Source organism: Pseudomonas sp. NPDC078416 (genome assembly GCF_050268485.1).
Classification (GTDB): Bacteria; Pseudomonadota; Gammaproteobacteria; order Pseudomonadales; family Pseudomonadaceae; genus Aquipseudomonas.
In genome coordinates this window covers 1-57,671 of the sequence record NZ_JBNNGV010000029.1, presented here as the reverse complement: position 1 = coordinate 57,671, position 57,671 = coordinate 1, and the positions used below count along the sequence as shown (strand labels likewise).

The following is a 57,671-nucleotide window of genomic DNA, read 5'->3' as shown; positions in this document are numbered from 1 at the left end:
GGCGCCGCGCAACACCACGGCGTCCTTGCGCACGAACCAGTTCATGTCCCCCGGATCGCTCAAGACAGCAGCGCGGTCGATGCGCAGCTTCGGCATCACTTTGGCCCAGCGCTCGGCGATGGGTTGCTCGACCACGGTCAGGTGATAAACCCCGGCCTGGACCATTTCCAGCACGTCCTCAACGGCCAGACTCGGATCAACCCATTCGATCTTCACCGGCGGCAACTTGCGCAGGGCCAGTTTCTGGTTGAGCTGCAGGATGGCTTCATCGGCGGCGCTGCCGCTGGTGAGCATCAGTGTGCGGCCGGAGAGCTGTTCGGGATGCCGGAGGCCGCGCTCACCCTTGACGCCCACCACCACCAGCGGCACCTGGGCGACCACCGGTTCAGAGGCGTCAACGTAGCGGGCGGCGCTGGCATCCAGCAGTTCGCCCGGCGCAACCATGTCGCCTTCGCCCCGCTGCAGCGCGGCCAGCAGTTGATCCTTGGCTTTGGGAATCAGTTTGAGGGAGATTTTCTGGCCGTCGCGGGCGTGGCTGTTGAGGTAGGTTTCGAACGCCTCCAGGCGACGGCACTCGACGCCCACCGGCTCGCCCTGTACTTCGGCGGAGCTGTTGCGGCTCTGGTTGACCAGCACCCGCAGGACTTTGCCGCTGCGAATCGCCGGCAGGTCGCGCACCTGACTTTTTTTGATTACCACGGGCGGGCCTGCGGGGCGCGGCGACGCGTGGCTGGGCACGGCCATGACGCACATCAGGGTAAACAGGGACGCTCGGATCATTGACGCTCCGATGAAAGGCCGAAAAAAACGGGCTTGAAGTCTGTGTCGCGCAGCTGACCGGCTCGTCGCGTGCATCGCGGCGTGCGTCAACAAAGGCGGGATCACAGGGTTCGGGTATTCCAAGCAGTTGAGCCTGCTTGTTTTTTATCGCTTCAATCGCTCTGGTATTCTTCTCGGCCTCTGGCCTGAGGTAGCACCATGCAACTAATAGACATTGGCGTCAACTTGACCAACCCCAGCTTCGCCGGCCGCGAACGCGAGGTGGTGGAGCGCGCATACACCGCCGGCGTCGGCCAGTTGATCCTCACCGGCACCGACGTCGAGGGCAGCGAACAGGCCCTGGTGTTGTCCCGTCAGCTCGATGAAAGCGCCGAGCGGTTGTTCAGCACTGCCGGCATTCATCCGCACTCGGCCAGCGCCTGGACGGGCGAAACCGAGCGCCAGCTCAGGGCGCTGCTGCGTGAGAAGACGGTCTGCGCCGTGGGTGAATGCGGCCTGGATTTCAATCGCGACTTCTCCCCTCGCCCGCAGCAGGAAAAGGTCCTGGAAGCGCATCTGGCCCTGGCCGTGGAGCTGCAACTGCCGGTGTTTCTCCATGAGCGCGATGCCGATGAGCGCCTGCTCGCCATTTTGCGAGATTTTCGCGATCAACTCCCGGCGGCGGTGGTGCATTGCTTCACCGGGGAAAAGCGCGCGCTGTTCAACTATCTGGATCTGGACCTGCACATCGGCATCACCGGCTGGATCTGCGACGAACGCCGGGGCACGCACCTGCACCCGCTGGTCCGCGACATTCCGCGGGGCCGGTTGATGCTGGAGAGTGATGCGCCGTACCTGCTGCCCCGCACCTTGCGGCCCAAACCGAAGAACGGCCGCAACGAACCGGCCTATTTGCCCGAGGTGCTGCGGGAAGTGGCACTGCATCGAGGAGAGAGCCCGGCGGATGTCGCGGCCCACACCACCGACTGCGCGCGCGCGTTCTTTGCGTTGCCGGTGGTGGAAGCTGCCGCTCAAGCGTCGTAACAGCACGGTCTGCCATATTCCGCAGGACATCACTGTAGGAGCGTGGCTTGTCCCGCGATTCTGGCGCGCAGCGGCAGTAAATCCCGCGAACGCGGCATGTCAGACATAAGGGTGGCGCCTGGCTTCACGACGGCTGCGCCGCCGATCGCGGGACAAGCCACGCTCCTGCACCGATTGTGGCTCGCGCCCCAAAAAACACCCTGAATCAAAGCGGTGGGAGCCAGTCCACCTGCCTTCTATCACGCTGATAGCAATCCTCGATTCGCCGAAGTGAAGATCCGGGCCTATTCTCACCTTTATCGAAAACACTTCTTATTCAAGCATCACCGAGGTAAGCGTCATGCCCAAGTTCATTACCGACCTTCACATTGGCGAATTCTTCCACCCATCGCGCAAGGAAGGCTTGCCGTCAAATGTCGTGCTGTCGTCCCTGGCGTTCCCGCTGGCCATCGTCTCCGGCCTGTTGCTGCTGGACGCCGCGTTCAACGGCAGCCTGACGTCCGCCGCCATTGGCGTGCTCGGTCTGGTCGCTGCCCAGGCCATCAAAGCCCGAGGCTTATAAGGCCTCAGGCCTTTGGCTCATTCCTTCATGCGTCACCTGAGCACGCCTTCGGCAACCCCGGCGCACTCATTTTTAGTCAGCCAAACACAGTCACCGTCTGGCGACTGATCGCCACCAACTCCCCTTTCGGCGTCCACAATGCCGCTGCGGTATGACCGTAGCCATCGCGGGCATGCTCGATCACCGCGCGGTACTGCGTCCAGTCATGGGTGGTCATCGCGGGCAACGGCTGCACAAATTCGATTGTCCAGGTCAATGAGCTTCCCGGTGCAGGCTTGTTCAGATGCGGCAGCACGGCCGGTGGCCAGGTGTCGACCAGCGCCAGCAGATGCGCTTCGGTCAAGGGTTCCTCGTCCACGTCCCGCAAGCGTGCGTAGCCGCCAATCGCCGCCGACGGCGTGTTGGAAAACGGCAGACCGCCCAGCGCCCAGCGCAGGTCGATGAAGCGCAGGTATTCCGGCATCACACCCGAGACAAACGGAAACGGCTGAATCTCGTCCACCGGCTTGAACACGGGCGCAGGCTCGGCTTGCACCGCAACCATCGACTCACGGGGGGCGCCGAAACTGCCCTGAATCAGGGTCATGACCTCGCCATTCTGCCTGGCCCGTCCCAGAACCTGACTGACCGCCTTGCCCTCGCGCAGGATCTCCACTTCAAACGAGATCGGCGTGTCGATGGCCGGTGGGGCGACGAAGCAGATCGCCAACGACCTAACCGGCCGCTCGGTCGAGACCTTCACGCGCATCGCTTCATACATCAGCGCGGCCATCAGCCCGCCGAAGCAGGCACGCCCCTGAGCCCACGAGGCAGGGATGCTGACGGATTCGGGATGGGTACGGACGGCATCGAGCAGCTCGGAGAATTTCATGGGCGTTCCAGGGTGGCAGGCAGGATGGGCAAATGGTAGCGAGGCAGCCGCCGCAGGACAGGGTTTATAACCGCCAATCCTGCGGACCAAGCTGTTTAAAAGCGACGGAGCTCAACGCCCCTGAGGACCGAAAGGCCTTAGCGCGGAGAATGTTTGCCGAAGCAGGCCTTGTACAGGCGCTCCAGGACCTGGTCAGACTTTTGCTCGGCACGATGAATGCCCAATTCCCACCCGGCCACACAAGGCGCCAGATCCGCCTGATGCCGCGCCTGTTCCAGCCATTGCAGGTGATCGTGCCAATCGCCCAGGGCGCCCTGGGCCGCTTTCAACCGCCGTTGCATGTTCTTCGGCTGATGACTGAGCTCCGGGTAGGCCTCGCCGGCGTAGCGCACGCGCTTGATCAACAGGCGCAGGCGATGGCGGTCGTGGGCAGGGTCGCCTATGGCTTCTCGCAGTTGCTTCCACTGCTTGTCCAGACGCTTTTCAATGCGCTGCTCCAGCTTGTCGAGCAGGCCGTGGCGCTCCTGGGTGCGCAGCAGGGCCGGCAATTGATCCAGCACGCCGAACAGCCGATTGAGCTCCGCAGAGCTGGCCACTTTCGGGCACGCGGTTTTCAGGTATTGATCGCGCTTGGCAGCCGCCTGGGGCAGACCCTGCTCATCGAGAAACGCCGCCAGCGCCTGCATGTCGCGCAAAGGCGTGGTCAGCGCACCGACCTCCTTCGCCGCGCCTTCCACCTGATCCAGCCCCGGCAGGCCACGCAGCGGACGTAACACGCTGCGCAGGCGGCGGACGTTGGTGCGCAGGTCGTGCAGCGCTTCACTGTCGGTGGAGACTTCCAGCCGCGCGTGGCAGGCAAGCAGTTTGACGTTGAGGCCGATAATCTCGGCGACCAGGTGATCGACCATCGCTGACATGAAGCACTCCCAGGTTGAAGATTGATGTCTGATGATTTACGACTGCTTGCCCCTTACAGCGGACAAACGCCACGGCAGGCTACGGCGCAAGGACTTCAGGCGCTGGCGCAGGGCACCGACGGAGCCGTCTGCACCGGCATAGCGCTGGGCTTCGAACTCGCTGACAAAATCCCGGATCGCCCCGGCGTGGGCCGGCAATTGCTCGGCAGCACGTTGCGCAAACGCCTGAGCGCCTTCACCCGGCTGACGCTTAAGACCCTGCCGGGCGAGCAGACGTTCGAAATGGTTGAACAGGCGCAGTTGCGAATCGCTTTCGCGGCGCCACGGCTTGAACAGCCACAGCGCCAGCAGGCCGAGAATAACCGCCGCGCCGCCGGCAAATACCGGCGCCTGAAACCCGGAAAACCAGCGGCCCAGGACCTGCAGTTGCTGCTGACCCTGATAGCCCAGGACCCAGCGCTGCCAGCCGTAATTGAGGTTGTCCCAGCTCATGCGGATCGAATTGACCCAGGCCAGGTGCCGATAGCGCAGGGCTGACATCGGCGAATCGGCAAGAAAGTCTTCGTCCGCCGCCAGCGCCTGTTCAAGCCCCTGCTCGACCCGCGCGGGCGCCACCGCTGCGGTGGGATCAACGCTGCGCCAGCCCACGTTCGGTTGCCAGTATTCAACCCAGGCGTGGGCATCGAACTGCCGCACCGTAAGGTAGTTGCCGTCCGGGTTCAGCTCCCCGCCCTGATAACCGGCCACCACCCGCGCCGGCACGCCCGCCGCCCGCAGCGCAAAGGTCATGGCCCCGGCGTAGTGAGCGCAGAAGCCGGCGCGGCTGCCGAACAGGAAGTCATCGATGCTGTTGGCGCCCAGCGCCGGGGGCTTGAGGGTGTAGCGGAACGGCTGCGAGGTGAAGTACGACAGCAGCGCGTCCACCACGGCGTCAGTCTCGGGGTGGCGCCGATGCAGGTCCGCTGCCCATTCGCGCACCTGGGGATTGCCCTTGGCCGGCAGTTGCAGGGCCTGCAACCGGGCGCCGTCGCTGAGCACGGTCTCGCGGACTGCGTCGGGCCAGGATTCGACGTTGTAGAGCATCGATTGCTCGATCGGTCGCCGCCGCTGCCAGCGAAAATCGCTCATCTGGCGCACTCCGGCCAGATCGGTCTGGCCCACGTCGAGGGTCATCAGCCACGGCTTGCCGGTCGGTTCCAGCACCACGCTGTAGCTGACCCGCTCGCCTTCCCGGCGCCACAGCGGCGCGTCCGGCACCTGCGCCCGCGAGGATTGCGACCAGCGCCTGCCGTCGAATTGCTCCAGGGTCAGCGCGCGCCAGTACAGCTGGTTGCGCGGCGGCAGCGGGCCGTCGAAACTCGCGCGAAACACCAGCTCGGCAGATTTGCTCAACTCGGCAATGTCCCCCGGCGCCATGCTGTCGGACAGCCCGGTCAGCGCCTTGTTGCTCGGTTGCGGCAACGACCACAGCGGCTCAAGGCGCGGGAAAAACAGAAACAGCAACAGCATCAGCGGCACGGCCTGCAACAGCAGTTTGGCCGACAGCCGCAACGTGGCCGCGGGCCTGCTGGAGATGCCGGACTGTTGCAGGCCGATCAACGCCGCCAGCAGTGTGGTGATCGGCAGCAGGGTAAACAGGCCCCAGAGCAGCGAGTCTTCGAACAGGTAACCGACCGCGATGCAGAAGAAGCCGAGAAAGATCAGCACCAGCGCGTCTCGGCGGTTCTGCATTTCCAGCATCTTCAGAATGAACGCCGCGATCAGCAGCGCCGCCCCTGCGTCCAGGCCGATCAAACTGCCCCGGGCCAGATAAATGCCCCCGGCGGTGCCGACCAGCAGACCCGATTTGATCCAGGTGCCGGGCATCCTCACGCGCATGCGGAAGATCTGAATGCGCCAGAACGAGCAGACCAGCCACAGCACGATCAACGCCACCGGCACGTGCAAGGCGAACGGCACGATCACCAGCGCCTGGGCGATCAGCAGCCAGTTGAGGCTGACTCGCGGAATCGGTTTGGCCAGGCTTGAGGAGGTCATCGCGCCGCGCCTTTCATGCCCGCACCCCATACAGCGCCAACTGGCGCAAACAGGCTTCGCGGTGGGCATCGCCACTGTCCACCGCCGAGATAAAACCGGGAAGGCGAAGCGCGAACGGCTGCTGACGTTGCGACAATTCCAGCACCCAGTAACACAGGCGCGACAGCCGCTCTTCGATATCCCCGCCCAGGGCCATGAAGTCCAGACACAGGTCGTGGCCGCTGAGGTCGCTGAACTCCTTGACCATCAACCCCTGCCCTCTCGACCAGGCTTTCCAGTGCATCCGCCGCATCGAATCGCCCGGCTGCCACAGGCGCAGGCCCTGATAATCATCGACGCCGGGGCCTGTCGTCGCGTGGCCGTCGTCCTCGGCATGGGGTTGCACGCCTTGCAGCAGCGGCATGGTGCCAGCCACTGGCTGCGGGTAGATCAGCACGGTCTGTTCCAGATCCAGCCAGCTCCAGGCGCGAAAGATCCCCAGCGGAAACACGCTCTCCACGCGCAAACGCGGGGCCCGCATCCAGCCGCGTTTGAGCGCCGGCAAGGTCAGGCCGACTTCCACCAGACGCTCGGCTTCAACGTCGGTCTGCTCCAGTTGTTCGCTGTCCCAGCCCAGGGCAATCGCCTGATGGCCATGGCCGCTGCTTTCCAGGCGCAGGCGCAGTTGCACCGGCTCGCCAACGAACACCGAACGCGCGTGGCCGCCACTCAGCACCAGCCCGCTGATGTTGCGGTAGGTGTGCAGGATGGCGAGCACACCCACCGACAGCATCAGGAAGGTGAGGCCGTAGGCGAGGCTGTTCTGATAGTTGATCGACACCAGCAGCAACAGAAAAAGAATGAGCGCGTACGTGCCGCCGACCCGGGTTGGCAAGATGAAGATTCGGCGGTGATCCAGTTCGACCCGCGACGCCGGGGGAATGCGGCGTCCCACCCAGCGCTGCCAGACCGGTTTGAAGCGTTCGATCACAGCACCGGCACCTCGCGCAGTAGCCACTGGACCAGCGCGCCGCCGCCATGCCCGGTCGGGTCGGTACGTTCGCGCAGGCGGTGGCTGATGACGGCGGGCAGAATCGCCTGCACGTCTTCGGGAATCACGTAATCGCGTCCGGCCAGTAACGCCCAGGCCCGCGCCGCCGACAGGATTGCCAGGCTCGCGCGGGGCGACAGGCCATAGGCAAATTGCGGCTGGCTGCGCGTGGCATCGACCAGCCTCAGCACGTAATCGACGAGGGCGTCACTGGCCCGCACCTGTCGAGCCTGCTGCTGGAGCAAAGCGAGTTCGGCGTGGTCCAGCAACGGCTCGATGCGCGGCAGCAGATCACGACGGGATTCCCCCAGCAGCAGGGCCTTCTCCGCCGACCGCGCCGGGTAGCCCAGCGACAGGCGCATGAGAAAGCGGTCCAATTGCGATTCCGGCAAGGCGAAGGTGCCGCCCTGGCTGAACGGGTTCTGGGTGGCGATGACGAAAAACGGATCGGGCAGCAGACGGGTCGCGCCTTCGATGGTGACCTGACCCTCTTCCATGGCTTCGAGCAGCGCGCTCTGGCTCTTGGGCGTGGCGCGGTTGATTTCGTCGGCCAGCACCAGCTCGGCGAAGATCGGCCCGGGGTGAAAGGTGAACTGCCCGGTGTCGCGATCAAAAACGGACGTGCCAAGGATGTCGCCCGGCAGCAGATCGGAGGTGAATTGAATACGCTGAAAGCTTAAGCCCAGCACCCGCGCCAGGGTGTGGCTGAGGGTGGTTTTGCCCATGCCGGGCAAATCTTCGATCAACAGGTGACCGCCGCCCAGCAGGCAGGTCAGCGCCAGGCGAACCTGCGGTTCCTTGCCCAGCACCACTTCGTTGATCGCGTTGAGACACGCATCCAGTTTTCTGCCCATCGGAAGGCCTCCCCAGGCGACTGCTCATGGCTTATAGGACTGCAGACAATGCCAGACGTGCAGCCACTGTAAGGTCAGCGTAGGCCTTTTCGCTAGAGCGGGAGGGAGGGATTCATCAGGGTGGAGCGAAACAGGACTGTAGGCGTGAGCTTGCTCGCGATTCGCGTTATCTCAGCCAGCTCGATGGCGACTGACAGCATGCTTCGCGAGCAAGCTCACTCCTACAGGAGTATCGGGTGCGGCCGCAGGCACATTGTGCCCGCGCAGACGTGAGTCGATTTCAGCGACCCGCGCGGGACTCGCGGATATAGAAACGGGCTTTCTCGGCTTTCTCGGAGCAACCCTCGAACGCTTCGAACTGCTGCTGGGTCTTGGCGCCGGTCAGCAGCGACAGGGCCTTGGAGTAGCTGACCGTGCCGGCGAAACCTTCGGCCTTGGCCAGATCGAGCTCGTGCCAGGCTCCGTCAAGATTGGTGGCGCAGCTGTCGCGGTAGGCCGTTTTGCCGGCGCAACCGGTGAGAACCAACGCCAACAGGGGCAGGCAGATCCAGGCTTTCATGGGTGTTACCTCAACTAAGGAAATCGACGATGCGGCTTTGATGGTGCGGCGCTGCAAAAGTGCCACAGCGGGGCGATGCACGATACCCGTTTCGCGCCGTTGGCGTTACGCTGGTGTGTGATGAATCGGCTGCCTGGCTGGCCGCCTGAACGCTGACAACGGGAAACCGCACATGAATAAACGCATCGCGCTGGTCCTGGGCTCCGGGGGCGCCAGGGGTTACGCGCACATCGGCGTCATCGAAGAGCTGGAGCATCGCGGCTACGACATCGCTTGCATCGCCGGTTGTTCCATGGGCGCGGTGATCGGCGGGATCTATGCGGCAGGCAAGCTGCCCGAGTACAAGGCGTGGATTGAAAGTCTGGATTACCTGGACGTGTTGCGGCTGGTGGACGTGAGTTTCCGGCTGGGGGCGATTCGCGGTGAAAAGGTGTTCGGCAAAATTCGCGACATCGTCGGCGAGATCAACATCGAGGACCTGCCGATCCCCTACACCGCAGTGGCCACGGACCTGACCAACCAGCAGGAGATCTGGTTTCAGGAAGGCAATCTGCATTCGGCAATGCGTGCTTCGGCGGCGATCCCCAGCCTGTTTACCCCGGTGGTTCAGGGCAATCGCACGCTGGTCGATGGCGGATTGCTGAACCCTTTGCCGATTGTGCCGGTGGTGTCGAGCCATTGCGATTTGATTGTCGCGGTCAACCTCAACTCCACGACCCAGAAGCATTACACCTTGCCGGTCATCGAGCGTCCTCCGGCGGTGAAGAAGCGTTTCGACGGCTTGATGAGTTCCATCGGCTCGCACCTGCCATTCCGCCGCAAGCTGGACCTGACCGGCCAGGACGGTTTGCGTCTGGCCCAGGAGCGCCTGAAACCCAGCGCTGCGGTGTTGACGGGCAATCCGTGGTTGATGGCCGACATTAAATCCGCCGACCCCCAGGGTCAGCAACCCGCCGCCGCGCCCACCCAGCCCGGCGCGCCGAGATCGGCCAGCGGCTCGATCATCATCGACAACGTCGGCCCGGCCTCACTGCTGGATTTGATCAACCAGAGCTTCGAGGTGATGCAGACCTCCCTGGCGCAATACAAAATCGCCGGCTACCCGCCGGACATCCTGATCAACGTGCCGAAACGCGTGTGCCGGTTCTTCGAATTCTACAAAGCCCCGGAGCTGATCGCGCTGGGGCGGCAGATTGCCAGGGAGACGCTGGATCGGTATGAGCAGGAGCATTGAAGGCGATTGAGGTGAGTCAGGTTTGAAGAGGTCGGCTGACACATCGCATTCGCGGGCAAGCACGCTCCTACAGGTTTTGCAGCGGGTTCGGGCTCAAGGTCGGACCCCGACCTCCTGTAGGAGCCGGCTTGCTGGCGAATGCGGTGAACCAGATGTGAAGATATTGGCTGACACACCGCTTTCGCCAGCAAGCCGGCTCCCACAGCGGATTTGCGTCAGCTCACCAAACGGGAGCGCTGCGGCGCCAATCCCATGGGGAATCTGCGTTTGCGATCCTTCGGTGATCACGCATTCATCAACCGGTACCCAACCCCTGCTTCGGTGACGATGTACTGCGGTGCCGCGGGGTCGTCGCCCAGTTTCTGGCGCAGGTGACCTACCACGATGCGCAGGTAATGGGTGTCTTCGACGTGGGTCGGGCCCCAGATGTCCTTGAGCAGTTGCTGCTGGGTGATGACCCGCCCGGGATGCCGCGCCAGTTGCGCCAGCACCGCGTATTCCTTGCGGGTCAGGGCGACTTCGGCATCGCCCAGCGACACCCGGCGGTAGGCCAGATCGATGTTCAGCGGGCCAATGACCACGGCTGATTCCACCTGACCGCTCTCCGGCGCCTGGCGCAGCAGTGAACGAATCCGCGCCAGAAACTCCTGAATGCCGAACGGCTTGGTCACGTAATCGTTGGCGCCGGCGTCCAGCGCGCGAACCTTCTCGCCCTCGCTGGCACGCACCGACAGCACCAGCACCGGCACCGTCGACCACTCGCGAAACTGGCTGAGCACCTCCTGCCCGTCCATGTCCGGCAGGCCCAGGTCGAGCACCAGCAAATCGGGTTTATTCAGCGCGGCCTGAGTCAAGCCATCGCTGCCGGTTCCTGCTTCCAGCACTTTGTAGCCTTGTGATGCGAGGCTGATGCGCAGGAACTTGCGAATCTGCGGCTCGTCATCGATCACCAGAATGGTTGCCGTCTGGCTCATGGGTGTCCTGTCATGAATGAAAAGGTCGGTAGCAAACGGACATTAGCGTAGCGCAAAGCGGGTTCAGACCGCCTGGTCCATTTCCGCCTCGGGCTGCGCCTGCAATGGCAAGTGCAGGCTGATGCAGGTGCCGCGACCGTCGATGCCGTCGTCCACGCTGATCCGTCCGCCATGGGCGCCGACCATGCCCTGACAGATCGCCAGACCCAGCCCCGTGCCCTGCCCGCCTCGGTCACCCCGCGCGGCGGTGTAGAACATGTCGAAAATCTTTGCGCGCTCATTCTCCGGTATCCCCGGCCCCTCATCACTGACGGCGAAGACGATCTCTTCATTCTGCACACTGACCGCCATCTGCAGACGACCATTGACCGGCGAGAAGCGCGCGGCGTTTTCGATCACGTTGATCAGCGCCTGCTCGATCAGTGCGGCGTGGACATACAGCAGCGGCAGCTCCGCCGGCAACTCGGTCATCACCTGCAGCGGCGCAAGCACCGCGCGCAGGCGATTGAGGGCGCTGCCGACGATGTCACCCGGCGAGACCCAGTCCCGCGCCAGTTTCAGCGCACCGTGACCGAGGCGCGTCATGTCCAGCAGGTTCTGAATGTAACGGTCCAGACGCTCGGCCTCGTCGCGGGTGCCTTCGAGCAACTCGCGACGGTCTTCCAGCGGAATCGCCTCGCCCAGCGCCAGCAGGCTGTCGATGCTGCCGCGCATGGCGGTCAGCGGCGTGCGCAGGTCGTGGGACACCGAGGCCAGCAAGGCGCTGCGCAGTTGTTCGGTCTCGCCGTGCAAACGCGCGGCTTCCAGGTCCTCGGCCAGCCGCGCCCGCGCCAGGGCCTGACCCAGTGGCTGACTCAGCGCCGTGAGCAAACGTCGACGCTGAGGCGTGAAGGTCTGGCCCTGTTTCGCACGAATGCCCAGCAACGCCAGCGGCGCATCGTCGACCCACAACGGCAGCCACCACCAACTCCCCGACGGCAGCGTGCCGGTGCCCTTGCCCGCCGGTTGCCCGTGCTGCCAGGCCCAGTCCGCCGCCGCGCGCTCGAATTCGGAAAACTCCAGCGACCCGCCCACTTCGACCTTCCAGCCCTGTTCGCGATCGTTGTCCAGCACGCACAGCTGCAACTCGCTCCAGCCGGCCAGGTGATGATCGGCGGCGCTGAGCACCGCCTGACGATCCGTGGCGGCGGTCAAACGGCGGGACAGGTCGAGCAGTTCGCTGGTCTCCTCCTGAGTGTCGCGCAGCGCTTGCAACTGGCGGCGCTGGCGAGCGGCGAGGTTGCCGGTCAGCGCGGCCATCAGCAGAAAGAACAGCAGCGTCAGCACGTCTTCTTCGCGCTGGATGCTCAGGGAAAAATTCGGCGGGATGAACAGAAAGTCATAGGCCAGAAACGACAGCACCGAACAGACCATCGCCGGGCCGACGCTGCTGCGCACGGCCACCAGCAGCACGGCGGCAAGAAAGACGAGGGAGATATTCGGCAGCGCCAACCAGCTGGACACTGCCCAGGCCAGGGCGCTGGCGCCGACCGTCGCAACCAGCGCCAGGACGTAATCGAACCAGACCAGATTGCGCGGCGAAGTGGATTGCGGCTGGTCAGGGCGCGACTCGCTGTCGAGGACGTTGATTTCCAGGCCGTGGGCATTACGCAGCAGACGCGACGCCAAGCCGCCCCCCATGACACGACGGCGCATCGAAGGCCGCGACTGGCCGACGAGTACCAGACTGGCGCGGCGTTCGGTGGCGTGTTGAATCAATGTCTTTGCCACTTCCGGCGCCCGAAGCACCACCACTTCCCCGCCGAGGCGTTCGGCCAACTGCTGGGCGTTCTGCAAACGGCTGCGCGCCAGCTCATCGAAAAAGCGCCCGTTGTCGACGTGCACCAGACTCCACGGCAGATGCCGACGTTGGGCGACCCGGCTGGCGTGGCGCACCAAGCGCTCGGCCTGGGCGTCGCCATCGATGCCCACCAGCAGGCGACCGCGCACGGCGGGCGCCGACTGACCCAACTGCCGATAGCCCAGCGCCAGGTCGTTGTCCACTTGGGCAGCGGCGGTCTGCATCGCCATTTCCCGCAGCGCGGTGAGGTTGGTCTGGGTGAAGAACGCATCGATGGCGGCGCGGGCCTGCTCCGGCACGTAGACCTTGCCGTCGCGCAGCCGCTCCAGCAGCTCCCGGGGCGGCAGGTCGATCAGCACCAGTTCGTAGGCTTCCTGCAACACCCAGTCCGGCAGGGTCTCGCGCACCTGCACGCCGGTGATGCCGCGCACCTGATCGTTGAGGCTTTCCAGGTGCTGAACGTTGACCGTGGTGTAAACGTCGATCCCCGCCGAGAGCAGTTCCTGAATGTCCTGCCAGCGTTTGGCGTGGCGACTGCCCGGCGCGTTGGAGTGGGCGAGCTCGTCGACCAGCACCAGTTTGGGTTTCGCCGCGAGCAGACCGTCCAGGTCCATCTCTTCGAGCATGACCCCGCGGTATTCGGAACGGACCAGGGGTTGCTGGGGCAAGCCGCCCAGCAGCGCTTCGGTCTCGGCGCGGCCGTGGGTCTCGACGACCCCGGCCAGCAGCGAAACGCCCTGGCGCATCTGCGTGTGCGCGGCCTGGAGCATGGCGTAGGTCTTGCCCACGCCGGGCGCCGCGCCGAGAAACACCTTCAGCCGCCCGCGATCGTCCCGGGCAAGGTTGACCAGCAAAGCATCGGCGCGGGTGGTTGAGTTCACGAAGGTTGTCCTGATCCATTGGATGACGGTTAATCGTTGGTTATCGCCCAATCAGAGAGGCGTCACAGATACATATCCTGGCCGAGGCCAATTGTAGGAGCGCGCTTGCCCGCGAAGGGGCCGGCACATCCGACGTTTCTCTATCGTCCGTGCCAAAGTCTTCGCGGGCAAGCGCGCTCCTACAGTCCGGTGTGCGCCACAGATGTCTGTCCCGGCCGAGATCCAATTGTAGGAGCGCGCTTGCCCGCGAAGGGGCCGGTACATCCGACATCCCTCTATCGTCCGTGCCAAAGTCTTCGCGGGCAAGCGCGCTCCTACAGGTGCGGTGTGCGCCACAGATGTCTGTCCCGGCCGAGATCCAATTGTAGGAGCGGTATGCGCGACAGATGTCTGTCCAGCAGCCTCAGTTCACCACTTTGCCAGACGGTAACCGATTCAGACCCAGATTCAAGTCCAGCACGTTCACCACCGGCGGGCCGATCAGCGAGGTCTGTGTATTGTCCGCCACCAGTTTCTGTACCGATTCGCGCGGCAGGTTACGCGCCGCTGCGATGCGGGCCACCTGGTACTGCGCCGCAGCCGGGGACAGATGCGGGTCCAGGCCGCTGCCGGAGGTGGTCAGCAGGTTCAGCGGCACCGGCCCCTGGCTGTCGACTTTCTCTTTGGCGGCATCATCGGCCACTCGCGTCGCCAGCGCCGGATTACTCGGCGCCAGGTTGCTTGCGCCGCTGGAGACGGTGGCATAGGCCCCGGCAGACGGACGCGGATGAAACCATTCTTCGCCGGTGAAATTCTGGGCGATCAGCTCCGAACCGATCACTTTTTCATGGTCGTCGTACACCAGGCTGCCATTGGCCTGATCCGGGAACGCCAACTGGGCGACGCCGGTCACCACCAGCGGGTAAGCCACGCCGGTGATCAGGGTCATCAGAACGATCAGGCTCACGGCCGGACGCAATACACTGGACATCATTCATTCCTCATTCGAAGTGAGCGCCGCGCGGGATCAGTCACCGCGCAGCGCAATCAGTGCGTTAAACCAGGTGCAAAGCCGTCAACAGGAGGTCGATCGCCTTAATGCCCACGAACGGCACGACAATCCCGCCCAGCCCGTACACCAGCAGGTTGCGGCGCAGCAGATGCGCAGCGCTCGCCGCCTGAACCCTTACGCCCCGCAGCGCCAGCGGAATCAGCACCACAATGATCAGCGCGTTGAACACGATCGCCGAAAGGATCGCGCTCTGCGGACTGGCGAGGTGCATGACATTGAGCACGCCCAGTTGCGGGTAGATCGAAGCAAACAGCGCCGGCAGGATGGCGAAGTACTTGGCCACGTCGTTGGCGATTGAAAAGGTCGTCAGGGCGCCGCGGGTCACCAGCAATTCCTTGCCGATCTGCACCACGTCCAGCAGCTTGGTCGGGTCGCTGTCGAGATCGACCATGTTGGCTGCTTCCCGTGCCGCCTGGGTGCCATCGTTCATCGCCATGCCGACGTCGGCCTGGGCCAGCGCCGGGGCGTCGTTGGCGCCGTCGCCACACATCGCCACCAGACGCCCGTCGTTTTGTTCCTGACGGATGCGCTCCAGTTTCTTCTCGGGGGTGGCTTCGGCCAGCACGTCATCGACGCCCGCTTCTGCCGCGATCGCTGCCGCCGTCAACGGGTTGTCGCCGGTGACCATGACCGTGCGAATGCCCAGCTTGCGCAGTTCTTCAAAACGCTCGCGAATGCCCGGCTTGACCACGTCCTTGAGGTGAATCGCGCCCAGCAGTTTGCCGTCGCCGCAGACCAGCAACGGCGTGCCGCCGGTCTTGGCGATCTTGTCGATTTCCCGCGCCAGTACCGGCGGCAGGTCATTGCGGTCACGGCCGAGGAATTTCAGCAGCGAATCCACGGCGCCCTTGCGATACACGCGGCCCTCGAAGTCGACGCCGGACAAACGGGTTTCCGCCGTGAACGGCACCGGCGTCAGCTGGCTCGGCGCCGGCTCGGTCATCGGGTGCTGCCCGCGCAGGTATTCGACGATGGACTTGCCTTCAGCAGTGTCGTCCGCCAGCGAGGCCAGCAATGTGCCTTCGCTCAGCTCTTTGGCCGTCACGCCCGGCGCCGCATATACCGCCGCGCAACGACGGTTACCGAAGGTGATGGTGCCGGTCTTGTCCAGCAGCAACACGTGCACGTCACCCGCCGCCTCTACGGCACGGCCGGATTTGGCGATCACGTTGAGGCGCACCAGGCGGTCCATGCCGGCGATGCCGATGGCCGAGAGCAGGCCGCCAATGGTGGTCGGAATCAGGGTGACCAGCAGCGCCACGAGGAACACCAGTGGCAGGTTACCGCCGGCAAAATGCGCGAACGGCTGCAGGGTCACGACCACCAGCAGGAAGATCAAAGTAAGGCCGATCAGCAGAATGTCGAGGGCCACTTCGTTGGGGGTTTTCTGGCGCTTGGCACCTTCGACCAGCGCGATCATGCGGTCCAGGGTCGATTCGCCGGGGTTGGCGCTGATGCGCACCAGCAGCCAGTCGGACACCAGTCGGGTGTTGCCGGTGACGGCCGAACGGTCGCCGCCGGACTCACGGATCACCGGCGCAGACTCACCGGTAATCGCCGCTTCGTTGACTGCCGCGATGCCTTCGATCACCTCGCCGTCACCCGGAATCATCTCCCCGGCTTCGACGCGCACCACATCACCCTTGCGCAGGGTGCTGGCGTTGACCATCTGGTAACTGCCGTTTGCGCCCTGGATCCGCGCTTTCAATCCCTCGGTGCCTGCTTTCAGGCTGTCGGCCCGCGCCTTGCCCCGCCCTTCGGCCAGCGCTTCGGCGAAGTTGGCGAACAGCACGGTGAACCATAGCCATACGGCGATCTGCACCGCCACGAAGGTCGGCACGGCCGGGTCGGGGATCAGGCACAGAATCGTGGTCAGGATGGCGGTCAGTTCCACCACCAGCATCACCGGCGCCCGTTGCAACTGGCGCGGGTCGAGCTTGACGAAAGCCTGGACCAGCGCTGGCCGCCAAAGGTCAGCCATCGCTGTCTTCGCCGGTCCGGCCACGGTGGACGGCTGTTCGGGTGTCTTATTTGTCGCAGGGATCTGCATGTTCATGATTCGGTCCTCAGAAGGCCAGGCTCAAATGTTCGGCAATCGGCCCCAGTGCGAGGGTCGGCAGGAACGTCAGGCCACCCACCAGCAAAATGGTCACGGTCAACAGGGTCACAAACAGCGGGCCATGGGTCGGAAAGCTGTTCTGATTGAGCGGCGCGGTTTTCTTTGCCGCCAGACTGCCCGCAAGCGCCAGCACCGGCAGGATGTATCCGTAACGGCCGAGGAACATGCACAAGCCGAGCATCAGGTTGTGATACGTCGTGTTGCCGCTGAAACCGCCGAACGCCGAGCCGTTATTGGCCGTGGCCGAGGTGTAGGCGTAAAGCAACTGACTGAAACCGTGGGCGCCGGGGTTGCTCACCGCCCCCGCCGGGCCGGGTAACGACGCCGCCAGCGCACCGAACACCAGTACCCCGACCGGCATCACGATCAACGTCGCCACCAGCAACTTCACCTCACGAGCCTGCAGCTTCTTGCCAAGGTATTCCGGGGTGCGGCCGATCATCAGCCCGGCGAGGAATACCGCGATCAACACGTTCAGCAACATGCCGTAGAGGCCTGCGCCGACGCCGCCGAAGATCACTTCGCCAACCATCATGTTGGCCAGGGCGATCATCCCGGTGAGCGGGTTGAGGCTGTCATGCATGCCGTTGACCGAACCGTTGGACGCTGCCGTGGTGGTCGCCGCCCAGAGTACGGTGGCCGTGGTGCCGAAGCGGGTTTCCTTGCCTTCCATCGGCGCGGTCTGCTCAACCGAGGCAATATTCAGCGCAGGATTGGGCTGGTACTCGGCCCACATCGCCGTCGCGCCGCCAATCAGGAACAGCGCCAGCATGCAGGCGATGATCGCGCGGCTCTGGCGCATGTCCTTCACGTAATGGCCGAAGGTGAACACCAGCGCCACCGGAATCAGGATGATCGACACCAGCTCGAACAGATTGCTCCAGATGGTCGGGTTCTCGAACGGATGCGCCGAGTTGACGCCGAAGAAGCCACCACCGTTGGTGCCCAGTTGCTTGATCGCAATCTGGCTGGCGGCCGGGCCCAGCGGAAGGGTCTGGTCGGTACCTTGCAGGGTCACGGCGTCCACGTAATGGGCGAAGGTTTGCGGCACGCCCTGCCACACCAGCATCAGTGCCAGTACCAGACACAGCGGCAGCAGGCCGTAGAGGGTCGCGCGGGTCATGTCCGCCCAGAAGTTGCCCAGGTGCTGTGTCGAGCGGCGGCTGATACCGCGGCAGAACGCGACCAGTACGGCGATGCCGGTGGCGGCACTGACGAAGTTTTGCACGGTCAGGCCGGCCATCTGGCTGAGGTAGCTGAGGGACGCTTCGCCGCTGTAGTTCTGCCAGTTGGTGTTGGTGACGAAGCTCATGGTGGTGTTGAACGCCAGCGACCACTCCATGCCCGGCAGACCCTGTGGGTTAAGCGGCAGCGAGCCTTGCAGGAGCAGGATGGCGAACAGCACGACGAACCCGGCCAGGTTGAAGGCCAGCAGGGCAATTGTGTAGGTTTTCCAGTTGTGTTCGATCGCGGGGTCGACGCCGGACAGGCGATAGCAGATGCGCTCGACGGGACCCATGACCGGGGTCAGAAAGGTCCGCTTGCCTTCCATGACGTTGTAGTAGAACCGTCCCAGCAGCGGCGCGGGCAGTAGCACCAAGGCGAAAAACGCCAGTATCAGCAGGTAGTCGTAACCGTGCATGGCCGTTACTCCTCGACCCGGCCGGCGCGCAGGAGCGCAACCAGCAAGTAAACGAATAACCCTGCTGCGAGCAGCAGTGACACCCCATCCAGAACGCTCATGAAAAACTCTCCGTCATACGGCGACTGCCGTGTGGGGCAATTGTCTTCAGTGGGGGTGTAAAGGAACGAGAGCGACGGGGGGTGGGGGGCATAAAGAAAGCGTAAAGAGTGGTTGTTTTCGGGGCTCTGGAGGCTTTACGCGGTGTTTATATCCATTATCTGTGTGTGCAGTTATTAGGGTTCCGCCCTTACGGCGGGTCACTTTTGGCAAAAGCGCCCCAAAAGTAACTAAAAACGCTTTGCTCCTGGTTTGGCCCGACTTCGTCGGGTTCCCTCACTCCGACGACGCTCCGTGGACCCGCGCCGAACGGACATCCATGTCCTGACGGCGCTCTCGCCGCATCCATGCGGCTCGGCCCACTGCGCGTCGTCTACGTTCGGCCTGCACCCAAGTCGCGTTTCGCGGTGTCTGGGCTTTTTGCGTAGGAAGATCAAAAGCAGAGCAACGGCAAACGGCAAACGGCAAACGGCAAACGGCAAACGGCAAAAACGAGTTTTGTTGTGATGACTAGCGTTTGCACATTCTTTCTGACCGGATGCGATGCCCTGTAGGAGCCGGCTTGCTGGCGAACTCGGTCCGTCAGGTATGAATACATCGACTGACAGAATGCATTCGCCAGCAAGCCGGCTCCTACAGTGTGAGCTGGGTACAGTCAGTGGGACCGGCTTCAGCCGGGAAGCCGTTGATCTGCTTTAAAAGCGCTTTTGCGCTTCAAACACAAAAAGACCAGTCACCACCAATCGCGACTTGGGTGCAGGCTGAACGCAGGTCTTGCGCAGTGGGCCGAGCCGCATGGATGCGGCGTGAGCGCCGTCAGGACATGGATGTCCGTTCGGCGCGGGCCCACGGAGCAAGACCGGAGTGAAGGAACCCGACGAAGTCGGGCCCAACCGAGAGCAAGCACCCTTGGTTACTTGGGGATGGTGCGACTTTCGACTTTTCCAAGTAACTCGCCGAAGGCGAAACGGTCTGCCCCCAGGCAGACGCTCTTGATCTTAAGGATCTTGATCTTGATCTCGGCGTACTCAGCCACACCGCAGATGTACCTGACTTGATACATTCAAGACAATCCACCGACACCTGCCCCCTCCACCCTTCCGCCCCGCTCGCCAGCGAAGTAGCATGGCAGCGTCGACTCCTACCCGCGGCCCAATCGGCAGCACCACACGGCGGCAGCACCATGCAGACAACACCCGACAGCACCACCGCCACCGCGCCGAGCGAAGAGCGCCGCTGGAACACCCGCGCCCTGATCGTCGACGACGACATCCCCATCCGCGAACTGCTCTGCGACTACCTCGCCCGCTTCAACATCCACAGCACCGGCGTCACCGACGGCAACGCCATGCGCCTGGCCCTGACCGAAGACACCTACGACGTCGTCGTGCTCGACCTCATGCTCCCCGGCGAAGACGGCCTGTCCCTCTGCCGCTGGCTGCGCAGCACCTCCGACATCCCCATCCTCATGCTCACCGCCCGCTGCGAACCCACCGACCGCATCATCGGCCTGGAACTGGGCGCCGACGACTACATGGCCAAACCCTTCGAGCCCCGCGAACTCGTTGCCCGCATCCAGACCATCCTGCGCCGCGTGCGCGATGACCGCACCGAAGAACGCACCACCCTGCGCTTCGACAACTGGCGCCTGAACAGCGTCCTGCGCCAACTCACCGCGCCGGACGGCCTCGTCGTGCCGCTGTCCAACGCCGAATTCCGCCTGCTGCGGGTGTTTCTCGAACGGCCACGTCGCGTGCTCAACCGCGAACAACTGCTCGACGCTGCCCGGGGCCGCTCCATCGAAGCCTTTGATCGCAGCATCGACCTGCTGGTCTCGCGCCTGCGCCAGAAGCTCGGCGATGACCCGAAATCCCCGCAACTGATCAAAACCGTGCGCGGCGAAGGCTACATGTTCGACGCCCGGGAGATTGGTTGATCCGCTCGGCCGACACCCTGTTTGCCCGGCTGTTTGGCGGGGCGCTGCTGGCGATCGTCCTCGCCCACTTGCTGGCGTTCGTCTGGTTTCACTATTACGGCCCGCGCATGCCGCCTCCGCCCGACTGCGATCGGCCGATGGCCGGCCAGATGCAAGCCTCCCCCGAACGCGACGCTGCCGCCGAGGCAGACCGGAACGACAGACGCCGGCCGCCGTGCCGCCCGCCGATGCTCGGCATTCCGCTGGTGCCATTGCTGTTCCAGCTGATCAGCCTGGTGCTGGCCGCCTGGTTCGGCGCCAAGGCCCTGAGCCGGCCGATCCGCCGATTGAGCGAGGCGGCTGAACGCCTCAGCGAAAACCTCGACAGCCCGCCCCTGGCCGCCAATGGTCCGCGCGAGGCGCGGCAAGCGGCGCAGGCCTTCAACTTGATGCAGGAACGTATCCGCGAACAGGTGCAACAGCGCGGGCGGATGCTCGCCGCCGTGTCCCATGACCTGCGCACGCCGCTCGCGCGACTGAAACTGCGGGTCGAGCAGATCGACGAACCGCGGCTGCACGGGCAGATGACCCAGGACCTCAACGACATGATCGGCATGCTCGACGCGACCCTGACCTACCTGAACGAACAGCGCACCAGCGAAGCGCTGCAGTACTTCGACGTGCAGGCGCTGATCGAATCCCTGGCGGAAAACGCCCAGGACAATGGCGACGACATTCAGGCGAACGGCACCTGCCGGCCGCTGAAATCCCAGCCCATGGCCCTGCGCTCGTGCCTGAACAACCTCATCGACAACGCGCTGCGTTACGCCGGGCATGCCCGCGTGGAGATCGAAGACGCCAGCGATCGCCTGCGGGTCAGCGTCATCGATCACGGCCCGGGCATTCCCGAAGAACTACGGGAAGTGGTGTTCGAGCCCTTCTATCGCGTCGAGAGTTCGCGCAATCGCAACTCGGGCGGCGTCGGCATCGGCATGACCATCGCCCGGGAAGCCGCACGCCGAATGGGCGGCGACCTGCGCCTCGAGCACACCCCCGGCGGCGGCCTGACCGCGGTGCTGGACTTGCCGCGAATCTGACTCGACGCCGTCATCAGCGATGGGCTCGGGTGCGTTCGGTGGTACTGGCGATGGAGCCGATTGTGGGACCGGCTTTAGCCGGGAATTCGTCAGGCGTCACACCGCAAATATGACGGTGTTCGGACTGGCCTCTTCCCGGCTGAAGTCGGTCCCACTGAGCGAAGTCTCACGCAAGCGCCCACGTACGCTCGGCGGTACAAACCCAACACACCCACGACACGCCTTGCCCTGACGCTGCATAAGCCGGAGCACCGCCCCGGCATTATCCATCTGATGGGGAGTCAGTCCGATGATCACAGGCGTCAGCGGCAATAGCAGTTATTCCAGTTACACCAGTGCCAGCACGAGCAGCACCACCAGCACAGCCAACAGCAAGAAGTTCGCCGACGAGTTACTGAAGAAACTCGACGCCAATGGCGACGGCAGTGTCGATAAGGACGAGTTGAGCTCGGCGCTGTCCTCGGACTCCAAAGACGGCATTACCGTCAGCCTGAGCAAGGCGTTCGGCGATCTCGACAGCAATGACGATGACAGCCTCGACGCCGACGAACTGGCCGCCCTGTCCCCTCCGCCGCCGCCACCCATGCAGATGGAAGGCAGCTCTGCGGCGGATGACGCGCAAAACCTGCTGAGTGCGCTGGACAGCGACGGCGACGGTACGGTCAGCAGCGATGAACTCACCACCGCACTGAGCAGTTCGGGCAGCAGCGCCGACAGCAGTAAAGTGTTCGATGCCCTGGACACCAACAAGGACGGCACCGTCAGCCTCGACGAACTGACCGCCACCCTGCAGGCCCAACAACCGCCGCCTCCGCCGCCTGCCGAAAACGCCAGCGATCTGTTTAGCAGCCTGGACAACGACAGTGACGGCAGCATCAGCGCCGCCGAACTGACCAGCGCCTTGCAGGGCGCGACGAATTCCGCCAGTGCCTCGTCCAGCAGCCAGACCGCCTCTGCGCAAACAGCCACTTCGCAAACCACCACCCAGGCCACTGAAGCCCTGAACCGCATGGTCGCGGCCCTCAGTGACCGCTACAACCTCAACGGCAGCGCCACGTCCGGCAAGTACGTGAGCACGTCGGCCTGACGAAAAAAACCGCCGCCGAACCCAGCCCGGCGGCGGTTTTTGCAGGCGTGCCGGTTACTTGACCGGCTGACGCGCGCGACTGTCCGACGTCAGCTATCGTGGCCTCGCCCTGAACGAGCCCACCTCGCAGTGTCGGATCAGCTGATCGAGCCTATTCGACACTGTTTGTAGCGCAAGAAGTCGACGGTGTTTGCCTTACCATCGCTTTCGGTATTTGTGCTGCGCCCAGGTGTAGAGTCCCCGAGCAGTCCCTACATCATGATTGCCCCGAGAGGCAATAATCAGGTAGGCAAATTGAATCAGATCACCTATCGCCCCCCTGCCCGACCTATCCAAATGAAACCCCAGCATCCCCACTGCCCTGGGCCCATCTTGATCACACTTCAACGAATCGCCCACCCTGCGACCTGTTCATTCTGCTCACCGAATAGATGTCCCGGTGCCACTTCCAGCTCCCTCCCTGAGTGCACGATCAGCCCGTGCTCCTGCAGTGCCATAACTAGACCGTCAAACCATTATTCTCAATGGCTCCGTACTGATCGGTTACTTGCATAATCTTGCGCATTTGATCTGCGGGGGACTGGCACGTGACGCTGCAGCGGTTAGGATGTGATTCGAAGACAGACGCTTTACAGCAACTACTGTGCTTTCAAGGATTGAAAGATTTATCTATAACTAGTCGATACTCACTTAGCACTTTTTGAAATTTACATACCCACTATAAGAATGGGTTCACTCTACAGGCGAGGATACCCTCTGAGCGTAACGCTATTTTCTTATCATAGTCATCACCCCGTCCGGGCAAATTATTGATCAAGCGATTCTCTCTCGTGCGAGCCACCTCAACTCATTAAGGAAATATTCGATGCCATCCAGTTACACTAAAAATCTGGATTTATTAACGGTTGGGTTGGCACAGATTTCGCCCATCTGGCTTAACCGCGAAGCAACTCTTGAGAAAATAGTTGACTACATCGGACGTGCTGCAGAACAACAGTGCCACTTCGTCACGTTCGGTGAAGCCCTCTTGCCGGGCTACCCTTTCTGGCTGGAACTGACCGATGGAGCACGCTTCAATTGCTCGATACAAAAGGATATCCACGCTTACTACCTTAAGCAGGCAGTACAGATCGAGGCAGGGCATCTGGATGCCGTCTGTGCTGCTGCTGCCAAAAACAACATCGCTGTCATGCTCGGTTGTATCGAGCGGGCAGCAGATCGTGGTGGCTACAGCGTCTATTGTTCGCGGGTTCATATCGGGGCGGATGGCGTGATTGGTTCGGTGCACCGCAAATTGATGCCGACCTACGAAGAACGCCTGACATGGTCGCCGGGGGACGGACATGGTTTGCAAGTCCACCCGGTTGGATCATTTACTGTCGGCGGCCTCAACTGCTTTGAAAACTGGATGCCCCTGTCGCGTGCTGCACTGTATGCCCAAGGCGAAGATCTGCACGTCGCTCTATGGCCCGGCAATCTGCGCAATACCGACGACATCACGCGCTTCATCGCCAAAGAGGGGCGTTGCTTCACCATCTCCGTATCTGCTCTGATGCGGCGTGAAGACTTTCCATCCGATACGCCGCACTTGGACTTGATACTCGCAAATTGCCCAGAGATCCTGGCAAACGGCGGCTCATGTATTTCTGCGCCAAATGGCGACTGGGTCATTCCGCCAGCCGTCGGTGAAGAGTGCCTGCTGGTCGCGACGCTTGATCGCAATGAAGTGCGCCGTGAGCGGCAGAACCTTGATCAGGCTGGGCATTATTCGCGGCCTGACGTGACGCGGCTTGTCGTCGACCGGCGCCGTCAAAATGTTGTGTCGTTTGAAGATTGATATGACCTGAACGAGCAAGCAGGAGGTCTGTTTAACGGGGCAATGAGTCGGAGGAATGCCGGTTATTCCGGATGATGGGATTGTGCTCGTGCGCAGCGCCGCATCCCATGGAGATAAGACCGTGGAACTGCTGGCGCGCGCGATGCGGCGCTCGTTTCGGTTATGGCCGGAGGACTGCTTACCGTTGCACTGTCCCATATCATTGCATGATTATTTCGCCTAACAGCGCCTATGAGCGCGAGTTAGTCATGCTGTATAGGCATAACACCAGCCGTCCCAAGTTGGTCGCCATCCTGCAGTCAGCGTTGCAAGACGCCCAGGCTCTGTACGAAAAATGATGCTGCACACCCCATGGCGCGAGCCAGCGAGACCATCGCGGTAAGGTGACTTCACTGAACGCTTGCGATGGGATACCCTTCCGAGATGACCAAGGCTGAGCCTCAGAAGCAAACGAGTTTTCCAATCGATTTTAAGGCTCAAGTGCCCTTACAGGCGGGCTAGCGACACCGAAAACAGAGAGGCGCACTTGGACTACCTAGCAGCACTGACCGCTTTCGTAGAGTCTGCCGATGGGAATAGCTTCTCCAAAGCAGCAGAGCGTTTGGGGATAAAAGCTTCTACAGTTTCACGTTACATCAAAGATTTAGAGCAAGACCTCGGCATTGCACTTTTCAATCGATCAACACGAAAACTTGCATTGACGGAAGGTGGGCAAACGTTCTTGTACCATGCCCGAAAAGTTCTCTTTGAACTGTCAGAAGCCAGGGCGGCAACGTCCGCTCTCAATCAAAATCCCCGAGGGAGATTGAAGGTTAGTCTGCCGCCTGCTTTTGCGCGTCATCATATACTCCCTCTAGTAGGCGAGTTTATTGAGCGTTACCCAGACATCACGCTAGATCTCTGTATTGAGGAGTCACAAGTCGATCTGATCGCCACTGGGATCGATCTTGCGATTCGAATTGGCAGGCTAGCCAACTCCAATCTCAAGGCGAGAAAGCTGGCTGAGGTCAAGACTTTCCTATGTGTGAGCCCCGAATTTGCAACGCGTCATCCTCAACCGGATTGCCCTGATCAACTGCCCGTCGACATGATGATCATCGGACCCCAGTGCCCCGATGCGGTGATATTTGCCAACGACAACGGGCAGGTTTCGTTGCCCGTTAGTGCAGTGCTTTGGATAAATGACCTTGACGCTCAGCTCATCGCGGTAAGCAGCGGGTTGGGAATGGCATTGCTCCCAGATTGGCTTGCCAGCGCCAGTTTGCGCGATGGTCGACTGGTGCGTTGGCTGCCTGATTGGGAGGTCAAGGCCTCACATGAATCTGGTGCCATCTGGTTTGTATATCCGCCGAAGCGCATCGTTTCTTCGAAGGTGCGATGCTTCATTGATTTCATTGCTGATCGCGTGGTTGACCCGCCCGTGTGGCAGCGATGATTCCCGGTATGAGCTAGTCATACCGGGAGTCCATTTTAGCTGAACCTAATATCGAGTGATCGCAGATATGTCTGTAGACCTGCATCCTGAATCGGGATCAGAAATGCTTCGCGATCCGACTCGTTGAAGTGAGCATGCCAATAGCCAGGTGGTGTGACGAACGCAAGCCCTGGTGTCCAATCTACGCGTTTTGGATTGCGAATATCGCCATTTTCGTCCAGTTCAGTACCTACAAGCGAATAGCAGCCGGTTGGGCAATCAATGATGAAGTCCAGGGCGATGGATTGGTGCCGGTGGGGTTTTTGGATCGAGCCGCCTGGGAGGATGCCGTACATAGCCCACAGCACATGGGTCACTGTGCGTGTCTGAGGGAATTTGCTGTTACCAAGCAGGATGCTGACGCGGCTGCGATCCTGTGCACGTGGATCATCAGCGGCTTCACGAAGCTTTGCAGATGCGACATCCGCAGGGTAGAGAGTCGGGGTGAAGCGGTCTTCACTTCTGCTCACGCCTAAGTAGCGAAGAAGAGGCTCATCATGTACCCAGTAGAATCGTGCGTCCGCCGACGCCTTGAGGATTGTGCTGTTCATCCCTGGCAGGGCAATAAAACAACCTTTCTTCCATTCAAATGCCTCTTCACCGTACGCAAGGCTGCCGCTACCATCGATTACATACAGAACCTGTGAAGTCGCGTTGGGCGCCAATGTGATGCCATCGCCAGCGTTCAGTCGAATAAAACTAGCGCAAAGACCTGGGCCGGTTGCGGGGCCTTCACACTCCAGTTTTTCGCTCAAATCGAGAGCAACTGTTCGAGATGGGCCCGAATCATAGAGCGAAGCAGGGAAACTCTGGTACGGGATGCGGGTGATCAAGTTTGCGCTGATCGGATTTGCCGCTTTGCTGTATTCGAAGTATTCGGCATCGATCTCATGGGGAGATACTTCCAGGTTTGAATGCGGTTGAATGGCACTGTTCATAATGTGGTCTCGTTTGGGGTCTCATCATCAGCACGCTGCAGGAGCCAGCACGCCACGGTGGATTCAATATACGAGTCTAGTAAGGCGCTATGAAGAACCGCCCCTGCACATCACTTGTGTGCAAAGGGGTGTTTGCCTTGGTATCGATAACCATCAGATCGAACAGCGTCCACGCCCATGAGCTCTTGGACGCAAGAATTGGCTCTCTGTCGGGTCGTTAAGGAGCGCTGATGAGCCTGATCCAATCGGCCAAGCTTAACGGGCATGATCCGTATGCTTATCTCAAAGATGTGCTGATGCGGCTGCCGACGCGACGGGCAAGTAAGATCGACGAGTGCTGCCGCATAACGGGTTGCCATAATTGCTGGGGCAAAAATCAGCAATCCGTCCTGGGTCAGTTTTCAATCAACGTTAGCCGTAGTTTGTAGATTCATTTATAAAAATGAAGTCAGACCCAAATTGTTTTGAACTGTCTGGCCCCTATTCTGCCGCTGACTGCCGCCCAGATCGCGAGATCTGTGTCCAGGTTCTGCCAGAAATAGAGGTAGAGCAATTATGGGCGGAGATCACCGCGTCCAGTGTCATGGCGTTTGGAGTAGGAGGCACCCATCAGATAGAAGCATCCGCCCGCAATGATAAACACCGCGAGCATATAAAACATGAAATGCGCCGACTGCGATGCCAGGGCAAATCCGCACAACACCGGCCCCAGCGCACCGCCTAGGCTGGACAGGTTTTGCGCGCCGTAGTACATGCCGCGCAAATGCTCCGGCGCGATGCGGTCGATGAACATATACTCCGCCGGGAACACGATGACTTCCCCCACAGTAAATATCGCCACTGCCAACGCCCAATGCAGCACACTGGTGGACAACGCAAAACCGACGACGCCCAGCAGAAATAGACTGAAGCCCGCTGTCAGCCACTGATTCAAATGCTCATTGGTAATGCGCTTGCCCACAATGTACTGCAAGCAGATCACCACCGTAGCATTAACCGCTACAACCGTGCTGATGACCTGGTAGGTAAATTCTGGTGTGCTTGTTGTCACTAAGTATTGCGAGATGTAGCCGGTGAACTGGCCGAATGCAACAGCGCTCAACGCCCCGCCAACAGTGAAGCAGACCAGGCGATAGTCCTTGAGCAGAATGCGCCCTACAGCAACGAACGACACCGGGGCATTGGCCGGGTCGGCGGAACTGAGGCTCCTGTCGCCCCAGACCATATAGGTCAGGAAGAAGCCGAGGCCGAATATCGCAGACATCAAGAACGGCAGTTTCATATCCATGTGCGCGAGCCCAGCGCCAATGAACGGCCCCACCGCGTAACCAATGTTGATTAGTGTGTAGCGCACCGAAAATACTTTGCCGCGTTCGGCTTCCGGCAACAGTTTGCCGAACGCGGCCTTGACCACGATATCGATCACAGAATAGGCGAAATTGAAGGACACCAGAAACAGGAAAAATAGCCACAGGTGCGCCGTGACGCACATACCCACGAAGCCTACGGTGAAAAAACCCGTGAAGCTCAGGATCAATCGATAGCTGGAGATTTTGTCAGTCAGATATCCGCCATAAAGGCTTAGCAACGAGCCGACAAGCATCGCACCGCCCACTACCAGACCGATTTCGCTGACGCCCAATGTGAAGGTAGATGACAGATAAATCACCATATACGGCAAGGTAATGGCGCGCCCCAGTGTCAGAAACAATGCAGCCGACAGCAGCAGATTGACCGAAAACGGGTAGTGCCTGAAGGCAGCGAGCATCTGAGTTGCTTCCTGTATTCGGCATTATTAAACGGTAAGCCACAGATAGTTACACATCCAATCTTTACTGGGCAGCGACCTACAAATAATCAGTTCGACCGCCTGAGGGCCCACGGCTGGATCAAGTGTTTTTTGGGTCTACCCCAGGTAGGGCTTAGCAACTCGCGCATCCTGCTCACCACTGTCGGCCAGCGCTTTGGCAACGAGTCCGCTCCGCAGACAGCGATTGATGAAGCCTTGAACATACTCAGCAGCAACCGCTCTCCCTTTCGGAACAGCCATCGCCTGACGAATTTCCGTGAAGTTGTCCCTTAACACCCTCACGCCTGTCGTACTTTGGGCGAAGCGCTCCAGCGGCTGACGAACACCTGCAACTGCATCGAGGCCGAGCTTCAAGAACTCATCAACGGCGGCGGCTGAAGTGGTCGCTCGAACCAACTCGGCATTTTCCAACGTCCGGGACAAGAACAGGTCATAGGCCGCTCCCCTCCCCACTGCGATCCTGCAGCCACCAGCGTCCAAGGCAGACGCGAGCTTAAACTTGCTTTCCGTTCGCACCAGATAGGTTCCATCGATGCAGACGTAAGGGCTGGAGAAGGAGATTTTCTCAGCTCTGACTGGTTCATTGGCGAGGAACGCAAGATCCCAAGCCCCGCCCTCAAGTGCCGCAAAGACCTTGCCGGCGACATCATAGGGCGTCAGGGAGACGGTAATATCAAGCTCATCAGCTAGTGCGTATGCCAATGCCACCGACACACCCGAGAGAACCTCGGTATGTTCATCACGCTTTGCCAAGACAGGATTGCCGAGGTTGATTGCGACCCGCAGCGGTCCCTGTGGAGCGATATCTTTTCGTACGGCGGCAAGATCAAATTCCACGTCTACTCACTCCTCTCTGTTTCTGATTTCTCACCCGCAGCTGCATTCGAACTGACAATGCATTTTCCGATGATCACCACCATTGCCACGCCGACGATGCCGGCACCGTAATGAGCCCAAGCGGGTACCGCCGGCACGCTTATATCGGTGATCGCCATGCTGCCCGCGATCCAACCGAGCAATGCAGCGCCAAGGCTGATGACAATCGGATATCGATCCATGAAATGCAGTACCAACTTGCTGCCCCAGATGATGATCGGGATGCTAATGACGATGCCAAAGATCACCAGCTCAATTTGCCCGCCGGAGGCCCCTGCTACTGCAACCACGTTGTCCAGGCTCATGACCGCGTCGGCAACGATGATGGTCTTGATCGCGCCCCAAAGCTTTGGGCTCGCCGACATGTTGTCATGTGCATCCTCACCCTCAGGAACCATCAGCTTGATACCGATCCAGAGGAGCAATACGGCACCAATCAGCTTGAGGAAAGGCAATTCCAACAGCTGAAGTGCGAAGAAGATCATCCCTATTCGCAATAGGATCGCGCCCAGCGCTCCGCCAATAATGGCGCGATTACGTTGTGCTTCAGGGAGCTTGCGACACGCCAGCGCGATGACAACCGCATTGTCGCCGCCCAGCAAAATATCGATGGCGATGATTTGCATCACGGCCAGCCAAAACCCTGGCGAGTTTATGAGTTCGATCAAAATGCGCTCTCCAGGCCGTCAGAGGACTTCAGGGACTCGTACCCAGCCTTCCATCAGCCGGCGAGCACTGCGGCTCATCACTGCTTTGTCCACACTCCAGCCACCATCTTCCAGGACGGTTTTCGCGCCTACTGCCACGCTGCCGGCGGTATGCCCCATACGAACTTGGCGATCCCCGATTTCGCCTACGATACGATTCACCAGCGTGCCATCCAGAGCAGCCGCGACGGCGACAGCGACAGCACCAGTACCCGTAATCGCGTGGTGCAACTTGCCCATCGACAGAATCCGGGCGATCACATCGATATCAGCTGGCTCGACGAACTTGCCACCGGCAGCCTGATAGCTCTGAGGCCTCGCAACAAAGCACAGCTTGGGCGTATGCGGACGCAGACGAGTTGCCTCTTCGGCGGTCGCGGCCAACCCCATCGCAACGGTGCAATGAGCACGGATAGTTTCACAGCGCGCCAGGAGCTCGGCATCGCCATTGACCTGATCCTGAGTTTCGGTACCGTTAAGACCCACCCGATCAGCCTCAAGGAAAATGGTGGGGTTACCAGCGTTCAACAACGTGACGGGCATAATGCCGATGCCTGGAATGTCCAGTTCATCGACGGCGTTACCGGTGGGCAGAATGCTGCCGTCCGACCCGCCAGGCTTGAGAAACTCCAGCACGATTTCAGCCGCTGGAAACCCCACACCATCGAGTACGAAGTCACCCTCCTCCTGAACCTCACCGTTGCGCATCGGCACGTGGGCGATGATTCGTTTCTGTATATTGGCCTGCCAGATACGGACAACGGCGATGCCATCACGAGGAGCATCCACCAAGCCTTCAGAGATCGCATACGGGCCGACAGCCGAACTCAGGTTGCCGCAGTTACCTGACCAGTCAATAACCGGCGTCTCGATGGCCGGAGCCCCGAACAGGTAATCAACGTCGCAATCTTCACGACTTGACTTACCGATGATCACAACCTTGCTGGTACTGGAGGTCGCACCCCCCATTCCGTCGATCTGCTTGCCGTACACATCCGGACTGCCGATCACACGGAGAAGGACGGCATCTCGCTCTTGGCCAGCAGGCGGCAGATCCTTGTCGAGAAAGAACACGCCCTTACTGGAGCCGCCACGCATGTAAACGGCTGGAATACGTCTTTGAGTCATTTGATATCTCCTGCGACAAATCAGCGGCGCATCAGCTGGCGGATGCGTTCTTCATGCTTTCGATCAGCAACTGCGGCAACAGACCACCGCTTCGGAAGTAACGAACGTCCTCGAAGGTATCCAGACGGCTCACGACACTGACGCGCTCGGTTTCGCCGTTTTCGCGCTCAATCACCAGAGTGACCTTGGCGCCTGGCTGGAAGTCATCAGTGATGCCCTCAACGCTAAAGGTCTCGCGGCCATTCAGACCCAGGCTTTGACGTGAGACGCCCTGCTCGAACTGCAGCGGGAGGATCCCGAGTCCTGCCAGGTTCGTGCGGTGAATACGCTCGAAGCTCTCCGCGACCACGACACGGACACCCAGCAAGCGTGGGCCTTTGGCTGCCCAGTCGCGAGAGGAACCGCTTCCGTATTCCTTACCCGCAACGACGATCAGCGGCTGCTTGCGATCCGCGTAGACCTCAGCGGCCTGGAAGATCGTAGTGACTTCTTTTTCGGGCAGCAGCAGCGTCCATGGGCCTTCGCGGCCATCTACGAGCAGCTCGTTCTTCAGGCGTGGGCTTGCGAAGGTCGCACGCTGTGCAGCCTCGTGGTTACCACGGCGAGTGCCATAGGAGTTGAACTCGGGAACAGCGATACCGTGGGACTGCAGATATTGACCCGCATCACTTTCAGGCAGGATCGCACCCGATGGGGAAATATGGTCGGTTGTGATGTTGTCCGACAGCATAGCGAGGACGCGCATGTTCCTGAGATCTTTGCTGGTATCAGTAGCCGTGACCGCGTCGCTCCAGTACGGAGGCTTACGGATGTAGGTGCTGCTGGTCTGCCAGTCATATTGGTCGCTGACCCCTGCACGCAAGTCGCTGGCAATCAAACCGGCTTCACGTGGGACATCCTCGTATGCCTTGTCGAAAAGGTCTGCGGTCAGGTTGTCCGCTTCGATTCGAGTCAGTTCTTCGTCACTTGGCCACAGCTCGTGCAAGTAAACAGGTACGCCATTCTCATCCAGGCCCAGAGCATCTTTCTCCGGATCGATCAGGTAGGTGCCTGCAATCGCGTAAGCAACGATCAGTGGCGGCGACATGATGAATACTTCGCGAGCCAGTGGATGAACCCGACCTTCGAAGTTACGGTTACCAGAGGTCGCAGCCACAGTTTCCAGCTTACGGGTGCGGATCTCTTCTTCGATCTCAGGGCTGAGCAGCGGGCCGGACATACCGTTACAGGTGGTGCACCCGTAGCCGACCAAGTTGAAGCCCAAGGCGTCGAGATCTTCGTTGAGCCCGGAGCGTTCGAGGTAATCAGTGACAACCATCGAGCCTGGTGCAAAGGACGTCTTGACCCAAGGAGCACGCTTCAAGCCGCGTTTGCGTGCGTTCCGCGCGACCAAGCCGGCGGCGATCACACCGCGTGGGTTAGAAGTGTTAGTGCAGCTGGTGATCGCCGCGAGCACTACCGAGCCGTTGTCCAAGCCAACTGGGAGGTTGGTCGCGGGGGCTTTTTGACCCAATACAATTCGTTGGTGTGGTTGCTTCGGCCCCGCAATTGAACGCGCCACAGAGCTGAGATTCAGCGTTACGACGCGGTTGTACTCAGCCTCTCCTAAGCTGTCATGCCACAGGCCTTGAGCGCGAGCATAAGCCTCAGTCAGGCCGGAAATCTGACCGCCACGACCCGTCATGCGCAGGTAATGCAGAGTGCGATCATCAATCGCGAACATCGCTGCAGTCGCACCAAACTCAGGCGCCATATTGGACAAAGTGCCACGATCAGCCAGCGACAGTTGTGGTACGCCAGGGCCGAAGAATTCCAGGAATGAACCGATTACGCCAGCCTTGCGCAGTTGCTCGGTCAGCGCCAGTGCGATGTCCGTTGCCAAGTAGCCTTGAGGCAGCGTGCCTTCCAGACGTACGCCGACAATTTCCGGCAGACGCAGCATCAACGATTTACCCAGCATTGCCGCTTCAGCTTCGATACCGCCTACACCCCAGCCCAACACGCCAATGGCATTGATCATAGTGGTGTGGCTGTCGGTACCGACCAGCGTATCCGGGAATGCCCACAGCTCGCCGTCACGACGCTGAGTTCCCACGACTGTGGTCAGGCGCTCCAGGTTGATCTGGTGAAGGATGCCTTTGCCCGAAGGGATGATCGACAGGTTGCTGAATGCCCTATTGCACCAGTCCAGAAACTGGAAACGTTCAGCATTGCGCTCACGCTCGATGGCTTCGTTATCGGCAAGCGCGCTCGCATCCCCCCAGCGCTCGACGTTGAGCGAGTGATCGACGACCAGGTGAGTTGGAGTGACCGGGTTAACCAAGCGTGGGTTGCCGCCCCTCTCGGCAACAGCATCACGCAGCCCGGCGAGGTCGACCAACGCAGGCGTACCGAGCAGATCCTGCAGGACGACACGGGCTGGTCGGAAAGGGATATCGAATTCTTTGGAGCGGGCGCAGATGACTTTGAGCGCGGCTTCAGGGTCAGCCTCCCCGCGCAAAACGTTCTCGGCGAGGATTCGCAGGCTGTAGGGCAGCTTTGCGTAATCACCGCCCAGGTCAGTCACGACCCCACGAATGTCGCTGACACGGTACTGGATCCCGTTGGCGGAAACGGTTTGACCCTTTGACTCAGGCATTGGCTAATCCTCAGAGGCTGCACAGGCAATGTTTTTGTGGCCCGATATTGCACTTTGTAACGATATAGGTCAATGTTGATTCATCCGATTTACTCAGCCACCGAAGTCGGACGTACCTCATCAGGCACCCAGCCAGGCAGGTACGGTAAAAAATAAACATAAGAAAATGAGGCCATCCATGATCCAGCTCCCGCACTTCAAATCCATTCGACCTCCCTCCCGCGTCGAGCCTGTCTCGACCTGAATCACGCCGGCTGACTTGCAGCCGCCAGGCTGATAGGCGCCCTACAAATTCAAGAACAAAGGGAGTTCGACCGTGCTGACAATCCTCGGCTTTTCGATGGTCATATGTTTCATGTACCTGATCATGACCAAGCGCCTTTCGGCGTTGATCGCTCTGATCCTGATCCCCAGCCTGTTCGCGCTGATTGGCGGGCACTACGCTGGTTTGGGCGGGATGATGCTCGACGGCGTGAAAACGTTGGCCCCTACGGGTGTCATGTTGACCTTCTCGATCCTGTACTTCGGGATCATGATTGACGCAGGGCTTTTCGATGGTTTGGTACGCTTCATTTTGAAGCTGGTTAAAGGCGACCCTTTGAAGGTACTGGTCGGTACCGCCGTGCTGACCATGTTGGTGTCGCTGGACGGTGATAGCTCGACGACCTACATGATTGCGTGTGCAGCCTTTTTGCCGCTTTATCAGCGTCTAGGCATGAGCGTTCTGGGCATGACGTGCCTGGTCAACATCGCCAGCGGGATCATGAACATCTCGCCATGGGGCGGGCCTACGGCCCGTGCAGCCGCAGCGCTTCATGTCGATGCAATGGACATCTTCGTGCCGATGATTCCGGGGATGCTCATCGGCGCTGCCTGCCTGGTGTTCACCGCGGTGATTTTGGGACGCAAAGAGCGCACTCGTCTGGGCATCATTCATCTGGATGACTTTCACAACGGATCAATTACGCTGGGTAACGGTTCTGCTGAGGAGTGTGACGATAACCGTCGTCCCAAGATGTTCTGGCCAAACCTCATTCTGACGCTGGTTTTAATCACCTGCCTGGTACTCGGCGCTATGCCAATCCAGATACTGTTCATGGTCGGATTTGCTATCGCGATCATGTTCAACTATCCAAAAATCGAGGATCAGAAAGCCCGTATTGCGGCTCATGCGGCCAACGTGCTCGCAGTCACAGGAGTCATCTTCGCTGCAGGCATCTTCACCGGGATTCTATCGGGTACCGGTATGGTTGATTCAATGGCAAAGAGTTTGCTGCACGTCATCCCTCCCAGCTTTGGGCCTTTCCTTGCGGTATTTACTGCTGTCGTCAGCCTGCCGTTCACTTTTTTCATGTCCAACGATGCGTTTTACTTCGGCATCCTTCCGGTAATAGCTCAAACCGCTGCCCAGTACGGCATCACGCCGCTGGAAATAGCCCGCGCGTCGGTTGTTGGCCAGCCGGTACACCTTTTGAGCCCCCTCGTGCCCTCGCTTTACTTGCTGGTTGCGTTAGCTAAAGTCGACTTGGGTGATCATCAGCGATTCGCGCTGAAGTGGGCGATTCTCGCAAGTTTTGGATTGTTTGTAGGGGGCGTGCTCTTCGGAGCTTTCCCGTTCTATCAGGTTCGCTAAGCAGATAGTGCGCGCTCAAGACGCACCGGCGGAGATCAGAAGAGTGTCTCTGCCGCTGCATAGCACGACGCGCTAGAATGGCAGCCCTCTGGTTCAGCACTTTCTGGTTCCCGATCCAATGCCTCTAAGCCCTCTCCAAGCACGCATTGCGCGTGACATCGTTTCTTACGTACGTCGTGAACGCTTCGCCATTGGTCATCACCTGGTCGAATCCCAACTGGCTACGACACTTAACGTGTCACGCACGCCGGTCAAGTTCGCCATGGGCCATCTGGTCGAAAAAGGCATGCTGACCTATGACCGCAACAGAGGTTTTTTCCTGGCGCGCGCAAGCGATGATCTGAGTGATCTCGTCTTAGAGGTCATGGAAAAGAGCGACGATCCTCTATACCTGAAACTTGCAGAGCTGCGACTAAGCAGACAGCTTCCCGAGCTGTTTACTGAGATCGAATTTATGCGCCAGTTTGACGTCTCCAGGGCAGCGCTGCGAGCCGTATTGTCCCGTATCCAGCAAGAAGGCTGGGTCGAACAGCGTGCTGGTCAGGGATGGCGTCTGCTCCCGATGATCGACTCTGTCGAGGCCTATGAAGAAAGCTACTCCTTCCGCGCTACCATTGAGCCTTCCGGCCTTCTGTCACCGACATTTCAGATTGATCGCGAAACCCTGGCTGCCTGTCGTCGGCAGCAGGAGTTCATTGCCAATGGTGGATATTTGACGATGACGCCGCAGGAGTTGTTTGAGGCCAACTCTCAGTTCCACGAGACTCTGGCGGCATGTTCAGGCAATCGCTTCCTGCAGCAGACCGTACGTCGCCTCGATCAACTGCGCCGGCTTGTTGAATACCGGCAGGCAAGCGCACGTGCACCCCGTAAAGGCCAAGCCGAAGAACACTTGGCGATTCTGGAGTGCCTGGAACGGGGTGACAGATTGGCAGCCGCTGATCAAATGCGACGCCATCTGGAACAGGCTAGACGCCACAAAGTCGACCCAGCTCTCTTCGAATAAGCCCCAACGCCTCCCTTGGAGCTGGCACGCGATCTGTCTCGGTCACGTGCGCTCTTCCCTGCCTGTCGATCCTGTACCGACCCTTCAAGTTAGTCGTCGGCTTATCCTGCTTTTCACAACGCATGGATTGACCTATATCGCCACAAAGTTCATTCTTGCACTCCACCACAAAGCAAGCTTTGGCAACGTGTCCGCCTGAACACACTCCCATCGCCAGAGACTTGATCGCACACACCACAATCAAAATAATGGCGAACATCGGGTGCGGCATCCAGCTTTCTTCGGCGGTCTCGAACAGGTTGTAAAGTTGAGCGCTAGCCTTCGCGCCTTTAACAACCAGTTCTTTGTTCCAATCACCAAGGGGCGGCTCGCACGTTCGGTGACATCGTTGTCAATCGGCAAATAGCCGTCCTCGACGTACCGCTCCAGTTTGTTCCCGGCATGACGAAACCGCCACCGAGTCCAGCCCGGCAGCGGATTTTTATGCGTGCTCACTACTTGACCGGCTGCCGCGCGCGACTGTCCCCGACCCAGTCCAGCAGTAAACTGTAGGCCACCGCCAGCAATGTCGGGCCGATGAACAGGCCGATGAAGCCGAACGCCAGCAGCCCGCCAAACACCCCGAGCAAGACAATCACCAACGGCAAATTGCCGCCGCGACTGATCAGGTACGGCTTGAGCACGTTATCGACGCCACTGACGATGAACGTGCCCCACAAGCCGAGAAAAATCGCCATCCCGTAATCGCCTCGCCAGGCCAGCCACGCCGTGGCCGGTATCCAGATCAGCGGTGGGCCCATGGGCACAAGGCTCAGCAGGAAGGTGCCGATGCCCAATACCAACGCGCCCGGCACACCGGCAATCAGGAAACCGATCAGCGCCAGCACTGCCTGCGCCGCTGCGGTGCCGATCACACCGTTGACAACCCGCTGAACCGTGCCGGCCACCAGATCGAGGTAATACTGCGCGCGATCGCCGATCAGCCGTTCCAGCAGACTCAGCACGAACGCTGCCACGCGCGGCCCGTCACGGTAGAAAAAGAACACGAAGATGATGCTCAGGGTCAGCTCGAGAATGCCGCCGCCGATCTGCGCACTGCGCGCCAGCAGCCAGTTGCCGACCTGACCCAGATAAGGCCGGACGCTGACCAGCAGCGCCGCGCCCTGTTGGTCGATGGTGTTCCAGTAGCCCACCAGCCGCTCGCCCACCAGCGGAATGCCCGCCAGCCAGGTGGGTGGATCCGGCAGGCCGTCCACTTGCACGTCCTTGACGAACGCCGTTGCGTCGCGCACGTGGTCCGCCAAATTGAAGCCCAGCCAGACCAGCGGCGCGAGCACCAGCACCATCCAGCCCAGGGTCAGAATCGCCGCCGCGAGGGATTCCCGCCCCTTGAGCGCGCGTGTCAGCAGACGCATCAGCGGCCAGCTGGCGAACGCCAGCACGGCACCCCAGAACAGCGCCGACCAGAACGGCACCATCACCCACAGACAGGCGCCGAATAGCGCGAGCAGGATAATCTGCACCAACAGGCGATCGTTATTGAACATCGGTCATTCCGCAAAGGAGGGGGTTGAATCCGAGAAGCATACCGGCGAACCACGTGGCTCGCCTCATGCTGACAACCCGATCAGTTTTTCAGGACAAGAACAGCGTTCGCTTCAGCGAATGAGTTCGAGGGTCAGACCGGGATTTTTCCGATCGCCCGCTTCCAGGCGTGCGGCGCGCACGCCTTTGGCCACCAGCGCCTGACGCCACGCTTCGCGCTGATCCCCGGAAAGAGTCACGCGCAAGGTGCTGTCCAGATTCAGGCCTCGGGACAGCAAGGTGATCCAGGGTTCCTGGGGCTCTGCCGTCAGCATCGGCAGCTCCAGCTCACCGGTGCTTTTCAGCTCGCGCAACAGGGTCGCGGACGTCGGCAGCAAATCCCCCAGCTGCGTGCTCGATTGAAATTGCTCGACGTGGAGGAACGCGCGGCGGTTGCCGCGGGTGATGCCGTACAACGCCACGAGGGTGTTGTCCGCCGGGGCGGCCAGGCGCAGCAACAGATAGGACTGACCGTTATCGGCGCCATACAGCTTGGCGTTGCCGAACACCTCGTTGGCCCACAGACTGCTTTCGCCACAATCCCGCGCCTGGCACCAGAACAGCAATTGCGCGCCCTGCTGCTGCAACGCTTCGCGGGCGGCGGTGAACGCCTCGTCGGCGCTGTGCTCGACCGGCAATTGGTAAGTAATGGCCGTCACGTTGCCCCGCCCGGACACCTGCCCGTCGAAGCGCAACTGGCCGCTGATCTTTCGGATCGAGCCCAACGGATAGATACGCTCCAGCTCAACAGCAGGCCGATAATCGACGATTTCCGCGTCTGCCAGTCGCGGCAGATTGGGCAAGTCCTGACTGCCGGGGACGTCGGCGGCATGGACGATGGCGCTGAACCCGGTGAGCAGCAGCGTGAGCGCGAGCGTGCGGGTGAAGGTGTGGGTGAACGTCATGGATGCGCTCATGGCAGGGCAATCGGCGAGGCAGCCATTGAAGCGGCAGGCAAGGCAATCGGCAGGCAAAACAAAGCCGCGACAACGCGCGGCGTGCTGGAAAATAAAATGTCGGGGCGTGGGCAGTGGTCCATCGTGCAGTCTCCTGTTTCAACTGCTCCAGCCTCGGCAGTTGCAGGTCGCAAGTCAAGGCGCGGCGAAGAAGCGATTGAAACAGTCTGCAACAGAGCGCGCACCCGCCTCATCGTTGAGGTGCAGATGGTGCCCGCCTGGCAAGGACGTCACCGTAAAAGGAACGCTGGCGAGCAGCTCCCGGTTCTGCGCAAGCATCCCCTCCTCGGCGACGATCAACTGCGCCGAACAGCGCACCGCCGTGACGAAAGACAGCGCCTGCGCTCGCGTCAGACGAATCGACGAGGGCAAGGTCAGCCGGCTGTCGCTGCGCCAGGTGTAGCCACCCGGCACCGGCATCAGGCCACGCTGGGCCAACAGTTCGGCCGCCTCACGACTGACCGCCACCATGCCTTTCATCCGCGCCTCCACTGCCCTATCCATGTCCGGGTAGACCGGCTTGCGCTTGCTCGGCTGGGTCAGTTGCGCCTGCAGCGCCGCGCCCATGCGCTCGACGACAGACTCGGGCTCGCCCACCGGCGGCACCAGGCCGTCGATCAAGGCCAGACGATTGACTCGCTGGGGGACGGCGGCCGCAACGATCACCGAAATGATTGCCCCCAGCGAGTGACCCAGCAGAGAGAAGCGCTCCCAGCCCATCTGTCCCGCCACCTGCAACACATCGTGGGCGTAGTCCGGCAAGCCGTAGGCGGAACCTGGCGGACGGTGGTCGGAGTGACCATGCCCGGCCATGTCCAGCGCCAGTATCCGCAGCCCTTCAAGCTTGGGCGCCAGCCGCGCGAAGCTGTTGGCGTTGTCCAGCCAGCCATGCAGGGCAATCACCGGAATGCCGTCCTGGGGACCAAACAGATGGGCGGCCAGCTCGATATGGGGCAGGCTCAGGCGGATTTCTTCCACCGAGCAGGTCATGCGCGGGCTCGTTGCAGGGCGGCATCGGCGTGCTCGCCGTTGGCTCTGGCCGACCAGCGGGAAAACAGCGTTCTGAGCATGTGGGCGGTGTCCTCGGGGTGTTCGAGCGGGAACATATGCCCGCCGGGCACGGAAAGATACACGCCCTCGCGCATGCTTTTGACTGACAGCGCATGGTGGCGCCGCACCACATCGCTGTTTTCGCCCCGCACCATTGCCAGCGGCACCCGCAACTGGCGGGCAAGGCCGGGGCTCGTATGGGGGACGCTGCGGTAGATGCTGATTTCGGTCGCAGGGTCGAAGCGCAAGCGCACCCCGTCGCCATCGGCTTGCAGCCCATGACGCAGATACGCCTCGAAGCAATCGGGATCGAAACGCCGGAACAGCGACTTGCCGGCAAAGTACTCCCGCGCCGCCTGGACACTGCTGAACACCTCCCGGCGCCCCAGCGTCCGGCCTGCGGGCGTGATGCGATCGATGAACCCAAAGCGCTTGGCCGCCCGAATCATCCACTGATCGAACCGCGTCAGCACCGGCGAATCCAGCATGACCACGCCCCGATACAACTCCGGATGACGCAACGCCGCATGGTAATGCAGCACGCCGCCCAGCGAATGCCCGACGCCCCACACCGGCTGCGGCTGCTCGCGCAAATGGTGGATCAACTCATCCACCAGCTCCGGCCAGTTGTCCGTCACCGGAAATTGCGGGTTATGGGCATGCTGCTCCAGATGGCGAATCTCGAACTCAGGCCCAAGCGCCGCGAACAACTTGCCGTACGTGCCCGACGGGAAGCCATTGGCGTGAGCGAAAAACAGAAGTTGAGACATGCCGACGCACCCAGAGCAACCAGAACAAGCCGCGATTGTGCGCACCGCCCGACGGGCCGGCAATGACCGGAACTGCCATCGATGAGGCCACTCCGGTCATGGGGGTGTTTATCGGGTTGTTTTGAGCGATCAAGTGGGAACGGCTTTAGCCGGGAAGGCGTCAGGGGTCACACCGCAAAATGGATGGCGTACACGCGGGCCTCTTCGCGGGCAAGCGCGCTCCTACAGGGGTGCGCTTACACTCGTAGGACCGGCTTCAGCCGGGAAGCCTGCGATCTCAAACGGGGACAGATTAATTTACGGTGAAACGCTAAGAATAAATCAGTCGCTTTTAAAGAGCAGCCTCTCCAGGCAGCTTCTTCAAGTGGCTTATTCAAGTGGCTTATTCAAGTGGCTCAGAGCATCTGTGTGAAACGGTCCAGACACGCCTGAATGTAAGCAACTTGAAAAGCGTAGGCCTCCTGAATGTTCGCCTTTGCCTCCTTGGGCAAATGCTTCTTTTTGAAACTCAAAATTCCCACCTGCATCTGCTGCACGGCGTCATCGGCGGCTTTCTGAAAAGTGCCCAGACCATCACTTTCCGGATACAGCTCCTTCAACGCATTCAGCCTGCGATCAGCCTCGTCACGCAACTGCTGAAACTCGACATTGTTGAGCGACTGGTCGTCGTAGATACGTGTCAGCCATTGACTCAAGGGGGTTTGACTCTTTGCGACCCTGGTCTCTTCGAGCGTCAAGATTTCGCTGGCGAGTTTTGCTATCTCGGCTGTCTTGCTGATGATGTGCTCACTGATCACTGCAGTTTTGCTGTCCATGGCCTAACTCCTTGATGTGCGGCATACCGACATGGGGAAGCTCAAGACTGAGGGCAAATACCCGCAGGAACAACTGTCACAAATGACAGTTGCCCAGCCTCCTGCGAATTGCCCCGCCCCTGGAATTCGGGACGCGGAGCGTCTGAGGCGGCATTACCACGCGGAGCGTGGGAACGATCAGATTTTTCTGTAGGAGCCGGCTTGCTGGCGAACGCGGTCCGTCAGGTATGAATACATCGACTGACAGAATGCATTCGCCAGCAAGCCGGCTCCTACAGTGTGAGCTGGGTACAGTCAGTGGGACCGGCTTCAGCCGGGAAGCCGTTGATCTGCTTTAAAAGCGCTTTTGATCTTCAAACGCAAATGGCTCAAACACCACAAATCGCGACTTGGGTGCAGGCTGAACGCAGGTCTCGCGGAGTGGGCCGAGCGGCATGGATGCCGCGAGAGCACCGTCAGGACATGGATGTCCGTTCGGCGCGGGCCCACGGAGCGAGGCCGGAGTGAAGGAGCCCTGACGAAGGAAGGGCCAAACCAGGAGCACAAGCCCTTGGTTACTTGGGGCTTTATCAAGTAACTCGCCGAAGGCGAAACCCGAGGCCGTTAGGCCGACGCTCTTGATCTTCGCTCAACGCCCGGGCGGCTGCTCACCATGCGGCACCACCGCCACCGTCAACCGGGAAATACAGCAGGCCTTGCCATCCTCCGTCGTCAGACGAATATCCCAGACATGGGTCGTGCGCCCGATATGCACCGGGTGCGCCACCGCCGTCACCCGCCCACTGCGCACCCCGCGCAAATGGTTCGCGTTGACCTCGATCCCCACACAAAAAAACCGATCGGTATCAATCACCAGATAACTGGCCGTGGAGCCCACCGTCTCCGCCAGCACCACCGACGCGCCTCCGTGCAACAAACCGTAAGGCTGATGAGTACGCTCATCCACCGCCATGCTCGCCGTCAAAGACTGGTCGTCGACGGCTTCAAACCGGATATCCAGCACCTCACCGATGGTGTTCTTCTGCTTCGCATTAAGCGCGTCGAGGTCCGGGGGGCTACGCCATACACTCATGGTTCTTCCTTGTTATTTCAGGGTTTGCACCACTGCTGTCATTCAACGCGGGGAGCGCAGACAACCGCTCACCGCTTCATCATCAAGCGTGCCGAACATCCACCAGTTCCATCGCGCCAGCAAGGGGTAAATCCGCCTCAAGCTGAGCCAGACTGGCAGTGTGCATCGGCTGCGCCTGCTGCAAGGAGCCATGCACCGCCAGCCCGATCAACGTGCCCACCAGAGGCTGATGACTGACCAGCAACACATTCTCCGCGCTGTACGCATCCAGCTGCTCCAGCACCTTGTGCGGGTTGCAGTCCGGCGTCAGCCACGGCACGGTCACGATGGTCCCCGTAAACCCAAGCGCCTGTCGGACCAGCTCGGCGGTCTGTTGGGCGCGCACATACGGGCTGGCAATGATCCGCTGCAGCGGCTGACCCATCAGGTGAGCGGCACTGCGCAAGACCTCTTCGCGGCCATTGGCAGTCAGCTCCCGCTCGGCATCCGTACGGGCCTGAGGTTTCGCCTCGCCGTGGCGCAGAATCCAGACCTTCACGGTTTTGGCTCCTCGCCGGGCGTGGACGGCGGCGTGACCGGCGCAGAGGGCGATGTGTCGACAACAGGATGCGGAGTGTCGGCAACCACCGGCGGCGTTTCGGGAACCGGTGGCGGCGTGGCGGGAACCGGTGGCGGCGTGGCTGCGGCAGGTTGCGCAGCAGCCGGCGCCGGTTGCGGCTTGGCTGCCACAACGTGCGGCGCCTCGCCCTCGGGCGCACGCGGCGTCGGCCAGTCGGCGAATGGCCATGGCTTCTGATCGGTGTGGAAGGTGCCAAAGCGGCCGATCTGCGCCAGGTACTGGCTCAGGCTGTCGCCGAATGACATCACGCTGAGGCTCGGCGCGCCGTTGAACAGGCGGTAAACCAGCTGCACCAGGACAGCCACCGCCAGCACCACCTCCGCCACTTGCCAGACCAGCACAAACAGCACCATCCACAGGATGCGCAGCAGGATCGATTCGTGTTGCTTGAGTTTTGATTCGTTCAAGAGCTTCTCCGTGCGGGGATCAGTTGAAACCGCTGGTTGAAATAAAATCGACGTCGGTCTTGGGCTCGGCGCGCATCAGCAGCTCGATGACCTGCTCCAGGGTGCGGCCCTCGAACAGAATGGCGTGAAGCCCGGCCACCAGTGGCATGTAAACCTGCAGTTCCTGCGCCTTGACCTTCAGCACCTTGAGCGTGTTGACGCCCTCCGCGACTTCACCCAGTCGGGTGACCGCTTCGTCCAGGCTCAGGCCCTGCCCCAGGGCAAAACCCACCTGGTAATTGCGGCTCTTCGGCGAGGAACAGGTGACGATCAGATCGCCGACCCCGGCCAGGCCCAGAAAGGTCATCGGATTGGCGCCCTGACTGACCGCAAAACGGGTCATCTCCGCCAGCGCGCGGGTGATCAGCATGCTCTTGGTGTTCTCGCCCATGTTCAACGCCACCGCCATCCCGGCAATGATGGCGTAAACGTTTTTCAGCGCGCCGCCCAGCTCCACACCAAAACGGTCGGCGCTGGCGTACACGCGGAAGGTGCGGCCATGCAGTGCGGCCTGGACCTGCTGACAGAGGTCCTCATCTTCGCTGGCGACGACCGTGGCGGTGAGGGCGTGTTCGGCGATTTCGCGGGCCAGGTTGGGCCCGGACAGCACGCCGATCCGCGCAGCAGGGGCGATATCCTGAAGGATCTCGCTCATGAGCTTGAAGGTGTCGGCCTCGATGCCCTTGGTCAGGCTGACCAGCATCTTTCCGGCGAGCAGCTCGACATGCGGGGTCAGTACGCCACGCAGCGCGCTGGACGGCAGTGCGACGAAGACCAGTTGGCTGTCTTGCAACGTGGCGTGCAGGTCGGTGACCGGCTCGACGCCCTCGAGCACCTTGATGCCCTTGAGGTAGCGCGGGTTCTCGCGATTGACGCGGATTGACTCGGCCTGCTCCGGATCGCGCATCCATTGTGTCACGCGATGACCGTTGCCGGCCAACAGATTGGCCACTGCGGTCCCGAAGCTGCCGCCGCCAAGGACCGCTATTGGTTGCTGTTGGGTCATAAAACAATCCATTCAGGGCCATCACATCTGGCGATGCGGGCATTATACGGGCCGTCAGGCTCGCGGCCAGCGGCAAAAGGTGCCCCCACGAACTTATAGCCGATCCCCCACTCTTGCCGAGGAAATTGCCCACAGCTCGGTTAAGATGCGCCCCCGAGATGAAAATTCCTCAACGGCGCCGATGAGCTATCGTCAGGTCGCTCCCGAAGAGATCCGTCACATGACACCAAGCGTCCACCTCCCCTGCCCCGTCAGGCGTCGCCATGCCTGAACATCGGCAAACCCTCCGGGACCAGACAGCCGGAACCGCCTCGTGACGGCTCAGCGCGGCTGGAACATCAGCACCCGCACGCAGATCCTCAGCCTCGGTCCGGCGTTGCTGCTGACCTTGCTGCTGATCAGCTTCTTTACCGTGGTGCGGATTCAGGACCTGCGACAGGAACTCAATCACACCGGGCAACTCATTGCCAACCAGCTGGCGCCCGCATCGGAGTACGGCGTCATCGTCGGCAATAACGCCGTGCTTGAAAACCTCATGAACGCCACGATGAACACGCCCCATGTGCGTTTTCTCGAAGTGCGCAACAGTGCCGGCAAGGTGCTGGTCCATGTCGAGCCCGCAGAGGAACAAGGGCATTCGCGGCAGATGGAAGTGTTCCAGGCGCCCATCCGCCTGCAGCCGGACAGGTCCGCGCAGCTGTTCGACAATGCTGACGAGGCCAGTTCCGCTGACGACCCCAGCGTTCCGGTCGAGGGCTATCTGGGTCGGGTCCTGGTGGGCATGTCCAGTGATGCATTCAATCAGCGAGAACAGGAAATACTGCTGAAGGCCGGCGTGCTGGCGATGTTCGCCCTGCTGTTTACCTACATGCTGGCGAGGCGGCTGTCGCTGAGCCTGTCCCAGCCCATCAGCGCTATGAGCGCCGCAGTCAAGGCTATCCAGCAGGGTGACTATTCTGCACCGCTGCCCGTTGCGGACGATGCCGAGCTGGGTGATCTCGCGCGGCACATCAACAATCTGGCCATGGGCCTTGAGAAGGCCAGCCGTGAGCAGAAGCAGGCCATGGATGAACTCATTCGGACCCGTGAAGAAGCCGAACGCGCCAACAACGCGAAGTCAGAATTCCTGGCCATGATGAGCCACGAGCTGCGCACGCCCATGAACGGCGTACTGGGCATGCTGCAGTTGATGGAAACCACGAAAATGACCGATGAGCAGGCCGAATACGCTGCGCTGGCCATGGAATCCACCGAGCATCTGCTGCGCGTCATCAACGACATTCTCGATTTCTCCCGCTTCGAGCGCGATGCGCTGGAACTGGAAAGCATTTCATTCAACCTCGCCGACCTGATCAGCACTTCGGTTCAGGCGTTTGCCCACAATGCACAGCAGCGCGGTCTGGCACTGGAACTGGATCTGCCGCCTTCGATGCAGGCGTTGCAGGTAAAAGGCGACCCGACGCGCATCCGGCAGATTCTGGTCAACCTGATCGGCAATGCGCTGAAATTCACCGAATTTGGCAGCGTGCGCGTTGAGGCAGGCTTTACCCTCGACCACCCGCAGCACGTTCTGTTTACCTGCGCGGTGCGCGACAGCGGCATCGGTATCTCTCCGGACCGGCTGGAATCGATGTTCGACGCGTTTCAGCAAGCGGACAACTCCATCTCCCGCCGCTACGGCGGCACCGGCCTGGGCCTGCCCATTGCGCGCAATCTGGCCGAGCGCATGGGCGGTTCACTGCAGGCGCGGAGCAGCGAAGGACTTGGCTCCGTGTTCCAATTGCAAATCCCGCTGCAGCGGGTTCAACAGCTGGTGATCGCACCCGCGCCCGGCGCCGTGGGTGAACTGCCCCAGAGCCGCGACGCCTGTGTGCTGCTGGTCGAAGACAACCCGGTAAACCGCACGGTGGTCGAGGCGATGCTGCGCAGCCTGGGTTTGCAGGTGAGCGTGGCGGCGGACGGGCTTGAAGCAGTGAACATGGCCAGTCGCGAAAGCTTCGCACTGATCCTGATGGACTGCCGACTTCCGGTCATGGACGGCTACGAAGCGACGCGCCGAATTCGCTTGCTGCCGGGGTTGGCGACGTTGCCCATTATTGCCCTGACCGCGAACGCCCAGCACGGCGACCGGGATATTTGTCTGCAAGCGGGAATGAACGATTACCTGGCCAAGCCGTTCAAACGTACTGATTTACAGCAGGTTTTGCAGCGCTGGTTGACCATTAAGGCATCTGCGACTGGCGGTAAATGATAAATTGCGGCAGTCTTGTGTGCCGATTCGACCCACGCCAACGCGCGGACGAAAAATTTCAGTGCACAGGTGTACATTCATTTCACCCGTGCTGTGACTTTCACTACAACGCAATAGTCTATGAGTAGGCTGCCAGCAGAGGGATGACCCGCTGGCCAGACTGGGTACGTAACGCCACACCCTGCCGCACAGGATTATCGAGGAGCTCGCATGACCAAACAAAACGCCTTTACCCGGGAAGATCTGCTGCGCTGCAGTCGCGGCGAGCTGTTCGGCCCAGGTAACGCGCAATTGCCCGCCCCCAATATGCTGATGGTTGATCGCATCACCCACATCAGTGAAGAAGGCGGCAAGTTCGGCAAAGGTGAATTGGTCGCCGAACTCGATATCACCCCGGACCTGTGGTTCTTCGCCTGTCACTTCGAAGGTGACCCGGTGATGCCAGGTTGCCTGGGCCTCGACGCCATGTGGCAGCTGGTCGGCTTCTTCCTGGGCTGGCAAGGCCTGCCGGGCCGCGGTCGCGCACTGGGCTCGGGCGAAGTGAAATTCTTCGGTCAGGTCCTGCCGACCGCCAAGAAGGTCACCTACAACATTCACATCAAGCGCGTCCTCAAAGGCAAGCTGAACCTGGCGATCGCCGACGGTTCGGTCAGCGTGGACGGCCGTGAAATCTATACCGCTGAAGGCCTGCGTGTCGGCGTCTTCACTTCCACTGAAAATTTCTAAGGGTATTCGCATGCGCCGCGTCGTTATCACTGGTCTGGGCATTGTTTCCTGCTTGGGCAATGACAAAGACACCGTCTCCGCCAACTTGCGTGCAAGTCGCCCTGGCATCCGTTTCAATCCGGAATACGCCGAAATGGGTCTGCGCAGCCAGGTCTCGGGCTCTATCGATCCAAACCTGCCGCTCAAGGAATTGGTCGACCGCAAAACCCTGCGTTTCGTCGGTCAGGCGGCGGCTTATGCCTACGTGGCCATGAAGAGCGCCGTGGAAGACTCCGGGCTGACTGAAGAGATGGTATCCAACCCGCGTACCGGTCTGATTGCCGGCTCTGGCGGTGCTTCGACTCTAAACCAGATGGAAGCGCTGGACATCCTGCGCGAGAAAGGCATCAAAAAGGTTCTGCCGTATTACGTCACCCGCACCATGAGCAGCACGGTGTCGGCGTGCCTGGCGACGCCATTCAAGATCAAGGGCCTGAACTACTCCATCGCTTCTGCCTGCGCCACCAGTGCTCACTGCATCGGTACCGCCATGGAGCAGATTCAGATGGGCAAGCAGGACATCGTCTTTGCCGGCGGTGGCGAAGAGGAGCACTGGAGCCAGTCGTTCCTGTTCGACGCCATGGGCGCGCTGTCGAGCAAACGCAACGACACGCCGGAACAGGCTTCCCGTGCCTACGACGCTGACCGTGACGGTTTCGTCATCGCTGGCGGCGGCGGCATGGTCGTGGTCGAGGAGCTGGAACACGCTCTGGCCCGTGGCGCGAAAATCTACGCCGAGCTGGTGGGCTACGGCGCCACGTCCGACGGTTATGACATGGTCGCTCCAAGCGGCGAAGGCGCCATCCGATGCATGCAGCAGGCGCTGTCCACCGTTGACGGCACCATCGACTACCTGAACACCCACGGCACCTCCACGCCGGTCGGCGACGTCAAGGAAATGGAAGGCGTGCGTGAAGTGTTCGGCGACAAGGCCCCAGCGATCAGCTCCACCAAGAGCCTGTCGGGTCACTCCCTGGGCGCCGCCGGCGTTCACGAAGCGATCTACTGCATGCTGATGATGGAAGGCAACTTCATGGCCGGTTCGGCGAACATCGACGAGCTGGACCCAGCCGTTGCCGACATGCCGATCCTGACCAAGACCCGCGAGAACACCGAGCTGAATCTGGTGATGAGCAACAGCTTCGGCTTCGGCGGCACCAACGCCACCCTGGTGATGAAGCGCTGGACTGGCAAGTAATCGAGTCAGTTACAGACAAAAAGGCGCCCCTCGGGGGCGCCTTTTTTGTGGGCAGTTGAAATGCATTGGGTCGGCCCCCTGTTTTATGGCACCGGCTTTAGCCGGGAAGACGTCAGGTGTAAGGCCGCGGTATTGATGGTGCACAAGCTGGCCTCTTCCCGGCTGAAGCCGGTCCCACAACAGCATCGCGTGCATTCCGTGGAACCCGGCCGGGGTCACACCGAGAACGCTGCAACCATGCCGTTCAGGTCGGTTGCCAGTCGCGACAGCTCGTGGCTGGCGGCGCTGGTCTGGTTGGCGCCTGCCGAGCTCTGCAGGGAGATGTCGCGGATGTTGGTGAGGTTGCGGTCCACCTCCCGCGCGACCTGGGCCTGTTCCTCCGACGCACTGGCAATGACCTCGTTGCGTTCGGTAATCAGCGTGATTGCCGCGGCGATGTCATCCAGCGCCACCCCGGCGGATTGCGCCAGCTCCAGAGTGGTCTGCGCACGACTGTTGCTGCCTTGCATGGCGGCCACGGCCTGATCGGTGCCCTGACGGATGTCGCCCACCAGCTGTTCGATTTCCTGGGTCGATGACTGTGTCCGGTGGGCCAACGCGCGCACCTCATCCGCCACCACGGCAAAGCCGCGTCCCGCCTCCCCTGCCCGCGCTGCCTCAATGGCTGCGTTCAACGCCAGGAGATTGGTCTGCTCGGCAACCGAGCGAATCACGTCAAGTACCTTGCTGATGCCATACACCTTCTGCGCCAGGGTCTGGACCTGCTCGCCGGCGTCGGTCACGTCTTCGGCCAGATGGGCGATGGACGCCACGGTCTGCTGAACCTGCTGACGACCGTGCTGGGCAATCCGGTCAGACTCACCGGATGCTTCGGACGTGGCGACGGCATTGCGCGCCACTTCCTCGACCGCCGCGGTCATCTCGTTGACCGCCGTCGCCGCCTGATCGATCTCAAGACTTTGCTGGTGCAGGCCGCGAGTGGCGTCTTCGGTGACGGTGCTGAGTTCTTCCGAAGCCGACGCCAGCTGGTTCGAGGAATCGGCGATGCGCATGATCGTGCTGCGCAAATTCTGTTGCATGGTCTTCAGCGCTTCCAGCAATCGGGCCGGTTCATCTCGACCCTCCACGACGATCTGTGCGGTGAGGTCACCCGCTGCAACTACCTGAGCAATGCCCAACGCCTGGGCGATCGGCCTGACGATGCTGTGGGTCAATCCCCACGCCAGCAACAACGTGATCAACGCCGTCAGGAGCATAATGCCAATGACCCACGCAAACGCACTGGAGAACACTGCCCGAGCCAGATCGCTCGCTTGTCCGGCACCTTGCTTATTCAACGCCGTCAACTCATTCAGGGCGACGGTCATCTGGTCGGCAAACTGGTTCATTTCGCCGTTGACCAGCTGCAGTGCGTCGTCCACCTGATTGGCTGCGGACAGCTCCATCACCCGGTTCTGGCGCTGGAAATAAGCCTGTTTCGCCACTGCAAACGCTTCGTACAACTCCCGCTCGCGGGCGGTTCCGATCAAGGTAACGTAGTTCTGCTGGGTGGTCTGCAGCCCCGCCTTGAGCTGATCAAGCTTGGCAGTATTGTCACGCAGGGCATCCGGGTTGCGGTTGAGCATCAGACGCAGCGTCAGGGTGCGAATCCGCATCAGGTCCTGACCCATGGTGCCAAGCTCCATGACGCTGGGCAGCCACTTGTTCTCGACCTGGTCCGACTCCTTGCGCATGCTCGACATCTGCAGCAATGCGAAGGCCCCAAGACCGAACACCAGCAGGGCCAGCACGCCGAAACCGAGGGCGGCCCGGGGTGCGATATTCATATTTCTGATGCTCATACCTGATCCCTTCCCAAAGACGCTGCTCTGAAAAGAACAGTTGCCCGTGGTGTCGGCTTACAGATGACGCTCTGTAGGACAATTCCCAAAGCATTTCGTAATAATTCATTTCAGAGGTTCTGGCACAGCTGTCCCAGCCAATTGCACGATTGATCTATATGCTGTGTCCATGTCCAGAGGGAGCGCCATCATGCTGACCATCATTCCCCGCGCCGAAGACGTCGAAGGCCAACCGATCCTGCGCCCCCTTCCCGCTGCGCAATGCCGGAGCGTGGGGCCCTTCGTGTTTTTCGATCACATGCTGGAAACCACGTATGCGCCCGGCACCGGCATGGACATCCGCCAGCACCCGCACATCGGCCTGTCGACGCTGACCTACCTCTTCGAAGGCGAGATCCGACACAAGGACAGCCTCGGCAGCGATCAGCACGTCAGACCGGGCGAAGTCAGCTGGATGACCGCCGGCAGCGCCATCGCCCACATTGAGCGCACACCCGCAGCCCTTTACGCCAGCGGCTCTCGCCTGCATGGCCTGCAAGTCTGGCTGGCGTCGCCCAAATCCCATGAGCAAGGCGAAGGTCATTACAGCCATCACCCCGTCGCCACACTGCCGGTCAGCGACGCCATGGGCATTCGGATCCGCTTGATCGCAGGCGAAGGCTTTTGCCTGAAGTCGCCGGTGCCGGTGCTGTCACCCACGCTCTACGCCGAACTGAACCTGCAGACGGCGACGACGCTGTGTGTGCCCGCCGAGCACGAACAGCGAGCGCTGTACGTCATCGAAGGCGACCTGCTACTGGACGGCGAGCCGGTGCAGCCCCGCAGCCTGGTGGTGCTGGATGCAGGCAGTGAGCCGATGCTTTGCGCGGAGAGTGAATGCCACGCGGTGCTCATCGGCGGCGCGCCCCTGGACGGGCCGAGACGGATGAACTGGAATTTCGTGGCCAGTGACCCGGCGCTGATCGAACAGGCCAGGGCGAGATGGGCGGCCGGGGACTGGCCGACCGTGCCGGGGGAAGTGGAGCGGATTGAATTGCCAGCGCCCCGAAGATAGCTCCAGGGTCACACACCCTTTAGCCGGCTTGCTGGCGAACCCTTTCAGGGGAGGCAACTGCTGACAGTGAAAATCCAGGCGAGTCAGCAGTCACCCGCTTCACATGCTCAGCCCGCGAACACCTCGTCCAGCAGGTTGTGCATCGAAGTAAACGCACGCTTTGAAACGGTCGGGTTGTACATCTGCACGCCCGGGTTGTTGGCGTGCGGGTCGGTGAAGGAATGGAACGCCCCACCGTAGCTCAGCAGTTGCCAGTCGACGCTGGCGGCGTTCATCTCGGCTTCAAACGCGGGAAGTTGCTCTTTCGGCACCAGAGGGTCGGACGCGCCGTGCATCACCAGCACTTTGCCCTTGATGTTCTTGGCGTCGGCCGGGTTCGGCGTGTCGAGGGTGCCGTGAAAGGACACCGCAGCCTTCAACGGCGCACCGGTGCGCGCCAGTTCCAGTGCGCAGCAACCGCCGAAGCAGAAGCCGAACGCCGCCAGTCGGGACGTATCGACGGCGGCAATGGTCTGCGCAGTCAACTGATCCAGTGCGGCCTTCATGCGGGTGTTCAACAGCACACGATCATTCTTCAACGGCATCATGGCAGCCGCCGCTTCATCGCCATTGGTCGGGCGCACCTGCTGGCCATACAGATCCGCCAACAAGACCACATAGCCCTTCGCTGCCACCTCTTTGGCAATCTGCTCGGCGTCTTCGCTGACACCCATCCAGTTAGGCGCCATCACCAGACCCGGTGCGGCCTGAGCCCCTGCGCCGAAGGCCAGACGACTCTCGTAGCTCACGCCGTCGATGTCATACACGACGGACTGCACGGTCACATTGCTCATAGCGAACTCCTGCTGATAAGGATGGAGGGAGATTAAATGACAAAACCCGCCGGAGCGGGTTCTGCCGTGACGCGGATGTTAAACCGAGAGCTCGACCAACAACTTGTTCAAACGGCGCACGTAGGCAGCCGGATCTTTCAAGCTGTCGCCGGCCGCCAGCGCAGCCTGGTCGAACAGGATGTGCGACAGATCGCCGAAGCGGTCTTCATTCTGCTCGTGGTCCAGTTTGCCGATCAGCGGGTGCGACGGGTTGAATTCGAAGATTGGCTTGGAGTCCGGCACCTTCTGACCGCTCGCTTCGAGGATCTGACGCATCTGCAGACCCAGGTCCTGCTCGCCAATCGCCAGAATCGCCGGCGAATCGGTCAGGCGATGGGAAACCCGCACTTCACTGACGGCATCACCCAGCGCGGTTTTAAGGCGCTCGATCAAGCCTTCCTTGTCCTTGGCGACTTCTTCCTGGGCTTTCTTGTCCTCTTCGGAATCAAGCTTGCCCAGGTCCAGGTCACCGCGTGCCACGTCGACGAAACCCTTGCCGTCGAAGTCGCTCAGGTAGCTCATCAGCCACTCGTCGATACGGTCGGTCAGCAGCAGCACTTCAATGCCTTTCTTGCGGAAGACCTCGAGGTGCGGGCTGTTCTTGACCTGCGCGTAGCTTTCGCCGGTAAGGAAGTAGATCTTGTCCTGAGCTTCCTTGGCGCGCGACAGGTAGTCGGCCAACGAAACACTCTGCTCGCCGCTGTCGTCGGAGGTCGATGCGAAGCGCAGCAGGCCGGCGATTTTCTCTTTGTTGGCGAAGTCTTCGGCCGGGCCTTCTTTCAGCACCTGACCAAAGTTTTTCCAGAAGCCTTTGTATTCTTCCGGCTGGTTTTTCGCCAGCTTCTCCAGCATGTCCAGCACGCGCTTGGTCAGCGCGGACTTCATCGAATCGATGATCGGGTCTTTCTGCAGGATTTCACGGGACACGTTCAGCGACAGGTCGTTGGAATCGACCACGCCCTTGATGAAGCGCAGGTACAGCGGCAGGAAGGATTCAGCCTGGTCCATGACGAACACGCGCTGCACGTACAGCTTCAGGCCGCGCGGTGCTTCGCGCTGGTACAGGTCGAACGGCGCGCGGGCCGGCACGTACAGCAGCGAGCTGTATTCCAGCTTGCCTTCGACCTTGTTGTGGCTCCAGCTCAGCGGGTTCTCGAAATCATGGGCGATGTGCTTGTAGAACTCCTGGTATTCCTCGTCCTTGACCTCGGTACGAGGACGGGTCCACAGCGCGCTGGCGCGGTTGACGGTTTCCCACTCTTCAACCGGCTCGGCGTCGCCTTCGACCGGGGCCTGCTCTTTCGGCAACTGGATCGGCAGAGCGATGTGGTCGGAGTACTTCTTGATGATGTTGCGCAGACGATAGCCGTCAGCGAACTCATCTTCGGCGCTCTTGAGGTGCAGCACGATGCGGGTGCCGCGATCGGCTTTCTCGAGGGTAGCGACTTCGAACTCGCCCTCGCCTTTCGAGGACCAGTGCACACCTTCGCTGGCGGGCAGGCCGGCGCGACGGGTGAACACTTCGACCTGATCGGCCACGATGAACGCGGAATAGAAACCGACACCGAACTGACCGATCAGGTGGGAATCCTTCTTCTGATCGCCGGACAGGTTCTTCATGAAGTCGGCGGTGCCGGACTTGGCGATGGTGCCCAGATGAGTGATGACATCTTCGCGGCTCATGCCGATGCCGTTGTCTTCCAGGGTGACGGTCTTGGCATCCTTGTCGTAGCTGACACGGATCTTCAGCTCGGCGCCGCCTTCCAGCAGCTCAGGCTTAGACAGCGCCTCGAAGCGCAGCTTGTCCACCGCGTCGGACGCGTTGGAGATCAGCTCGCGAAGGAAGATTTCCTTGTTCGAGTACAGCGAATGGATCATGAGGTGCAGCAGCTGCTTCACCTCGGTCTGGAAGCCCAGGGTTTCCTTTTGAGTTTCCACACTCATGGTCATCAAACTCCAATCAGTCCACACAAATAGGGGCAGTTGCTCGAAACGCCGTGGGCGGCTCCGAGCAACGGGTTGTCATCAAGGTGGGGGCTGGAGAGGCGATTTCAAGGGACGAGCTTGCTGTCGGTGAAGAATCTTCATCCTCGGAAAATCTTCCGGCCGCCGATGTGTTGCCTGACGACGGCACATAAATGGGTGAACACCTCTGCTCGGCTGAGTAGTTACACCGCTGAGACGCTTATGTATTTATCCCGCCGGTACATGGAACTAACCTTATAAGCGAATGCTCGAAGGCACGTTGATGACCAATAAGGAGAAACACCCCATGCGTAAATCTTTAGCTATTGCCCTCATGCTTTCTGCCACTCTGGGCCTCGCCGCCTGTGACAAGAAATCCGAAGATAAACAGCAAGATGCAAACAAGGCTGCCGAGCAGTCGCAAGAATCGATGCAAAAAGCGCAAGACAAAGTGAACGACGCTGCCAAAGAAAGTCAGGAAGCCGCTCAAAAGAACGCTGAAGCCGCTCAAGAGCGCGCGAAAGAAGCGAATCAGGCAGCACCTGCAACTAAGCAGTAAGTTTCCAGAGTTTCAAAAAAACAAAGCCCGCATTAAGCGGGCTTTGTTTTGTCTGCTTGAAAAAGATCGGCGCGTTTATGCTGCGACGCGCCGACCTGCCCCTCAGGCCAGCGCTTCGCTGCGCTTGCCCAGCGTGCGATCCACCACGAACGCGATGAACAGCGTGATCAGCGACGGGATCAGCCAGGCCAGGCCTTGTTCGCTCAACGGCAGATGAGCCAGCCCATCCGGCAGGTACACACCCAGCGCAGACCCCTTCACCGCATCCACCGCACCGATCAGGAACGCGACCAGCATGACCGGTGCGACGATCCGCCCTTGCTCGTGCCAGAAGTCCTTGCAGAAGCTCAACGCCACCAGCGCAATGCACGGCGGGTAGATGGCGGTCAGCACCGGAATCGAGAACTGGATCAGCTTGGTCAGACCCAGGTTGGATACCAGCAGGGAAAATACTGCCAGCAGAATCACCAGCGTCTTGTAGGACAGCGGCAGCACGCGGCTGAAGTATTCAGCGCAGGCGCAGGTCAGACCGACCGCCGTCACCAGACAGGCCAGCGAGATCAGCACGGCGAGAAAGCTGCTGCCCAGGGTACCGAAAGTGTGCTGGACGTAAGCGTGCAACACGGCGGCGCCATTGGTTGCACCGGCAGCGATGGCGTGGCTGTCGGAGCCCAGGCGGAACAGGCTGATGTAGACCAGCGCCAGACCGACACCGGCGATCAGGCCGGCGATGATGGCGTAGCGAGTGATCAACCGAGGCGACTCGACACCCCGTGAGCGAATCGCGTTGACGATGACGATGCCGAAAACCAGCGCCCCCAGGGTGTCCATGGTCAGGTAGCCATTGATAAACCCCTGGGAAAACGGCGCCGCGACATAGGCAGGTTCTGCGATGCCGACCTCCCCCGCTGGCAGGACAAACGCGGCGATCCCGAGAATAGCCAGAGCGATGATCTTCAGCGGCGCGAGGAAACGGCCCACGGTGTCGAGCAGTCGACCCGGATAAAGGGAGATCCAGAACACCAGCACGAAATAAACCAGGCTGTAGAGGAACAGCGCGAGCGGGCTTTCACCGGTCAGCGGCGCCAGACCGACTTCGAAGGACACCGTCGCGGTGCGCGGCGTGGCGAACAGCGGGCCCACGGACAGGTAGCAGACGGCGGCAAGAACAGTCCCGGCGACCTTGCCGATCGGGCTGCTCAACGCGTCCATCGCGCCGCCGACCTTGGCCAGCGCGATGACGGTCACCACCGGAAGGCCGACCGCCGTGACCAGAAAGCCCAGGGCGGCCATCCATACATTGGGGCCGGCCTGAAGGCCTACGATCGGGGGGAAGATGATATTGCCGGCGCCCACGAACAGCGCAAACGTCATGAAACCCAGTGCCAGAATGTCCTGGCCTTTCAACACTTTCATTAAGGAAACCACACTGCAGAATCGGAATTGAGAAGAGGATTTCCCTGAGGGTGGGGGAAATGCTGCCCGCCCTTTTAAGACAGACCCTGAGCGCGCCGCCGCTCCTTGTGGGAGCCGGTTGCACAAAACGGCGGGTAGCCTACCCTATTTGGCGCACCGATACAGGGCGGTGCGACCGCTGAACGCACGTTCGTGTCGCATATCAGAAATGTCTTACAGGATCAGGGCCTTCGATCTCCGCCCAGAGCATCGGGTCAGGTCTCTGCACGGTCCATTGTAGGAGCGCGCTTGCCCGCGAACTGCGCTGGGTCATCCAACGGGTGTGATGCTGACCCTCCGCGTTCGCCAGCAAGCCGGCTCCTACGGGTTTTTACCGCGGCTGGACTTAGCGCCAACATTGAAATCGCCTGCCCACTTGCAAATGCCAGAAACGCAAAAGCCACCCGAAGGTGGCTTTTGTTGATCAGGCAGCGAATAGAGGGCGATTACGCCTTCTTCACTTCCCAACCGGTCAGCTCAGCCAGGGCTTTGCCGATGTCTGCCAGCGAACGCACGGTTTTGACGCCTGCGTCTTGCAGCGCAGCGAATTTCTCGTCTGCAGTGCCTTTGCCGCCAGAGATGATCGCGCCCGCATGGCCCATGCGCTTGCCCGGAGGAGCAGTCACACCCGCGATGTAGGAAACGACTGGCTTGGTCACGTGTGCCTTGATGTAGGCAGCCGCTTCTTCTTCAGCCGAACCGCCGATCTCGCCGATCATGACGATCGCTTCGGTCTTCGGGTCTTCCGGGAACAGCTTCGTGATGTCGATGAAG

At 60.9% G+C, this 57,671-nt stretch carries 46 protein-coding genes and 7 pseudogenes (1 of these 53 running past the window's edge); 17 read left to right on the top strand and 36 right to left on the bottom strand.

Features of this window, described 5'->3' with window-relative positions; all coding sequences use genetic code 11:
- Positions 1-780 carry the 5' portion of a transglycosylase SLT domain-containing protein gene (locus ACQKEN_RS20950; RefSeq protein WP_427688419.1) on the bottom strand. The gene continues 624 nt to the left of window position 1, outside the view, so the window shows 780 of its 1,404 coding nt (coding positions 1-780); it begins with the start codon at positions 778-780; its stop codon lies off the left edge, out of view.
- A 198-nt stretch (positions 781-978) separates the two neighbouring features.
- On the opposite strand from ACQKEN_RS20950, the gene ACQKEN_RS20945 reads away from it, so the two are divergent.
- Positions 979-1,803, top strand: coding sequence for a TatD family hydrolase (locus ACQKEN_RS20945; protein ID WP_427688417.1), 825 nt, complete (start codon positions 979-981; stop codon positions 1,801-1,803).
- Positions 1,804-2,143: 340 nt separating this feature from the next.
- Positions 2,144-2,365: a hypothetical protein gene (locus ACQKEN_RS20940; protein WP_427688415.1), complete on the top strand. Its 222-nt coding sequence runs from the start codon at positions 2,144-2,146 to the stop codon at positions 2,363-2,365.
- A 76-nt stretch (positions 2,366-2,441) separates the two neighbouring features.
- On the opposite strand, the gene ACQKEN_RS20935 is transcribed toward ACQKEN_RS20940, so the two are convergent.
- The 6 genes from ACQKEN_RS20935 to ACQKEN_RS20910 all read right to left on the bottom strand — a co-directional run bounded on the left by ACQKEN_RS20935 (position 2,442) and on the right by ACQKEN_RS20910 (position 8,633).
- A complete protein-coding gene (locus ACQKEN_RS20935) occupies positions 2,442-3,236 on the bottom strand; it encodes an acyl-CoA thioesterase (protein ID WP_427688413.1) in 795 nt (264 codons plus the stop codon).
- Between the two features lie 137 nt (positions 3,237-3,373).
- The gene (locus tag ACQKEN_RS20930; protein WP_427688412.1) at positions 3,374-4,153 is read right to left on the bottom strand and encodes a CHAD domain-containing protein; all 780 of its coding nucleotides are present in this window, start codon (positions 4,151-4,153) and stop codon (positions 3,374-3,376) included.
- A gap of 36 nt (positions 4,154-4,189) precedes the next feature.
- Positions 4,190-6,190, bottom strand: a complete 2,001-nt coding sequence (locus ACQKEN_RS20925) for a transglutaminase TgpA family protein (protein WP_427688410.1) — start codon at positions 6,188-6,190, stop codon at positions 4,190-4,192.
- 13 nt (positions 6,191-6,203) lie between these two features.
- Complete coding sequence (locus ACQKEN_RS20920) at positions 6,204-7,187, bottom strand: DUF58 domain-containing protein (RefSeq protein ID WP_427688408.1); 984 nt, start codon at positions 7,185-7,187, stop codon at positions 6,204-6,206.
- Positions 7,157-8,074, bottom strand: a complete 918-nt coding sequence (locus ACQKEN_RS20915) for an AAA family ATPase (RefSeq protein WP_122538460.1) — start codon at positions 8,072-8,074, stop codon at positions 7,157-7,159. The genes ACQKEN_RS20920 and ACQKEN_RS20915 overlap by 31 nt, the downstream gene beginning before the upstream one ends.
- Positions 8,075-8,354: 280 nt before the next feature.
- Positions 8,355-8,633 carry a hypothetical protein gene (locus ACQKEN_RS20910; RefSeq protein WP_037009450.1) on the bottom strand — a complete coding sequence of 93 codons (279 nt, stop codon included), beginning with the start codon at positions 8,631-8,633 and terminating at the stop codon, positions 8,355-8,357.
- Between the two features lie 172 nt (positions 8,634-8,805).
- On the opposite strand from ACQKEN_RS20910, the gene ACQKEN_RS20905 reads away from it, so the two are divergent.
- Positions 8,806-9,867, top strand: a complete 1,062-nt coding sequence (locus ACQKEN_RS20905; protein ID WP_427688405.1) for a patatin-like phospholipase family protein — start codon at positions 8,806-8,808, stop codon at positions 9,865-9,867.
- A 284-nt stretch (positions 9,868-10,151) separates the two neighbouring features.
- On the opposite strand, the gene ACQKEN_RS20900 is transcribed toward ACQKEN_RS20905, so the two are convergent.
- The 7 genes from ACQKEN_RS20900 to ACQKEN_RS20870 all read right to left on the bottom strand — a co-directional run bounded on the left by ACQKEN_RS20900 (position 10,152) and on the right by ACQKEN_RS20870 (position 19,536).
- Entirely contained in the window at positions 10,152-10,841 is a 690-nt protein-coding gene (locus ACQKEN_RS20900) for a response regulator (RefSeq protein WP_427688403.1), read from the bottom strand.
- Positions 10,842-10,904: 63 nt separating this feature from the next.
- Complete coding sequence (locus ACQKEN_RS20895) at positions 10,905-13,562, bottom strand: DUF4118 domain-containing protein (protein ID WP_427688401.1); 2,658 nt, start codon at positions 13,560-13,562, stop codon at positions 10,905-10,907.
- A 403-nt stretch (positions 13,563-13,965) separates the two neighbouring features.
- Positions 13,966-14,532, bottom strand: a complete 567-nt coding sequence (gene kdpC, locus ACQKEN_RS20890) for a potassium-transporting ATPase subunit KdpC (RefSeq protein ID WP_427688399.1) — start codon at positions 14,530-14,532, stop codon at positions 13,966-13,968.
- 64 nt (positions 14,533-14,596) lie between these two features.
- A complete protein-coding gene (kdpB, locus tag ACQKEN_RS20885) occupies positions 14,597-16,594 on the bottom strand; it encodes a potassium-transporting ATPase subunit KdpB (RefSeq protein ID WP_427688430.1) in 1,998 nt (665 codons plus the stop codon).
- 85 nt (positions 16,595-16,679) lie between these two features.
- Positions 16,680-18,374, bottom strand: a complete 1,695-nt coding sequence (gene kdpA, locus ACQKEN_RS20880; RefSeq protein ID WP_427688397.1) for a potassium-transporting ATPase subunit KdpA — start codon at positions 18,372-18,374, stop codon at positions 16,680-16,682.
- Between the two features lie 5 nt (positions 18,375-18,379).
- Positions 18,380-18,475: a K(+)-transporting ATPase subunit F gene (gene kdpF, locus ACQKEN_RS20875; RefSeq protein ID WP_037009437.1), complete on the bottom strand. Its 96-nt coding sequence runs from the start codon at positions 18,473-18,475 to the stop codon at positions 18,380-18,382.
- A 911-nt stretch (positions 18,476-19,386) separates the two neighbouring features.
- On the bottom strand, positions 19,387-19,536 hold the full coding sequence (locus ACQKEN_RS20870) for a hypothetical protein (RefSeq protein WP_427688395.1): 150 nt from the start codon (positions 19,534-19,536) through the stop codon (positions 19,387-19,389).
- A 120-nt stretch (positions 19,537-19,656) separates the two neighbouring features.
- Between ACQKEN_RS20870 and ACQKEN_RS20865 the strand changes: the two genes are divergently transcribed.
- The 3 genes from ACQKEN_RS20865 to xopAW all read left to right on the top strand — a co-directional run bounded on the left by ACQKEN_RS20865 (position 19,657) and on the right by xopAW (position 22,572).
- A complete protein-coding gene (locus ACQKEN_RS20865) occupies positions 19,657-20,409 on the top strand; it encodes a response regulator (RefSeq protein WP_133771586.1) in 753 nt (250 codons plus the stop codon).
- A complete protein-coding gene (locus tag ACQKEN_RS20860) occupies positions 20,406-21,485 on the top strand; it encodes a sensor histidine kinase (RefSeq protein ID WP_427688393.1) in 1,080 nt (359 codons plus the stop codon). The genes ACQKEN_RS20865 and ACQKEN_RS20860 overlap by 4 nt, the downstream gene beginning before the upstream one ends.
- Positions 21,486-21,774: 289 nt before the next feature.
- Positions 21,775-22,572: a XopAW family type III secretion system calcium-binding effector gene (gene xopAW / locus ACQKEN_RS20855; protein ID WP_427688391.1), complete on the top strand. Its 798-nt coding sequence runs from the start codon at positions 21,775-21,777 to the stop codon at positions 22,570-22,572.
- A 195-nt stretch (positions 22,573-22,767) separates the two neighbouring features.
- Here xopAW and ACQKEN_RS20850 read toward each other — a convergent pair.
- Positions 22,768-23,024, bottom strand: a pseudogene (locus ACQKEN_RS20850) (hypothetical protein); the annotation flags it as partial.
- Between the two features lie 413 nt (positions 23,025-23,437).
- Here ACQKEN_RS20850 and ACQKEN_RS20845 point away from each other — a divergent pair.
- Together ACQKEN_RS20845 and ACQKEN_RS20840 are read left to right on the top strand one after the other, a co-directional pair.
- On the top strand, positions 23,438-24,409 hold the full coding sequence (locus tag ACQKEN_RS20845; RefSeq protein ID WP_427688389.1) for a carbon-nitrogen hydrolase family protein: 972 nt from the start codon (positions 23,438-23,440) through the stop codon (positions 24,407-24,409).
- A 526-nt stretch (positions 24,410-24,935) separates the two neighbouring features.
- A complete protein-coding gene (locus tag ACQKEN_RS20840; RefSeq protein ID WP_427688387.1) occupies positions 24,936-25,844 on the top strand; it encodes a LysR substrate-binding domain-containing protein in 909 nt (302 codons plus the stop codon).
- Between the two features lie 35 nt (positions 25,845-25,879).
- Here the strand turns inward: ACQKEN_RS20840 and ACQKEN_RS20835 are convergent, their stop codons facing one another.
- On the bottom strand, positions 25,880-26,821 hold the full coding sequence (locus tag ACQKEN_RS20835; protein ID WP_427688385.1) for a cupin: 942 nt from the start codon (positions 26,819-26,821) through the stop codon (positions 25,880-25,882).
- Between the two features lie 142 nt (positions 26,822-26,963).
- On the opposite strand from ACQKEN_RS20835, the pseudogene ACQKEN_RS20830 reads away from it, so the two are divergent.
- Positions 26,964-27,182, top strand: a pseudogene (locus tag ACQKEN_RS20830) (transposase domain-containing protein); the annotation flags it as partial.
- 192 nt (positions 27,183-27,374) lie between these two features.
- Here the strand turns inward: ACQKEN_RS20830 and ACQKEN_RS20825 are convergent.
- The 5 genes from ACQKEN_RS20825 to ACQKEN_RS20805 all read right to left on the bottom strand — a co-directional run bounded on the left by ACQKEN_RS20825 (position 27,375) and on the right by ACQKEN_RS20805 (position 33,980).
- Positions 27,375-28,589: an MFS transporter gene (locus ACQKEN_RS20825; RefSeq protein WP_427688383.1), complete on the bottom strand. Its 1,215-nt coding sequence runs from the start codon at positions 28,587-28,589 to the stop codon at positions 27,375-27,377.
- Between the two features lie 138 nt (positions 28,590-28,727).
- A complete protein-coding gene (locus tag ACQKEN_RS20820; protein ID WP_427688382.1) occupies positions 28,728-29,468 on the bottom strand; it encodes a transporter substrate-binding domain-containing protein in 741 nt (246 codons plus the stop codon).
- Between the two features lie 2 nt (positions 29,469-29,470).
- A complete protein-coding gene (locus ACQKEN_RS20815; RefSeq protein WP_427688380.1) occupies positions 29,471-30,175 on the bottom strand; it encodes a TerC family protein in 705 nt (234 codons plus the stop codon).
- Positions 30,176-30,193: 18 nt separating this feature from the next.
- The gene (prpF, locus tag ACQKEN_RS20810) at positions 30,194-31,342 is read right to left on the bottom strand and encodes a 2-methylaconitate cis-trans isomerase PrpF (protein ID WP_427688378.1); all 1,149 of its coding nucleotides are present in this window, start codon (positions 31,340-31,342) and stop codon (positions 30,194-30,196) included.
- Positions 31,343-31,373: 31 nt separating this feature from the next.
- Positions 31,374-33,980 (bottom strand): aconitate hydratase, encoded by a 2,607-nt coding sequence (locus tag ACQKEN_RS20805; protein ID WP_427688376.1) that lies wholly within the window; start codon positions 33,978-33,980, stop codon positions 31,374-31,376.
- Positions 33,981-34,296: 316 nt separating this feature from the next.
- On the opposite strand from ACQKEN_RS20805, the gene ACQKEN_RS20800 reads away from it, so the two are divergent.
- A complete protein-coding gene (locus ACQKEN_RS20800; protein ID WP_427688374.1) occupies positions 34,297-35,613 on the top strand; it encodes a CitMHS family transporter in 1,317 nt (438 codons plus the stop codon).
- Positions 35,614-35,731: 118 nt separating this feature from the next.
- Positions 35,732-36,619, top strand: a complete 888-nt coding sequence (locus ACQKEN_RS20795) for an FCD domain-containing protein (RefSeq protein WP_427688372.1) — start codon at positions 35,732-35,734, stop codon at positions 36,617-36,619.
- Positions 36,620-36,881: 262 nt separating this feature from the next.
- Here ACQKEN_RS20795 and ACQKEN_RS20790 read toward each other — a convergent pair.
- From ACQKEN_RS20790 to ACQKEN_RS20745, 10 genes and pseudogenes are all read right to left on the bottom strand, one after another.
- A pseudogene (locus ACQKEN_RS20790) lies at positions 36,882-37,054 on the bottom strand (IS66 family transposase); the annotation flags it as partial.
- Between the two features lie 59 nt (positions 37,055-37,113).
- Positions 37,114-38,166, bottom strand: a complete 1,053-nt coding sequence (locus ACQKEN_RS20785; RefSeq protein WP_427688370.1) for an AI-2E family transporter — start codon at positions 38,164-38,166, stop codon at positions 37,114-37,116.
- A gap of 111 nt (positions 38,167-38,277) precedes the next feature.
- Positions 38,278-39,108: a DUF4892 domain-containing protein gene (locus ACQKEN_RS20780; protein ID WP_427688369.1), complete on the bottom strand. Its 831-nt coding sequence runs from the start codon at positions 39,106-39,108 to the stop codon at positions 38,278-38,280.
- A gap of 186 nt (positions 39,109-39,294) precedes the next feature.
- On the bottom strand, positions 39,295-40,149 hold the full coding sequence (locus tag ACQKEN_RS20775) for an alpha/beta fold hydrolase (protein ID WP_427688367.1): 855 nt from the start codon (positions 40,147-40,149) through the stop codon (positions 39,295-39,297).
- The gene (locus ACQKEN_RS20770; RefSeq protein WP_427688365.1) at positions 40,146-40,979 is read right to left on the bottom strand and encodes an alpha/beta fold hydrolase; all 834 of its coding nucleotides are present in this window, start codon (positions 40,977-40,979) and stop codon (positions 40,146-40,148) included. The genes ACQKEN_RS20775 and ACQKEN_RS20770 overlap by 4 nt, the downstream gene beginning before the upstream one ends.
- Positions 40,980-41,374: 395 nt before the next feature.
- Positions 41,375-41,794 (bottom strand): hypothetical protein, encoded by a 420-nt coding sequence (locus tag ACQKEN_RS20765; protein WP_427688363.1) that lies wholly within the window; start codon positions 41,792-41,794, stop codon positions 41,375-41,377.
- A gap of 628 nt (positions 41,795-42,422) precedes the next feature.
- Entirely contained in the window at positions 42,423-42,866 is a 444-nt protein-coding gene (locus ACQKEN_RS20760) for a hotdog fold thioesterase (protein WP_122538429.1), read from the bottom strand.
- Between the two features lie 82 nt (positions 42,867-42,948).
- On the bottom strand, positions 42,949-43,404 hold the full coding sequence (gene sixA, locus ACQKEN_RS20755; protein WP_427688361.1) for a phosphohistidine phosphatase SixA: 456 nt from the start codon (positions 43,402-43,404) through the stop codon (positions 42,949-42,951).
- 167 nt (positions 43,405-43,571) lie between these two features.
- Positions 43,572-43,892, bottom strand: a pseudogene (locus ACQKEN_RS20750) (DUF4389 domain-containing protein); the annotation flags it as partial.
- Positions 43,893-43,911: 19 nt separating this feature from the next.
- Positions 43,912-44,937, bottom strand: a complete 1,026-nt coding sequence (locus tag ACQKEN_RS20745) for an NAD(P)H-dependent glycerol-3-phosphate dehydrogenase (protein ID WP_427688359.1) — start codon at positions 44,935-44,937, stop codon at positions 43,912-43,914.
- Between the two features lie 313 nt (positions 44,938-45,250).
- Here ACQKEN_RS20745 and ACQKEN_RS20740 point away from each other — a divergent pair.
- From ACQKEN_RS20740 to fabB, 4 genes and pseudogenes are all read left to right on the top strand, one after another.
- A pseudogene (locus ACQKEN_RS20740) lies at positions 45,251-45,493 on the top strand (hybrid sensor histidine kinase/response regulator); the annotation flags it as partial.
- Positions 45,494-45,688: 195 nt separating this feature from the next.
- A pseudogene (locus ACQKEN_RS20735) lies at positions 45,689-47,188 on the top strand (response regulator); the annotation flags it as partial.
- 210 nt (positions 47,189-47,398) lie between these two features.
- A complete protein-coding gene (gene fabA / locus ACQKEN_RS20730; protein WP_065986303.1) occupies positions 47,399-47,914 on the top strand; it encodes a 3-hydroxyacyl-[acyl-carrier-protein] dehydratase FabA in 516 nt (171 codons plus the stop codon).
- A 10-nt stretch (positions 47,915-47,924) separates the two neighbouring features.
- Positions 47,925-49,151 carry a beta-ketoacyl-ACP synthase I gene (fabB, locus tag ACQKEN_RS20725; RefSeq protein ID WP_133771614.1) on the top strand — a complete coding sequence of 409 codons (1,227 nt, stop codon included), beginning with the start codon at positions 47,925-47,927 and terminating at the stop codon, positions 49,149-49,151.
- A 215-nt stretch (positions 49,152-49,366) separates the two neighbouring features.
- Here fabB and ACQKEN_RS20720 read toward each other — a convergent pair whose 3' ends face one another.
- Complete coding sequence (locus ACQKEN_RS20720; protein ID WP_427688428.1) at positions 49,367-50,977, bottom strand: methyl-accepting chemotaxis protein; 1,611 nt, start codon at positions 50,975-50,977, stop codon at positions 49,367-49,369.
- Between the two features lie 205 nt (positions 50,978-51,182).
- Between ACQKEN_RS20720 and ACQKEN_RS20715 the strand changes: the two genes are divergently transcribed.
- On the top strand, positions 51,183-52,046 hold the full coding sequence (locus tag ACQKEN_RS20715; protein ID WP_427688356.1) for a pirin family protein: 864 nt from the start codon (positions 51,183-51,185) through the stop codon (positions 52,044-52,046).
- Between the two features lie 107 nt (positions 52,047-52,153).
- Here ACQKEN_RS20715 and ACQKEN_RS20710 read toward each other — a convergent pair whose 3' ends face one another.
- Both ACQKEN_RS20710 and htpG read right to left on the bottom strand, forming a co-directional pair.
- Positions 52,154-52,879, bottom strand: a complete 726-nt coding sequence (locus tag ACQKEN_RS20710) for a dienelactone hydrolase family protein (protein ID WP_427688355.1) — start codon at positions 52,877-52,879, stop codon at positions 52,154-52,156.
- A gap of 78 nt (positions 52,880-52,957) precedes the next feature.
- Positions 52,958-54,862 (bottom strand): molecular chaperone HtpG, encoded by a 1,905-nt coding sequence (htpG, locus tag ACQKEN_RS20705; protein WP_427688353.1) that lies wholly within the window; start codon positions 54,860-54,862, stop codon positions 52,958-52,960.
- A gap of 328 nt (positions 54,863-55,190) precedes the next feature.
- On the opposite strand from htpG, the gene ACQKEN_RS20700 reads away from it, so the two are divergent.
- Positions 55,191-55,442 (top strand): hypothetical protein, encoded by a 252-nt coding sequence (locus tag ACQKEN_RS20700; RefSeq protein ID WP_065986299.1) that lies wholly within the window; start codon positions 55,191-55,193, stop codon positions 55,440-55,442.
- Positions 55,443-55,544: 102 nt separating this feature from the next.
- Here the strand turns inward: ACQKEN_RS20700 and brnQ are convergent, their stop codons facing one another.
- Both brnQ and ACQKEN_RS20690 read right to left on the bottom strand, forming a co-directional pair.
- The gene (gene brnQ, locus ACQKEN_RS20695; RefSeq protein ID WP_427688351.1) at positions 55,545-56,858 is read right to left on the bottom strand and encodes a branched-chain amino acid transport system II carrier protein; all 1,314 of its coding nucleotides are present in this window, start codon (positions 56,856-56,858) and stop codon (positions 55,545-55,547) included.
- A 485-nt stretch (positions 56,859-57,343) separates the two neighbouring features.
- A pseudogene (locus ACQKEN_RS20690) lies at positions 57,344-57,671 on the bottom strand (succinate--CoA ligase subunit alpha); the annotation flags it as partial.

Bases quoted from the DNA above. Each gene is read 5' to 3' on its own strand.
- ACQKEN_RS20775 (WP_427688367.1), bottom strand. From the start codon at position 40,149: ATGACCTGCTCGGTGGAAGAAATCCGCCTGAGCCTGCCCCATATCGAG.
- ACQKEN_RS20795 (WP_427688372.1), top strand. From the start codon at position 35,732: ATGCCTCTAAGCCCTCTCCAAGCACGCATTGCGCGTGACATCGTTTCT.
- ACQKEN_RS20835 (WP_427688385.1), bottom strand. From the start codon at position 26,821: ATGAACAGTGCCATTCAACCGCATTCAAACCTGGAAGTATCTCCCCAT.
- ACQKEN_RS20900 (WP_427688403.1), bottom strand. From the start codon at position 10,841: ATGAGCCAGACGGCAACCATTCTGGTGATCGATGACGAGCCGCAGATT.
- ACQKEN_RS20710 (WP_427688355.1), bottom strand. From the start codon at position 52,879: ATGAGCAATGTGACCGTGCAGTCCGTCGTGTATGACATCGACGGCGTG.
- ACQKEN_RS20865 (WP_133771586.1), top strand. From the start codon at position 19,657: ATGCAGACAACACCCGACAGCACCACCGCCACCGCGCCGAGCGAAGAG.
- ACQKEN_RS20780 (WP_427688369.1), bottom strand. From the start codon at position 39,108: ATGACGTTCACCCACACCTTCACCCGCACGCTCGCGCTCACGCTGCTG.
- ACQKEN_RS20765 (WP_427688363.1), bottom strand. From the start codon at position 41,794: ATGGACAGCAAAACTGCAGTGATCAGTGAGCACATCATCAGCAAGACA.
- kdpB (WP_427688430.1), bottom strand. From the start codon at position 16,594: ATGGCTGACCTTTGGCGGCCAGCGCTGGTCCAGGCTTTCGTCAAGCTC.
- ACQKEN_RS20845 (WP_427688389.1), top strand. From the start codon at position 23,438: ATGCCATCCAGTTACACTAAAAATCTGGATTTATTAACGGTTGGGTTG.
- ACQKEN_RS20945 (WP_427688417.1), top strand. From the start codon at position 979: ATGCAACTAATAGACATTGGCGTCAACTTGACCAACCCCAGCTTCGCC.
- kdpF (WP_037009437.1), bottom strand. From the start codon at position 18,475: ATGAGCGTTCTGGATGGGGTGTCACTGCTGCTCGCAGCAGGGTTATTC.
- ACQKEN_RS20935 (WP_427688413.1), bottom strand. From the start codon at position 3,236: ATGAAATTCTCCGAGCTGCTCGATGCCGTCCGTACCCATCCCGAATCC.
- fabB (WP_133771614.1), top strand. From the start codon at position 47,925: ATGCGCCGCGTCGTTATCACTGGTCTGGGCATTGTTTCCTGCTTGGGC.
- ACQKEN_RS20770 (WP_427688365.1), bottom strand. From the start codon at position 40,979: ATGTCTCAACTTCTGTTTTTCGCTCACGCCAATGGCTTCCCGTCGGGC.
- ACQKEN_RS20715 (WP_427688356.1), top strand. From the start codon at position 51,183: ATGCTGACCATCATTCCCCGCGCCGAAGACGTCGAAGGCCAACCGATC.
- ACQKEN_RS20940 (WP_427688415.1), top strand. From the start codon at position 2,144: ATGCCCAAGTTCATTACCGACCTTCACATTGGCGAATTCTTCCACCCA.
- ACQKEN_RS20805 (WP_427688376.1), bottom strand. From the start codon at position 33,980: ATGCCTGAGTCAAAGGGTCAAACCGTTTCCGCCAACGGGATCCAGTAC.
- fabA (WP_065986303.1), top strand. From the start codon at position 47,399: ATGACCAAACAAAACGCCTTTACCCGGGAAGATCTGCTGCGCTGCAGT.
- ACQKEN_RS20910 (WP_037009450.1), bottom strand. From the start codon at position 8,633: ATGAAAGCCTGGATCTGCCTGCCCCTGTTGGCGTTGGTTCTCACCGGT.
- ACQKEN_RS20825 (WP_427688383.1), bottom strand. From the start codon at position 28,589: ATGCTCGCTGCCTTCAGGCACTACCCGTTTTCGGTCAATCTGCTGCTG.
- ACQKEN_RS20745 (WP_427688359.1), bottom strand. From the start codon at position 44,937: ATGACCCAACAGCAACCAATAGCGGTCCTTGGCGGCGGCAGCTTCGGG.
- ACQKEN_RS20930 (WP_427688412.1), bottom strand. From the start codon at position 4,153: ATGTCAGCGATGGTCGATCACCTGGTCGCCGAGATTATCGGCCTCAAC.
- xopAW (WP_427688391.1), top strand. From the start codon at position 21,775: ATGATCACAGGCGTCAGCGGCAATAGCAGTTATTCCAGTTACACCAGT.
- ACQKEN_RS20915 (WP_122538460.1), bottom strand. From the start codon at position 8,074: ATGGGCAGAAAACTGGATGCGTGTCTCAACGCGATCAACGAAGTGGTG.
- prpF (WP_427688378.1), bottom strand. From the start codon at position 31,342: ATGACTCAAAGACGTATTCCAGCCGTTTACATGCGTGGCGGCTCCAGT.
- brnQ (WP_427688351.1), bottom strand. From the start codon at position 56,858: ATGAAAGTGTTGAAAGGCCAGGACATTCTGGCACTGGGTTTCATGACG.
- ACQKEN_RS20785 (WP_427688370.1), bottom strand. From the start codon at position 38,166: ATGTTCAATAACGATCGCCTGTTGGTGCAGATTATCCTGCTCGCGCTA.
- ACQKEN_RS20925 (WP_427688410.1), bottom strand. From the start codon at position 6,190: ATGACCTCCTCAAGCCTGGCCAAACCGATTCCGCGAGTCAGCCTCAAC.
- htpG (WP_427688353.1), bottom strand. From the start codon at position 54,862: ATGAGTGTGGAAACTCAAAAGGAAACCCTGGGCTTCCAGACCGAGGTG.
- kdpA (WP_427688397.1), bottom strand. From the start codon at position 18,374: ATGCACGGTTACGACTACCTGCTGATACTGGCGTTTTTCGCCTTGGTG.
- ACQKEN_RS20870 (WP_427688395.1), bottom strand. From the start codon at position 19,536: ATGTATCAAGTCAGGTACATCTGCGGTGTGGCTGAGTACGCCGAGATC.
- ACQKEN_RS20720 (WP_427688428.1), bottom strand. From the start codon at position 50,977: ATGAATATCGCACCCCGGGCCGCCCTCGGTTTCGGCGTGCTGGCCCTG.
- ACQKEN_RS20700 (WP_065986299.1), top strand. From the start codon at position 55,191: ATGCGTAAATCTTTAGCTATTGCCCTCATGCTTTCTGCCACTCTGGGC.
- ACQKEN_RS20760 (WP_122538429.1), bottom strand. From the start codon at position 42,866: ATGAGTGTATGGCGTAGCCCCCCGGACCTCGACGCGCTTAATGCGAAG.
- kdpC (WP_427688399.1), bottom strand. From the start codon at position 14,532: ATGTCCAGTGTATTGCGTCCGGCCGTGAGCCTGATCGTTCTGATGACC.
- ACQKEN_RS20905 (WP_427688405.1), top strand. From the start codon at position 8,806: ATGAATAAACGCATCGCGCTGGTCCTGGGCTCCGGGGGCGCCAGGGGT.